This is a genomic window from Pelagimonas varians (assembly GCF_003208435.1).
GTDB lineage: Bacteria > Pseudomonadota > Alphaproteobacteria > Rhodobacterales > Rhodobacteraceae > Pelagimonas > Pelagimonas varians.
Genome location: NZ_QKMF01000006.1, coordinates 165,955 through 222,443 on the forward strand (window position 1 = coordinate 165,955; position 56,489 = coordinate 222,443).

Consider the following 56,489-nt stretch of genomic DNA (forward strand, 5'->3'; position numbering starts at 1 on the left):
CCTTTGTCCTCGCGCTCTTTGTTCTGCTGTTCCGTCCGCAAGGTCTGTTTGGTGAAAAGATAATCGAACGGGTCTAGCGCAGCGCGGGGCGCGCTGCACAACACCAAACAATGGGTGGGGCGAGGGAGCGCCACACCCAACCCGATACACAAGATTAGGACGTGGAAGACATGGCTAAACTGATCGCAATCCTGAACGTCGTGGCATGGTCTGGCTTTTGGTCTTTTGGTTACCTCGCATTGACTGCGGGCACCGAAGATCCGAACCAGTCAACCATAGCGATGCTGCTTGCAGCAGGGGGGGCCGCGATTGGACTTTGGGCCTGGCTTTGGCTGGCACGGCATTCCGAGAAGATCGGATATGTCAAACCCGCCAACCGCGTTGTTAAGACCGATGAGGAGATGGTCTGATGCTTTACCGTACCGCTGGCCAGTTCAAGACCAGCTACAATTCTGATCAGGCCCTGTTCCCGATCAAACAAGACGCGTTTTTGCTGGGCGTTATCCTACTGTTCGCCTTGGTGATTTTTCCGCTAACCGCGAGTGAATTCACGTTCCAGACGATCTTGATCCCTATCATGATCTATTCTCTGGCTGCTCTGGGTTTGAACATTCTGACCGGTTTTGCCGGACAGCTGAGCCTTGGGACCGCTGCGTTTATGGGGGTGGGTGCCTACGCTTGCTATAAGATGGTCACGCTGATGCCATGGATGAACCCGATCGTCGCGATCTTGTTCTCGGGTGTATTCAGTGCGGGTGTCGGGGTTGCCTTTGGCATTCCCAGTCTGCGGATCAAAGGCTTTTACCTTGCGATTGCAACGCTGGCCGCGCAGTTCTTTTTGGTCTGGTTATTCGAAAAATGGGCTTGGCTGTATAACTACAACGCGTCTGGCGCGATTCAGGTTCCGAACCTGAAAATGTTCGGTGTGTATATCGCCGGTCCGCAGGCCAGTTCTGTTGTGCAATACTTCGTGGTGCTATTTATCGTCAGCTTGCTGACAATGGTGTGCATCAACCTGACCCGTGGCAATCTGGGCCGGACTTGGAAAGCAACACGCGATATGGACATCGCTGCGGAACTGATCGGCATCAACTTGATGAAATCGAAGCTGACGGCCTTTGCTGTGTCTTCGTATATTGTGGGTGTGGCCGGTGCATTGTTCGTCTTTATGTGGCGCGGTGCGGCGGAGCCGAACCTGTTCGACATTCCGCTTAGCTTTCGGGTGTTGTTCATCGCGATCATCGGTGGGCTTGGCTCGGTCATGGGCAATTTCCTCGGCGCGATCTTGATTGTTGGCCTACCGGTTGTTCTCAATCTACTGCCCGCCGCCTTGGGTATTCCGATCAGCTCGGCCACGGTTGAGCACCTTAATATCATGTGTATCGGCAGCTTGATCATCTTCTTCTTGATCGTCGAACCACATGGTTTGGCTCAGCTGTGGAAACTGATCCGCGAAAAACTCATTATCTGGCCCTTCCCGCACTAAGCGGGGCTGGCCCACTACCTAACGATCTGTTTAATTTCAATAATCGACATCAATATCCATGGGAGGAGACAAGATGAAGAATTTTGCAAAACTGGCAGCAGCCGCCGTCGTGGCGTCCGTTGTAGCAGGGGCGGCCATGGCCGAGAGCCTCTATACACCGAACCTCAGCTACCGGACTGGCCCATTTGCCGCGACAGGTATCCCGCTGATGAATGGCCAAAAAGACTATATGTCCATGCTGAATGCCCGTGATGGCGGCGTTGGCGGCGTAGAAATCGCCTTCGAAGAATGCGAAACCGGCTATTCAACTGAAAAAGGCGTTGAGTGCTACGAGAAAACCAAAGGCAAAGCGATTGTGACCCAGCCTTGGTCGACAGGCATCACTCTTCAGGTTCTGCCCAAAACCAATATCGACATGATCCCAATTCTGGCCCCCGGCTATGGTTTCTCGCCGATGATGGACGGTAAAACCTTTCAGTGGGCGTTTAACGCACCATCCGGTTACTGGGATGGCGCGGACATGATCGTTCAGTTCATCGAAAGCGAAGGGTCGCTTGAAGGTAAAAAAGTTGCATTCTTGCACCTTGACCACCCCTTCGGCAAAGAACCTCTGCCCGTTCTGGAAGCGGCCGCTGCTGAAAAAGGCTTTGAATTGCTGCCGATCCCTGTTGGTCTGAAAGAAATGCAGAACCAATCCGCACAGTGGTTGCAGATCCGCCGCGAGCGTCCTGACTATGTCGTCATGTGGGGCTGGGGCGCGATGAACGCCGGTGCCATCACCGAAGCGGTCAAGACCAAGTTTGACATGTCCAAGATGCTGGGTATCTGGTGGTCCGGCCACGATGCCGATCTGGCAATCGTTGGTGACAAAGGCAAGGGCTACAAGTCGATCAGCTGGTCGTTCCCTGATGTGGATGCAGGCGTTATGGCAGACATCAAGAAGCACGTTGTTGACGCCGGTATGACCGAGTCAAACGAGACTGAAATGTCGGGCGTCTTCTATGGTCGCGGTGTTGTTATGTCGATGATCCTGGCCGAAGGCATCAAAGTTGCTCAGGACCACTTTGGCGAAGCCAACATCAACGCAGAGCAGCTGCGCTGGGGTTTGGAAAACCTGAACGTCACCGAAGAGCGTCTGGCCGAGCTGGGCATGTCGGGTATGGTTCCTCCTTTCGCCACATCATGTGCAAACCACACAGGTCACTCCGGTGGCTGGATGCTGGAATGGGACGGCGCAAAGTTCGTCAAAGTGTCTGATCACCTGACACCGAACACTGCCAGCTATTCCGACATCGCGATGAAAAGCGCTGCTGACTACGCCACAGCAAACGCTCCATGGCCTGTAAACGAAGAGTGTGGCGGCTAACCAGCCGTTTCACCCCAGCGGCGGCGTTTCCCGTCGCCGCTGGAACCCGCGATTTTTGCAAGAGAAGAAACCGCTATGCTAGACGCCGCAAAGACCGACGAGACCCTGCTTGAGGTCAATAATATCGAGGTGATCTACAACCATGTGATCCTCGTCCTGAAGGGCGTAAGCCTGAATGTGAAAAAGGGCGGCATCACCGCCTTGCTGGGCGGCAATGGCGCTGGCAAAACCACGACGCTGAAGGCGATTTCGAACCTGCTTCATTCCGAACGGGGCGAAGTCACCAAAGGATCGATCATCTACAAGGGCGAACGCGTTCAGGATCTGGATCCCGCCACTTTGGTGAAAAGGGGTGTCATTCAGGTCATGGAAGGTCGCCATTGCTTTGAGCACCTCACCGTCGAAGAAAACCTGCTGACCGGTGCTTATACCCGCAAGGCCAGCAAGGGTGAAATCGATGCGGATTTGCAAATGGTCTATGACTATTTCCCACGCCTCAAAGAACGACGCAAATCGCAGGCTGGCTATACCTCTGGCGGTGAACAGCAGATGGTTGCGATTGGCCGTGCCTTGATGTCCCGACCTGATACGGTCTTGCTGGATGAACCTTCTATGGGTTTGGCTCCTCAACTGGTGGAACAGATTTTTGAAATCGTGAAATCGGTAAACGAGAAAGAAGGCGTGTCCTTTTTATTGGCCGAACAGAACACCAACGTTGCCCTGAAATATGCCCACTTTGGCTATATCTTGGAAAACGGACGCGTTGTTATGGACGGTCCTGCCTCCGAATTGCGCGAAAACCCGGATGTAAAGGAATTCTATCTGGGTGTGTCCGATGAGGGGCGCAAAAGCTTTCGCGATGTGCGTAGTTATCGCCGCCGCAAGCGGTGGCTGGCGTAACCTTTCGCAATCCAAACCAATTCTAAACTTGATGCCATTGCAACCTTTTGAGGAGGCCAAGCGTGTTTAAACGCTTTCAAAACTGCTTTGCCCAAGAGGGCGGTCTTGCTTGCGAGATACGCACCGGAAAACGGTTTGCGATGGCGGTCTTGCGTAAGACAAATGGTGGCTTGGTAGAATACCGGACCGCTCAAGAAACAGCACTTCCGTCCCTGAACCGACAGACCCCAAGTGATAAATGGAGGGTGGCATGAGCACCTATTTTGACGCTTTAGAAACCCGCAGCCAAGATGAACGCGAAACCGCGCAGCTGTCGGCTTTAAACGCACAGTTGGCCCGTAACGGGATGGAGCCAGTTGACGCTCTGTCTCAACTCTCTGGGTTGCCCGTGTTGCGCAAGGCGGACCTTGTGGCACGTCAGGCCGAAAACCCGCCTTTTGGTGGCTTGCCAGTGTCCAATCTGGCCCATGTATTCCAAAGCCCCGGCCCGATCTATGAACCCGGTGGGATCAGCCATGACTGGTGGCGTATGGGGCGGTTTTTGCACGCCTGTGGCATCGGCAAAAACGACATCGTTCAAAACTGTTTTGGCTATCATCTGACGCCCGCAGGAATGATTTTCGAAAGCGGCGCGCGCGCGGTGGGGGCCGCTGTTTTACCTGCTGGTATCGGGCAAACCGAACTGCAGGCGCGCGCTGCCCATGATGTGGGGATTACAGCCTATGCTGGCACGCCTGACTATCTCAAGATCATCCTTGAGAAAGCCGATGAGCTGGGCCTTGAGCTGAAAATTACCCGCGCAGCCGTTGGCGGTGGCGCTCTCTTCCCGTCGCTCAGACAGTATTATGCCGATCGCGGGATCGACTGTTTGCAGTGTTATGCCACCGCCGATCTCGGCAATATCGCCTATGAAAGCCCGTCGATGGAGGGGATGATTGTTGATGAAAACGTCATCGTTGAAATCGTCACACCGGGCACCGGCGATCCTGTGGCTCCTGGCGAAGTAGGTGAAGTTGTGGTGACAACGCTCAACCCGGACTACCCGCTGATCCGGTTTGCCACTGGCGATCTAAGTGCCGTTCTTGAGGGCTCTAGCCCGTGCGGCCGCACCAACATGCGTATCAAGGGGTGGATGGGCCGTGCCGATCAAACCACCAAGATCAAAGGCATGTTTGTTCGGCCCGAGCAAGTGGCGCAATTGGTTGCGAAGCACGATGACATCGCCCGCGCCCGCGTCGTCGCGTCTCGCGAAGGCGAAATGGACGTGATGACCGTCCGAATCGAAACAGCAGCGGGCAATGCAGCCGTTTTCGAAAAGTCGGTGTCCGAGTTGCTCAAGCTTAAAGGCAAGGTCGAGCTGGTCGAAATCGGCGGATTGCCGCGCGATGGGCTGGTTATCGAAGACACGCGCACCTACGACTGATATTCCCCCTTGCCCGAGGTCTAACGCTGGTTAGGCTTTGGGAACGGGAGGAATTTTATGCGTATTTCCATCATTTCCATGATCGCCGCGCTCATTTCAAACGGCGCTTTTGCGGCCGGTGACGCCCTTGTCATCGGCAACAGCCAATACGATGCCATCCAGACTTTTTTTGGGGCTGCCCGAATGAATGTTGCCGCCGAGGCGCTGCGCAACAAAGGTTTGGATGTGACTGAAATTCAAGACGCATCTTCAGACGAAATGCGCCTTGGCTTTGCTGATTTTCTTGAAGAATTGGAAGACACCGATAGCCCGGTTGTTGTTCTACTGGCTGGTGCATTTGTTCACGGTTCTGGCGGGGCGTATTTGTTGCCGGTCGGCGATCAAGACACAGCGGGTGCGGCGCAGGTCCTGACGCGGGCATTCCCTCTGGATGCCGCTTTGACGGTGCTGGAACGCTATCCGGGACGCGGCTTTTTGGTTCTGGGGGAAACACCGGTTGATCTGGAGCTGGGGGCGTTTCTGAAGCCCGGCGCTGGCAGTTTTGATGTGCCCACTGGCGTAACGGTCATTCGCGGCCCTGCCACAGACATCGTGCATTTTGCGACGCAAGAGCTGACAAACGAAGACCGGTTGGTGGTGCGATCAGCCAGTGAATACGGTCTCGAAGTGCAAGGATATGCACCGCGCGACCATGTTGTGTTGCGTTCGGACGAAGTGGTGCTGCGCGACGTGGCTCCGCTGCCGAAAGTTGACCCAAAAGCAGACGAAGCGGCATGGTCATTGGCGCAAAAAGCAGATGATGCCGAAGGATACCAAACGTATTTGGAGGGGTTTGAGGAGGGGGCATTTGCCTCTGCGGCGCGGCAGCGTTTAACCGCCATCAAGACAGAGCCACATTATGCACAGCGCCGCGCAGAAGAGGCACTGGCCTTGGGCCGCGATGCCCGACGAAAGATTCAGCGCGATCTGACCATTCTGGGCCATGACCCCCGTGGGATTGACGGGATTTTTGGGCCAGGGTCACGCAAGGCGATTGGTCAGTGGCAAGGGTCCATTGGCGAAGCATCGACAACTTATCTGACCGGCACGCAGATTGGGAAACTTGCTCAGGCGGCGGAAAAACGGGCCAATGAGTTGGAACAAGAAGCTGAACAGCGCCGTGCCAATCAGGTTAAAGCAGACCATGCGCTTTGGGCCGAGGTTGAGGCGCAGGGATCCGAAGTGTCGATTCGCAACTATCTGGCGCAATACCCGGACGGGCAACATGCCAATGAGGCACGCAAATTGCTGCGTGCGATCGAAAAGCAGCGTGGGGGCCGTGCCGCCGCCGCCGATCAGCGCGCATGGAGCGAGGCACGGAATGCGGACACTGTGGCTGCCCTGCGGGGCTATATGGAAACGCGTCCCGAAGGGGCTTTTGCGGCCGAAGCGCAGGCCCGAATCGATGACTTGCAACGACTCTCGAAAGAAGAACACATTCGCGAACAGGCTCTTTCGGAAGAGCAGGCATTGGGTTTGAATCCTGTCGCGCGGCAATTGGCCGAGGCGCGTCTGGCCAAGTTGAATATGAATCCTGGAAAAGTGGACGGCGTTTTCGACAAGCAGACGCGCAATGCCATCCGCCGCTACCAGCAAGCGCATGGCTTGCGGGTGTCGGGGTTCTTGGACGAACAAACCGTGGTGCAATTGCTGGCAGGAACATTGTTGGGGCGCTAAGCCCCATCATTTATGCATTGGTCCCGCGCACAAAAAAACCGCAGACACGAAGTCTGCGGTTTTTTAAAGCTTCCCATCAGATGGGATGTCCGATCAACCGACCAAATTAACCTTGGCGGGCTTTGAACCGGCGCTGCGTCTTGTTGATGACGTATACGCGGCCCTTACGGCGCACAACGCGGCAGTCGCGGTGGCGATTCTTGAGCGAACGGAGCGAGTTAGCGACCTTCATGATGGTCTCTCCTCTATCGCGGCGCGCGAGCGCCAGTGTTGTTGCTGCCCAGTGGTCCGCTACGAACCAAAAGGCGGTGAAATCCATGGTGGGCGATACTGGGATCGAACCAGTGACCCCTTCGATGTCAACGAAGTGCTCTACCGCTGAGCTAATCACCCATATGGCCTGCGTAAAAATCTTTGCCCCGACAATGTTTCGGGACGCTTACCAATACGCCGGTTCGGGGTCTATAAAAGGAGTCGGTGTAAGTATCAAGGGCTTTTGATAAAGGAATTTTTCAGGCTATGTTTGGGACAAAGGAAACTCGATGCCCAGCACCTCTTATCACATGCATTTGCCAGATGTTGCTACATCCTGCGTTGTATTCGCCTCGCCGCACAGTGGCAGTGACTATCCGTGGACGTTTTTGCGTAGCACCGTTCTGGATGCGCTGACGATTCGATCTTCAGAGGATGCGTTTGTAGACAGGCTTTTTGACTGTGTTCCACAATTTGGGGCGGCCTTTTTAGAGGCAGGGGCCCCGCGCGCGTACATCGATCTGAATCGCGCCTGTGATGAACTGGATCCTGCCTTGATCGAAGGGGTTCGAAAGGCGGGAAACAACCCGCGTGTGGCCTCTGGCCTTGGGGTTGTGCCGCGGGTGGTTGCGCATGGTCGGGCAATTTATCACGGAAAGATTTCGCGCAACGAGGCGGATATGCGAATCGACCGAATTTGGAAGCCCTACCATGACCGGCTTGCAGCTTTGCTGGACCACTCTCGTGAGCAATTTGGCAGCTCGATTCTGCTGGACTGCCATTCAATGCCGCACGAGGCTGTCAGGCACACCCGCCACAAAGGCGCACCGCCGCAAATTGTAATCGGGGACCGGTTCGGTGCATCCGCCGCGCCAGAGGTTGTGGAACAAGTCGAAGCAGCCTTTGAGCGCGCGGGCCTGCGGGTTGCCCGAAATGCGCCTTTTGCCGGAGCATACACGACGCAGCAATATGGACGTCCGTCGCAATCCCAGCACGCCATTCAAATCGAGATTGACCGGTCAATTTATATGGACGAGGCATCTGTGCGTCCCAACAGCAATTTCAAGCCGTTTTGCAAGCTGTTGCGTGGCGTTATTGCAGATCTGGTTGTGATCGGACAAAGGCCATCCAGGGCGCTGGCCGCAGAATAGCTGCTTATTGCAATATCCTGTCTAAGGCTGCGTTCAGGGGCGCGGGATCAGCAATTTGCAGTCGCACCGGAACAACCAGCACTTTGGTTCGGAAATCTTGGGGCAGGCGCACCGCGTCTTTTTCCGTGGTGACCAGCTGCGCGCCGTGTAGTTTGGCGTCTGCCTCCAGCCGTGTTAGCAACGCGGGGGTCAAGGGTTGGTGGTCTGACAATGCTTCGGCCCGTTTGAGGTCAGCTCCGAGGCCGCGCAAAGTTGCAAAGAACTTCTCGGGATGTCCGATCCCTGCAAAGGCCAGCGCCGGCAGGTCTTGCCAATCCATCCCCGTCTGCAGCGGTTCCAGATTGCCTGTCATGTGCGGTACAGTGATCGCATTCCCCCAGATTGCGGTAAAACGGGTTTGAGCGGTCTTGGAGCCAATAGACAAGACAAGATCGGCGCGGAGCATACCGCTCGCTACCGGCTCACGCAGCGGACCGGCAGGCAGGCATCTGCCATTGCCAAATCCGGCCACCGCATCAACTGTCACAAGGGTCAGATCTTTGTGAACCGACGGGTTTTGCATCCCATCGTCCAATACAACCACCTGCGCGCCCGCCACTTGCGCTGCGGCGACGCCAGCTGCGCGGTCGCGAGACACCCATGCGGGGGTGAAAGCGGCAATCAGCAGCGGCTCGTCGCCGGTTTCATCCGCCGTATGGCGGAGCGGATCTACTTGCACCGGACCTGCCAGAGAACCGCCATAGCCGCGCGACACTACGTGAACCGTGAGCCCGCGTTCGATCAGCATTTGTACCAGCGCAATAACTGTCGGTGTTTTTCCGGTGCCCCCTGCATTGATGTTGCCCACACAGATCACCGGAATATCCGCGTGAAGCTGCGCAGGTTTTGCAACTCTGCGCGCCGTTGCTTGGGCGGTCAATCGGGCCAATGGGGACAGAAGTCGGGCTATTATTGCCGGGGCGGCGGGTGGCGTTTGCCAAAAACGGGGGGGGCGCATCACGGCTCTCCTGTGTCATCAAGATGTGCGCAGATCTCGGACAAGACCGCGTCGACAAGGGCGGCCCCTGAAGACACCAGATCCCATCCGGCATGAGCCATGGCTGCCGCTTGATCCGGTGCGATCAAATGGGACACGGCCGCAGCCAGACTGTCAGTATCACGGACAATCCGCGCAGCCCCGGCATCAACCAATCGCGAATAGGAATCCACATGATGTCCGACATTTGGCCCGTATAATATCGCTGACCCCAAGGCCGCCGCGACATAGGGATTTTGCCCTCCATGGCCATGCGTCAGCGATCCCCCCAGAAAGACCAGAGGTGCAAGCCGATACCAAAGGCCGATGTCCTCAACCCCTTCGGTGATCAGAACCTGAGTATGCTCGCCCGGTGTTTCGCCTTGGTCCCAATTGCACAGGCGCATTTGCAGTGCATCGGCTTCGGCGATCATGCGCGGTGCGTCTTCTTCGCGGGCTGGGACCAGTATCAACAGCAACCGGTGTGCCAGACGCGAAGTCATGCGGTGGGCGCGCAGAACATCGCTGGCCTCGTCGGCTTGCAGCCCCGAGGCCAGCCAAATGGGACGTCCAGCAAGGCGCGCTGTTAGTTCAAGATGGGTCTGTTCATCGCAATTGGGGGGCGGATCAGTATCGATCAGCGGCCCCTTTTTTAACAAGCGATCCCGATCCACACCCAAGCGGCGCAGACGGCGGTTGGCACGCGCATCAACCGTATAAAAGCTGTCAAACAGTGTCAGTGTCGGCGGGCCGGGGTCTGGCATCCAACGCGGGGCTGGAGTGGTCCAAAGCTGGTCGCGTGCGTCCAGTGCGATCAAATAACTACCTTGGCGCGCCAAGGCATCCAGCAGCGTCGGGCGCAGCTTGGACCCCGCCCATAGCACGATTTGTGGGCGCAGGGCCTGAATAAAACTAGCGCAATCCGAAGCGTTTTCAGATGGAAGGTCACATCTGGTAATGCCGGTCCCGTCTGGCACTGCGCCAGAGGCAAAGAACTGCACTTCGGGTCGCAGGCCAAGGAGCCTTGCGCATAGACTGGACAGAGCGCGCCCTTGCTCATGGGTTTCTGCATACACCCATACAGTCGGCGCGTCGGGTTTCGGGATAGGTAAATCAGAGTCGAGCTTGGCCGAATGGCCCATTGCGCCGCCGCGCGTATAGGCCAGATAGGCCGAAAGCGATAGCGCGCGGCGAGACATGGTTTTAGCTCAATTCCTCGGTCGAAGAAGCGGATTGTTCTTCATCGCGCAGGCGGTGCAGGTGGGCGATGAAATAACGCATATGGGCATTGTCTACAGTGCGCTGCGCAGCTGCTTTCCATGCATTAAATGCCGCTTCGTAATTCGGAAAAATCCCGACAATGTCGATGTCATCGATATTGCGGAACTGTGTGGTCGACGGATCGGTGAGTTCGCCGCCAAAGACGAGGTGGAGCCGTTGCATGGAAATCCTTCCTAAGCGTTAAGACTGGTCCAGTGATGGGCCGGTTTGTGGCGGGTGTTCGCGGTTGCAGCAAGCCTAATCATCGGACCCGTGGGGTCAAGCTGTTGGGCGGGGCTGCATCCGTTTAACCCAGTTTATCCAAAAATGCCGCGTGCAGCACTGGATTGGCGCCCAAAACCCCATCGGTTTGCGGTATTTTGTTGTTGAACTTTAACGCAGCGCCGCGCCGATCGGTCACACGTGCGCCAGCTTCGGACAAGATCAAAGCGCCAGCAGCGATGTCCCATTCCCAGCTGGGCCGAAAGGTAAACATTGCGTCAAAGCGCCCTTCAGCGACAAGGCTCAGGCGATACGCCAAAGACGGTCGGTGATACCGCGTCATTCCCGGTACACCTCGGGGCCAAAATCGCGGATCGACGCTTGGCTTGGTGGCCAGGACATTTGCGTTGTCAGGGCTTTGCTGATGTCCAACAGACATCGGGCTGCTGTTGATCCGCGCGCCATTGCCCAATGACGCGCTGTAGACCTTGTTCAACATCGGCAGGTAGACCACGGCAGCAACCGGTATCCCGTCTTCTACCACCGCCATCGAATGCGACCATGTTTTGCCGCCTTCGATAAAAGACCTTGTGCCATCGATCGGGTCAATGACAAACACCCGTTTCGCCGTCAGGCGATCCGCTGAATCGGTGCTTTCTTCAGACAGCCATCCATAGTCGGGACGGGCAGTGCGCAACACGTCTTCGAACATATCATTGACGGCCAGATCGGCAGCTGTGACCGGCCCGGCTCCATCGGGTTTGTCTTGCACATCCAGCGCACCACCGACAAAGCCGCGAGCCAGTTCGCCTGCTTGCAATGCGGTCTCAATCAATAAGGTCAGATCACTCGCCGGCAAGGGTCATTCCTTCGACCAATAGCGATGGGACGACATAGGTCAGCCAAGTGCGCGCGTCATTGGCGGGGATCATGGACCCCAGCATTTGACGCAAATTTCCGGCGATTGTAACGCCCGAAACCGGATAAGCCGGTTCGCCGTTTTCAATCCAGATGCCAGCTGCCCCTCGGGAATAGTCGCCGGTGTTGGGGTTGATCGTTGCGCCAATCATCGAGGTGACCAAAAGGCCGGTGCCCATTTGGGCCATCAATTCGGCCTGTGTGGATGTGCCTTGGGTCAATTCAAGGTTCCACGTGGCAGGGGACACACCGCCCGTGACACTGCGCGCAGCATTCGCGGTTGAAGTCATTCCTAGTTTGCGCGCATTTGCCAAATCCAGCGTCCAGCCAGTCAAAACGCCGTCATTGATTACGCGGCGAACCTGTGTGGGCAGACCTTCGGCATCAAAGGGACGCGAGGCTGATTTACGCGGGCGATGCGGGTTTTCGACCAAATCCATTCCCTTGGGCAGAATTTGACCGCCGAGGTCCTGAAGCAGCCATGAACTGCCCCTTGCAATGGCCGCGCCATTGGCGGCACCAAGCAAATGTCCAACCAAAGATGATGAAATGCGTTCGTCGAACAACACAGGATAAGCGCCGGTTTTAGGCCGCTGCGGGTTCGTCCGCGCCAAAGCGCGTGTCGCGGCGGTGTTGCCGATGTCTTCGGGGCTGCGCAGTTCCGACTGAAAGACCCGGCCATCGCCGTCGTAATCGCGTTCCATGGATAGGCCGCTGCCTGCGATGGCAACACAAGACACCGAGCGCGATGTGCGGCGGTAGCTGCCTGAAAACCCGTTGCTGGCGGCCAATGCAACTTCGGTCGCGCTGTAGCCGGCAGAGGCGGATTGAACTTGCGAAATGCCTTCATGCGCTTGGGCGGCAGCTTCGGCGCGTTTGGCGTCGTCTTGCAAGGCTTCGGGGGCTGGCTCGGGGCTTGGATCATGCAATTCCAGTGCCTCAATGTCCCAACCTTTTGCCAATTGCGATGGGTCGGCGATACCGGAATGGGGGTCTTCGGGGGCCTCTTTTGCCATGGCGACGGCCCGCGCGGCCATAGTTTGCATGGTTTCAGGACGGGTGTCCGAGGCGGAAACAATGGCGCTGCGATGCCCGACAAAGACCCGCAAGCCAATGTCGCGCCCCTCGGCCCGCTCAGCCTGTTCCAATTTACCGCTGCGCACATCAATACTAAGCGATGTGCCGGATAGGGCGATGGCATCCGCGCTGTCAGCGCCAGCTGTTTTGGCCGCCTGCAAAAGCGCTTGGGTCAGGTCCAAAGGCGAGGGGGGCATAAGCTCTCCTAAATAGGGTTATTGGCTGGATGGGACGGTGACGCCGACAATGGGGCCCATACGGCGCCCGCTGTCCACGCGGCTGAGGTCCGGCGCATACATTCGCGAGACATTGCCATCCAAAAAAAGGGCATTCGGGGTGCCCAGAGTGTCACGAAAAAATTCTGCGAATTCGTAAAAAGTGACGGCGTTATCGGAGATAACGAACACGGCGCGTTTCCCATCCTCTGAAGTGCCGACACCATTGCGAATATAGCGCGAGGTGCTGTCGGGTAAAAACCGCGGGTGCAGAGCGCCATCAATGACAAGCATCGGCCCAGACTGGGTGGCGAATTTACAGTCCGGTTTCGACGCCAGAAAAGCGCGGGTTTCGATCACATTGGCGCGGCGGTCTTTGATGCATAAAATACCGTTGGGCAAGAGACCAAAATTACCGGGTCCGGCATTTGGAACCACCCGCATTTGCTGTTGTCCGTTTTCCACATAGTACCCAACTGGGCTGCGGTCTTCGTGGTACATCCCGGCGTTCATCGCAAAGACCAACCGACGGCCCAAGGCGCGTTGGGTCAGTTGTACGGTTTCAAACGATCCCAAAGGCTGGCCGTTGCCGTCGTTCAGATAAAGCGCAAGGTTTTCGGTCTCGGGCGCTACGGTGCAGGCCGTGTATCGGTTGTCTTTGAATGTCATGCGCGCGCAGTCGACTGCCCCGGCAATCTGCGGGGTCAACAGGGCCAGTGCCAGACCGGAAAGGAGGGCGCGCAAAGACATGGGTTTATTCGTCCAGATCGCGGCGCACGTCTTCATTTTCAAACAGGCGGCGGGTTTCATCCATGCGGTCAAATGTGTCGTCAAACCGGAAACGCAGTTCGGGGGCGAATTTCAGCTTTAAGCCATGCACGACTTGATGGCGGATCTCGCCCTTGTTGCGACGCAAGATCGCGTTCATCTCGTCTTCGCCTTTGCCGCCCAAAGGGACAACATAGACGGTTGCGATACGCAGGTCCGGCGACACACGGACTTCGCCGACTGTCAGGTTCAGCCGGTTCAGGTCAGGGTCGTGGATTTCACCGCGCAATAGAATCTCGGACAGCTTGCGCCGGATTAGTTCGGCGACGCGCAACTGCCGTTGACGGGGGCCGGATTGTTCATTGGATCTGTTTTTTGCCATGAGGTCAGACTTAAGCGCTTGGCCCCCCTTTGCCAAGCGGTCCAAGGCAGGTATGCAGGCGAATAACAGCGAATGGAGAAAAAACGATGACCGAAGCCCCGGGCGTAGTGGTGACAGGCGTTTCAGGCCGGATGGGCCAAATGTTGGTGCGCGAGATTCTGGCGCATGACAAATTGCGGCTGGCCGGGGCGTTGGAGCGCGCGGGCCACGACTGGGTGGGCCGAGATTTGGGAACTGCGATGGGCGGTGCTGAATTGGGTGTGACGGTCAGCGATGATGCTCTGGAAACCTTTGCCAAGGCGCAAGCGGTGATCGATTTCACCGCCCCCGCAGCAACGGTCGAGTTTGCCGGTTTGGCTGCTCAGGCTCGTGCCGTGCATGTTATTGGCACCACCGGCATGTCGGATGAGGATTTGCAAAAGATCCATATTGCGGCACGCCACGCCGTTATTGTGCGGGCTGGCAATATGAGCCTCGGGGTGAATTTGCTGACACAAGTGACCAAACAGGTTGCAGAAGCATTGGATATTGACTGGGACATCGAGATTATCGAAGCGCACCACAACCGCAAAGTTGATGCGCCATCCGGCACAGCCTTGATGCTGGGCGAGGCCGCCGCCGAAGGACGCGGTGTTGATCTGGACGAGGTTTCCGATCGAGGCCGCGACGGGATCACGGGCGCACGTAAGCAGGGCGATATCGGATTTCATGCGGTTCGCGGCGGCGATGTGGTGGGCGAACACGAAGTGATATTCGCAGCAGCCGGCGAGCGTATCACGCTCAAGCATATCGCATCGGACCGGGCTTTGTTCGCACGCGGAGCCCTGCGCGCGGCGCTTTGGGGGCAAGACAAGGCCCCGGGTGAGTATGACATGTTGGATGTTCTTGGTTTGAAGGGCTAGGAACCTCCCCGGCGCTTTGATCGAAACGCTCCCCACCCACCCGCCCTCGCGCTTCGATCAAAGCGCCGGGGAGGTGGGGCGGGTTTTAGAAATCAATGGCGATGCCCTTCTTTTCCCAATCGCCGTAGCGGGCGGGATCGGGGCCGTCGCGGCCACCCAGCTCTTTTGGGGTTGCCTTTTCTTTGGCCAATTGGACCGCGCGGCGTTCCGCGGCTTCGGCTAGGGCGCGCTGTGCTGCGGGCGGCAGATCGTTGGGTGTATCGGGCATGGGCTTTCCTCGGCTTTGTGCCCTTGATATACGCCGCGACAGCGCAGGGGCAAGGTGGCCCGAAAGCGCAGTCCATTGGAGAGCACATGCCGCAACAGCCCAGCCCGGCCCGCAAAGCCGCCGTCGACCTTTTAGATCAAGTTTTGGACGAGGGACGTCCTTTGTCTGAAAACGTCGCTGTTCTGGAAAAACTGGGTCCATCGGATCGCGCAGCAGCGCAGCGCCTTGCGGCGGATGTCTTACGCAATATGGAGCGAGCGGACCGGTTGTTGCAGCACCACTTGCGCAAGAAACCAACGACACGGGTGATGAATATTTTGCGTCTTGGCACCTATGAGTTGTGCACAGGCGGCGCGGCCCACGGGGTTGTGAGTGATTGTGTGAACGTTGCCGCGGTCGGGCATCACACCCAAGGGGCCAAAGGGTTGGTCAATGCGGTTTTGCGCAAAATTGCAGCTAAAGGACCGGACAGTTGGGGCGATTTGCGCGTGCCGCGTATGCCGAAATGGCTGCGTGGTCCGTTGCTCGAAGCTTGGGGGGCGGAAATCGTTCCGGCCATGGAAACCGCGCATTTCAACGGCGCACCACTGGATTTAACGGCAAAAGGCGATCCGGCAGCATTGGCGGAGGTCATCGGAGGTGTGCTTTTGCCGACGGGGTCTGTGCGCCTTGCAGATGCGGGGCAAGTGACGGCCCTGCCGGGATTCGAGGACGGTGATTGGTGGGTGCAAGACGCCGCCGCTGCCTTGCCAGCCAAGTTGCTGGGCGATGTCGCAGGCAAGCAGGTGCTTGATCTATGTGCGGCGCCGGGGGGGAAAACCTTGCAACTGGCTGCGGCCGGGGCCGAGGTGACGGCACTGGATCTTTCAGCCAAACGTTTGGGGCGGGTGCGCGACAACCTGCGCCGCGCCCGATTGGAGGCAGCTTTGGTCGAGGGCGATGCTTTGGAGCACGAGGGCCTGTACGACGCGATTTTGCTGGATGCGCCCTGTTCTGCGACCGGCACAATTCGCCGTCACCCCGATCTACCCCATGCCCATGAGGGGGAGCGAATCGCTGACCTGATCGGTTTGCAAGCTGCGCTTCTGGACCATGCGTTGGATATGCTCAAACCTGACGGTCGGCTGGTTTTCGCCACGTGTAGCTTGATCCCGGACGAAGGTGAATGTCAGGTCGAAGAGGTGCTTGAGCGCCGCGACGATGTTGCAATTGTCGCTCCGGACATCCCGGGCCTCGAAGAAAGCTGGCGCTCGGAAGAGGGCGGTTTGCGTCTTCGGCCTGATTTTTGGGCAGACAAGGGCGGTATGGACGGCTTTTATATGGCGATTTTGCAAAAGACCTAATCGCATATCCAATTCTGAGTGACGGCAGGATAAACCTGTCGTGACTTTGATGTCTGGCTGCGATATGCTTTGCCTCAATGAACGGCCCAAAAATGGGCGGCCCCAATGCGGGCGACAAGAGGCAGTGCAGATGGCCAAACGGCAAAGCTGGCGAACCGCGCGGGCACGTGCGATGAACCGTGTGCATGCGCGCATGGCGGCGCGGACACGCGCGGCGACAGCATTTGTATCCACTCCTGAACCACGCACCGTGGGCTTTTTCGCGCGTGGCCGGCAGATGCTGGCGGGAAATCTGATGTTTGCTGGGCATTTGATTGAATCCAAAGGGGAAATTCTTTGGGATTTGACGCCGCCTGACGCAGCTTTTGCCGAGGAAACCCAAGGTTTTGCATGGATGGACGATCTGGCTGCCGTGGGTGATGGGAAGGCCAGAGAGCTGGCGCAAAGCTGGCTGTGGGGCTGGATTGAACGCTATGGCAAAGGGCATGGTCCCGGATGGACACCCGAACTGACGGGACGGCGGATCATTCGCTGGGTCCACCATGCGCTGTTTGTTTTGCGCGGCCAGCCGGACGGGGCCGACGCCTTTTATCGATCTTTGGCAGCGCAAACCCGATTTTTGGGACGGCGATGGCAGACAGCTGCCCCGGGTTTGCCGCGGTTCGAAGCCTTGACCGGATTGCTTTATGCTGGCCTGTCGCTTGAGGGGATGGAGCATCACGTTGAACCGGCGCGGGTGGCCATCGGCGAGGAATGTGCGCGCCAGATCACAGATCAGGGTGGCATTCCAACACGCAATCCGGAAGAGCTGCTTGAGGTTTTCACCCTTTTGACGTGGGCGCAATCTGCTTTGGATGAGGCAGACAAGCGGCCGACAGGGGCACATCTGCGGGCGATTTCCTGCATCGCTCCGACATTGCGGACCTTGCGCCATTCAGACGGTGGCTTAGCGCGGTTTCACGGTGGTGGCAGAGGGCTTGAGGGGCGCTTGGACCAAGCATTGGCATCGTCTGGCAACAAAAGGCGTCAGGCTGACGGATTGGCGATGGGGTTTGCGCGGCTCTCGTCGGGGCGCACGTCGGTTATTGTTGATGCGGCACCGCCACCGTCTGGCAGCGCGTCGGCCCATGCTCATGCTTCTACCTTAGCGTTCGAGATGACGTCAGGGCGGCGCCCGTTGATTGTCAGCTGCGGATCCGGCGGGGGCTTTGGCGAAGAATGGCGCCGGGCCGGACGCGCAACCTTGTCACACTCCACTTTGTCGCTTCAGGGCTATTCCAGCGCGCGTCTTGCCGCGCCGCGTTGGATCGGGGCCGCAAAACGCGAGCTTCTGGAAGATATTCCCACCCATGTGCCAGTTCAAATGACACATTTGCCTGAAAGCTTCCGGTTTGAAGGCGGCATGGACGGTTATGTTGGGCTGCACGGACTAACGCATGCCCGCAGTCTGGAATTGTCTTTCGACGGACGCAGCTTGCGCGGCGAAGACTATCTTGTCGCGCTTGATTCGCCGGCGAAGAAACGGTTCGACAAGACCATGGACAAAATGCGGCTGGCTGGCGTGCCCTTCGATGTGCGTTTCCATTTGCATCCGGATGTCGATGTTGCGCTGGATTTGAACGGGCAGGCGGTGTCCATGGCGCTTAGGTCGGGGGAAATCTGGGTGTTTCGCCCCGAAGGTGACATCGAAATGGAGCTGGAACCGTCGGTTTATCTCGAAAAAGGCCGTTTACAGCCCCGCGCGACGAAACAGATCGTTTTATCCGGCCGCGCAATGGAGTATGCGACGCGCGTCCGCTGGTCTTTTGCCAAGGCCCAAGAAACGGCTGTTGCGATTCGCGATCTGGCCTTAGACGAGGCGGACATCGAGACATAATAGCTCTGGGGACCGCCTGAATGACCGATCAACCCATCCGCCGCGCGCTGATTTCTGTATCTGACAAGACCGGTCTTATTGACCTGGCCAAAGCGCTTGCAGCGCGCGGGGTCGAAATACTATCGACCGGCGGCTCTGCCAAAGCCATGCGCGACGCGGGTGTTGCTGTCAAAGATGTGGCCGAAATTACCGGCTTTCCCGAAATGATGGATGGCCGTGTAAAAACACTGCATCCTATGGTCCACGGCGGGCTGTTGGCCTTGCGTGACAACGACACCCATGTCGCCGCAATGGAAGAGCATGGCATCGGTGCCATCGATCTGTTGGTGGTCAACCTGTATCCGTTCGAAGAAACCGTCGCCAAAGGCGCGGAATGGGACGAATGCATTGAAAACATCGATATTGGCGGCCCAGCGATGATCCGCGCTGCATCCAAGAACCACGCCTTTGTGTCTGTGGTTGTTGACGTCGAAGATTATGACACCTTGCTTGGCGACATGGACCAGCATGGGGGCGCAACGTGCCCCAAGTTCCGCCGCAAGCTGTCGCAAAAAGCCTATGCGCGTACTGCGGCCTATGATGCTGCCGTTTCGAACTGGATGGCGGATGCGATTGATCTGGACGCGCCTTACCGCCGTGCCAAGGCGGGCACATTGGCCCAGACATTGCGCTACGGTGAAAACCCACATCAAAAAGCGGCGTTCTACACAGACGGCACTGGCCGTATCGGTGTGGCAACAGCCCAGCAGCATCAGGGCAAAGAGCTGTCTTACAACAATATCAATGACACTGACGCTGCGTTCGAACTGGTTGCAGAGTTTGATCCAGCCGAAACTGCGGCCTGTGCGATTATCAAACACGCCAACCCTTGCGGTGTGGCGCGCGGCGCAACCTTGCTTGAAGCCTATAAGGCCGCGTTTGATTGCGACCGCACCAGTGCCTTTGGCGGTATTGTCGCTCTGAACGGCACCTTGGATGCCGAAACAGCCCGTGAAATCACTGGTATCTTTACCGAAGTGGTGATTGCCCCAGACGCAACGGACGAAGCGAAAGAAGTCTTTGCCGCAAAGAAAAATCTGCGATTGTTGACAACTGGCGGCTTGCCGGATGTACGCGTAGGGGGGCAAACCCTGCGCCAAGTTGCAGGCGGGTTCCTGATGCAGGACAAGGATGTGGGTTTTGTTGGCATGGACGATCTAAAGGTCGTGACCAAGCTGGCCCCGACAGATGTCCAAATGCACGATCTTCTGTTTGCATGGAAGGTCGCCAAGCATGTGAAATCAAACGCGATTGTCTATGTCAAAGATGGCGCAACAGTTGGCGTTGGTGCAGGCCAGATGAGCCGTGTCGACAGTGCCTTGATCGCGGCAAAAAAGGCCGAGCGTATGGCCGAAGCCTTGGGTCTGCCCGAGCCGCTGACCAAAGGCTCTGCTGTGGCGTCTGATGCGTTCTTTCCATTCCCCGACGGTTTGATGGAAGCTGCCGCTGCTGGCGCGACCTGTGTGATCCAGCCAGGTGGTTCGATGCGCGATAACGAAGTGATTGCAGCCGCTGATGAAGCGGGATTGGCCATGGTCTTTACCGGTATGCGCCACTTCCGCCACTAAAAGAATTGCGCGGCGGGCTCGTAAGGGCTGGCCGCGCAGTTTTAGCGATCTATGTATTTCCAGCACACGAATTGCTTTGAACGGCCTTTTGATCCGGACCTGACACATATCTGCTTAAAGATGTGTCTTGTTCAATTGGGCAGAAACGCCGATATGACGACGGGCCAAAGAATGAAAACTGCGAGGCTGGATGGAACGCGTTGAAAAACAGCGCCAAGTGGGGATGTTGCGACTGGTTTGGACCGTCGCGGGGATCATCTTTGTTTTGGACCAACTGACCAAAATCTGGGTGGTCCACGTGATGGATCTGGCAACCCAGCTCAATATCGACGTGCTGCCGCCCTATTTGAATTTTCGTATGGCGTGGAACTACGGCATCAACTTTGGCCTGTTCTCGGGGCAGCAAGACGCCACACGTTGGGTGCTGATTTCCGTTGCTTTGGGAATCATCGTGTTTGTTCTTGTCTGGATGCGCCGCGACCCGCCGGGCCGTCTTGGGCTGATTTCCGCTGGTCTTTTGATTGGTGGCGCGCTTGGGAATGTCGTTGACCGTGTGGCCTATGGCGCTGTTGCGGACTTCCTCAATATGTCGTGCTGCGGTTTCGACAACCCTTTTGCCTTCAATGTGGCGGATATTGCGATTTTTGCCGGGGCTTTGGGGCTTGTTCTGTTCCCCGGTAAGAAAAAGGCCACGTGACGCCGCCTTGTAGATGGGTTAAAGCTGGCACCAGAAGAAAGACCGGAGGGTAGCGATGCGGATTGCGCATCTATTGGGAATTGTGGCGCTAGTTGGTTTGGCGGCTTGCAGCGGACGTGACGGGCCTAAACCCCTTCACGACCTTAAGTCCTATAGTGGTCAACCAGAAGAGTTCTCGATTGCACCGGCAAGACCGCTGGTTCAACCCGAATCCTATGCGGAATTGCCAAGTCCGACACCGGGTGGTGCCAACCGGACCGACCAGAACCCCAAGGCTGATCTTGTTGCCGCGCTGGGCGGTAATCCGGAACGCCTGAATGCTGGTGGCGGTATTCCTTCTAGTGATACAGCTTTGGTTGCCCGGGCCAGTCGTTATGGCCGCGATGCTGCCATTCGGCAAACGCTTGCGGCCGAGGATCTGGAGTGGCGCAAGAACAAGTCGCGCTTTACATGGTCTATTGTGCCCAAAGATGACTATTTCCAAGTGTACAAAAAGCAGGCCCTTGAACCCTATAGCTGGTTGAATCGTTATCGGGCCGCCGGTGCCCGCACACCCGCAGCACCGCCAAACACCCAATAACGATCACAGTGCCGTCATGGCTGCTTGAAGTTACCTGCCGGTAGCGTAGATTCATTTTGATTGCATCAGAATGAGGAGCGCATATGCCCAAATCGCCTTTCCTATCAACCATGGCTTTTTGCGCCATGGCTTTGATACCGCCAGCGGCTTTTGCCTCTCAGGGTGGTTCTCAGGATCAGGTAACAACCTACGCCTTGGAAAACGGGTTAGAGGTTGTGGTGATCGAAGATCATCGATCATCTGCGGTTGTGCATATGTTGTGGTATCGGGCCGGATCGGCGGATGAACCGCGTGGAACATCAGGCATTGCGCATTTCCTGGAACACTTGTTGTTCAAAGCGACGGATAAACTTGAATCTGGCGAATTCTCCAAGGTTGTTGCTGCGAATGGCGGCAGTGACAATGCGTTTACCAGCTATGATTACACGGGGTATTTCCAGCGCGTCGCAGCAGACAGACTGCCCCTGATGATGGAAATGGAAGCGGACAGGATGGTCAATATCCGCCTGACCGAAGACGATATTCTGACTGAGCGCGAAGTGATCATCGAAGAGCGCAACCAGCGCACCGAAAATGATCCCGGATCGCTGCTTCGCGAACAACGGCAGGCGGCGATGTACCTCAACCATCCATACGGCACGCCGATCATCGGATGGCGCCATGAGATGGAAGAATTGAGCCTTGAAGACGCAATGGGCTACTACCGCCAGTATTATGCTCCGAACAATGCGATCTTGATTGTGGCCGGTGATGTGGAGCCCGAAGAGGTTCTGGCTTTGGCCAAAGAACACTACGGTCCGGTTCCCGCCAATCCCGATCTAAAGGATCGCGTGCGCCCGTCAGAGCCGCGTCACATGGCAGAGCGCCGGATGATCTTTCGCGACGCCCGTGTTGCGCAACCTTACGTTATGCGGACTTACCTCGCGCCCGAGCGTGACAGCGGGGCGCAGGAAAAAGCAGCTGCTTTGACCATCTTGGCGGAACTTTTGGCAGGTGGGCAAACAAGTGTATTGACCCGTAAACTGCAATTTGAAACCCAACAGGCAGTTTACAGCAGTGCTTTCTACAGCGGTACGTCGTTGGATGATACGACCTTTGGACTGATCATTGTGCCCGCTCAAGGCGTGAGCCTTGAGGAAGGCGAAGCCGCCCTTGATGCTGCCGTGTCCGAGTTCCTCGAAGAAGGTGTCGACGAAGAACAATTGGCCCGCATCAAGTTCCAGATGAAAGCACAGCAAATCTATGCACGGGACAATACCAACCAATTGGCACGCCGCTATGGTGGCGCTTTGACTTCGGGCTTAACGGTCGCAGATGTGCAGGCATGGCCCGAAATTTTGCAGTCGGTAACCCCCGAAGACGTGATCGCCGCCGCGCACGAGGTGTTTAACCTGAAGAAATCGGTGACAGGGTATTTGATGGGCGAAGAAACGCAGAAGGTTGCACAATGAAACATTTTGCATTGGCCATTGGCCTGATTTTCACCGCAGTCACTGCCCAAGCCGCCACGAACATCCAGGAGGTGGAAACACCGAATGGCTTTAAGGCGTGGTTGGTCGAAGAACCCTCGATCCCCTTTGTGGCACTGGAGTTGCGGTTCCAAGGCGGGGCCTCTTTGGATGCAGAGGGCAAGCGCGGGGCCTCGAATCTGATGGTTTCGTTGCTGGAGGAAGGGGCAGGCGACATGGATGCCCGCGCCTTTGCGACAAGCACGGAAAGCATCGCGGCCCAGTTCAACTATGATATTGGTGATGACGCGCTCAGCATTTCAGCCCGTTTTTTGACAGAAACCCAAGATGAGGCGATGGAGCTGTTACGTCAGTCGCTGATTGCGCCACGCTTTGATCAAGATGCTATTGACCGTGTACGGCAACAGGTTTTGTCCGGTTTGCGCTCGGACGAGAAAGACCCTGACAGCATTTCCAACCGGGCCTGGGATGCAATGGTGTTTGGCGACCACCCATACGGCTCTGATTTCAATGGAACAATTGACAGCGTGACTGCGCTGACCCGTGATGATCTTTTGGCAGCACATCAAGGAATAATGACCAAAGATCGGGTCTATGTCGCCGCAGCGGGTGACATTTCCGCAGAGGAACTTGGCGTTCTGATCGACACTTTGCTGTCCGAATTGCCAGAGGTTGGCACCGCGCTGCCCGAGCAAGTCGATGTGCAAACCGAGGCGGGCGTGACCGTAGTTCCTTTTGCAACGCCACAGTCGGTCGCTATTTTTGGCCACAAGGGCATGAAGCGCGATGATCCGGATTTCTTTGCGGCCTACGTGATGAACGTCGTTCTGGGTGGGGGCGGATTTGAGGCGCGGTTGATGACCGAAGTGCGCGAAAAGCGTGGCCTGACCTATGGCGTTTTTTCGTATTTGGTGCCCAAGGACCACGCGGAACTGTACTTGGGACGCGTTGCATCCGCCAATAACCGGATCGCCGAGGCAGTGTCGGTGATCCAAGACGAGTGGGCCAAATTGTCGGCGGAGGGGGTCACACAGGACGAACTTGACCGTGCCAAAACCTATCTAACTGGTGCCTACCCATTGCGGTTTGACGGCAATGGTCCAATCGCCAAGATTTTGGTTGGGATGCAAATGGACGGGCTCAGCCCCGATTATGTGGTGACCCGCAACGCCAAAATCGAAGCCGTGACATTGGACGATGTAAAACGCGTCGCATCCGAACTGTTGAACCCCGAAGCCCTGCATTTTGTGGTTGTGGGGCAGCCCGACGGGCTTTGATCGTTTCACACGATTGCACATAGAAAAAGGGCGGGGTGATGAACCCCGCCCTTTGATGCTTTAAAATCGTTGTTGCTTACAACAGACCTGCGTAGGCCAATGCTGCGTCAATCTTGGCGCGGGTTGCATCCGAGATTGGCAAAAGGGGCAGGCGAACTTCTTCGCTACACAGGCCCAGTTTGGCCATGCCATATTTGGCACCACACACGCCGGGTTCCGCAAAGATTGCCTGATGCAGAGGCATCAGTTTGTCCTGAATTTCCAGCGCTTTGGCGTAGTCACCTGCAAGGCAAGCCGTTTGCATTTGCGCCAGCAGCGCGGGGGCCACATTGGCAGTTACCGAAATACAGCCGGTGCCACCTTGCGCGTTAAACCCGTGGGCAGTGGCGTCTTCGCCAGAAATCTGGGCGAAACCGGTGCCGCATGTGATGCGTTGCTGGCATACGCGGGCCAGATCGCCAGTTGCGTCTTTCACACCTACGATGTTTTTCAGTTTTGCCAACTCGCCCATAGTGTCAGGCAGCATATCAACAACTGACCGGCCGGGAATATTATAGATCACGATCGGCAAATCGGCACTGTCATGGGCCGCTTTGAAATGCGCAATCAAGCCAGCTTGTGTTGGTTTGTTGTAGTAGGGCGTCACGATCAGCGCACCCTGCGCGCCGACCTTGGCGGCATGCTGCACAAAACGGATGGTTTCTGCCGTGTTGTTTGATCCGGCTCCAGCAATAACCGGCACGCGGCCTGCGGCCTGCGCAACAACGGTTTCGATCACAGCTTCGTGCTCTTCGTGGGTCAGGGTCGGACTTTCGCCCGTGGTTCCAACCGGTACCAAGCCATGGCTACCTTGATCGACTTGCCAATCGACCAAGTGTTTGAGCGTGGTGAAATCCACTGCGCCGTCCTTGAACGGCGTGACCAGGGCTGGCATTGATCCCTTGAACATTTCACGCTCCTATTTTCTGTTCGTACTTTGGGTTCAGGAAGAAATCCGCTGGCTGACAGGATTGTCAGTTGAAGGCCTGTCCGCACGCTATATCTTCCTATACAAGCGTCTATTCCTTCTCATGCCGGAAAATGCAAGCCGATGTCGCGTGTTCTTGTCTCAGGTTTCCTGACACTGTTTCTTTTACTCACCAGCACAGCTGCCTATGCGCAGGACGCGGGGGATTCTTTGGCGCGTGCGATGAAGGCAATGCGTGATGGCAATTGGGCTGCGGCCCGAATCGAAGCGCGCGGCGACGGGCAGGCTTCGCTGGATGTGATTTTATGGCATGCCTTGCGATCTGGTCGCGGCGACGCCGTCGAAGTGCAAGATTTTTTGGCCCGCAATCCCGATTGGCCGGGGTTGCCCTATTTGCGCGAAAAATCCGAACAGGCGATGACTGCCGCATCTAATGCGGATATCCGCGCTTTTTACAGCGAGTATACACCGCGTACCGGTGCGGGGGCATTGTCCCTGGCCAAAGCTTGGTTGGCAGCCGGAGATGAAGGCGCAGCGCAAGCGGAAATCGTCTTGGCATGGCGAACTTTGTCGATGTCGGGTGATGAACGAAAAGCATTTCGGGAGAACTGGGGCGAAGTGCTGCGGGATCATCATGTTGCCCGCTTGGATTATGCCCTTTGGAAAGGCTGGAGCAGCAACGCCGGCGCAATGGTTCCGCTGGTGGATGACGGCTGGCAAGCCTTGGCGGAAGCGCGGATTGCGTTGCGCAATACCTCTGGCGGTGTTGATAGCCTGATTGAAAAAGTGCCCGCGTCGCTGCAAGATCACGCGGGTTTGGCCTATGAGCGGTTCTTGTGGCGGGTCCGCAAACGGCGCAGCGCCGACGCAATCGAGCTGCTCTTAGAGCGGTCCAAAAGCGCGGAAGCACTGGGCGAGCCTTGGGCGTGGGCCCGCGCCCGCCGCAATTTGGCGCGGGAACGGATGCGGGCGGGGGATGCCGCGCAGGCATATCAAATCGCGTCCAACCATTATTTGGTCGAAGGCAGTGATTTTGCTGATTTGGAATGGTTGTCAGGCTTTATCGCTTTGCGATTGTTGAATCAGCCCAAGGTGGCCATGCAGCACTTCAGCAATTTCCGGCGGGCGGTTTGGTCGCCAATTTCCGTTGGCCGTGCGGGCTATTGGTTGGGCCGGGCATTTGAAGAGATGGGGGACACTGCCGCCGCGCAAGAAGCCTATTCCTTGGGCGCGCAGTACCAGACTTCGTTTTACGGCCTTCTGGCGGCTGAACGCGGCGGATTGCCATTTGATAAAACACTGGACGGATCGGCAACGTTGCCGGATTGGCGCGCGGCAGAGTTCACCAAGTCATCCGTTTTCAATGCAGGGATTTTGCTTTTGGTCGCGGGCGAGGCAAATCTTGCCGAGCGGTATTTGACACATCTCGCGGAATCTCTAGACAAGACAGGCATGGCACAGATTGGCCAAATGCTGGGTGATATGCGGCGTCCGCACTTGCAAGTGATGCTGGGCAAGCGGGCTGCGCAGTTTGGACATCAACTGGCCGCACCCTATTACGCGGTTCCCGATCAAATATCGAAGGCAGAATTCCCGGTGCCCAAGGAATTGGTACTGGCGATTTCGCGGCGAGAGTCCGAATTTGATCCGGTTGTCATTTCCGGAGCCGGAGCGCGCGGGTATATGCAGCTGATGCCGGGCACCGCCAAAGAGGTGTCGTCGCAGCTGGGGTTAGTCTATAGCAAAGATAAATTGCTCAGTGATCCGGCATACAATGCGACGCTGGGCTCGGCCTATCTGGCGACCTTGTCCAAGAGGTTTGGAGCGAATGCGGTCATGATGGCCGCGGGGTATAACGCAGGCCCGTCGCGGCCAGACCGTTGGATGAAGCTTTATGGTGATCCACGTGCCGGCGAAGTGGACGTGATCGATTTCATCGAATTCATTCCCTTTGACGAGACGCGCAACTACGTCATGCGGGTCACCGAGAGCCTTCCGGTGTACCGAGCGCGCCTTGGCCAGAATCCGCATCCGGTGCCCTTTTCACAAGAGCTGATCGGGTCAACGCTGCCGGTGCTCACGCCAAAAGGTGAATAGACCGGCCGCGATGATCACTGCAGATCCGACCGCAACATTCGGGCGGATAACCTCGGCGTAAATCGCAACACCAAACGCGCTGGCAAAGGCCAATTGCAGATAAGCAAAGGGTTGCAGGGCGCTGGCTTCGGCGACCTCATAGCATTTTATAAGCAGAAAATGCCCCAAGATGCCTGCACAACTGAGAGCGGTCATCCAGCCCCAATCCGTCGCTGTCATAGGTTCCCAAAACGCCAGTCCGGCAAGAGTTGCGACCACTGCGCCAATGGTGCCGGTCCAGAAAAACGACGTCATAGCGTCGTCGAAACGCGCAACATAGCGGGTCAAAAGCCCGTATAGTGCAAACAGCAAAGCCCCGATCAAGGGTATGATGGCGTAGGGGGAAAAGATGCCGTCTGACGGCTGCAAAACAATGAGAACTCCGACAAAGCCGACACCGATTGCCAGCCAGCGCCGCCATCCGACCTTTTCGCCTAAAACGGGGCCGGACAATCCGGCAATGATCAGGGGATAGCAGATAAAGATCGCGTGACTTTCGACCAACCCCAAATAGACAAAGGACAAAACGGTAACACAGATTTCCAACACCAAAAGAGCACTGCGAAACCCCTGAAGCCATGGTCGTTTGCTTTGGGCGGCTGCACGCAAGCCGCCCGTTTGACGGGCCGCGAAAGCAATAACAAAAGCGGCAAAGAACCAATAGCGGACCATGACCACCATCATCACATTGTAGCTGTCCGCCAAATGGCGCGAGATGCTGTCCTGAACAGCAAAGATGAACATCGTGGCGATCATCAGCCAAATGCCCAAAGTCAGATTTTGCTGTGCCATGTCGGGCCTTTTCTAGAGGGCCTTGGTCGCCCGTGTCATGTGTCTCTTACGGCCGTAGCCGGGTAGGCGCGTGACGTCGAGCCCGGCAGCGACAAGCCCGCGTCGCACATGACCCGCAGCTGTATACGTGGCTGCACTGCCACCGGGGGCCAAATGAGCGGCGACTTCAGCCATCAATTCGGGGGACCACAGTTCAGGGTTTTTAGCCGGAGAGAATCCGTCCAAGAACCATGCATCGGCGTGTTTTTCCCAAGTGGGCAGGGTCTCGCGGGCATCACCCGTCACCATTTCAAAACGTAAGTCGGACAGCTCAAACCGTGTTTCACCCCAGTGCGGGGCCAATTCGGTTGCCAAATCGGCCAGCTCAGGAAACCCGGCTTGGGCACGTATCATTTCTAAGGGTGTTAACGGGAAGGCTTCGAAAGTGGTGAAATGCAATTTTCCAAGAACACCAGCATGGCGCCAAAGTTGCAAGGCTGCCAACAGGTTAAGGCCCGTTCCAAACCCGAGCTCGGCAATATGGAAGCCGTCGCAGAACCGGTCGGGCAGATCATTTCCTTGCAAGAACACATGCCGCGTTTCATCCAACCCATTCTCAAGCGAGAAATAGGGGTCGTCAAAGCGGGTGGAGACGGGCGTTTCGCCGCGCCATTCGAGGCTGCTGTGGTCTGTCATCGGCTTTGTCCTTACACACGAAAGGCACGAATACAGCGAGGTCCAAAAATGACAAGTGTGGATGTAACCGTTCGAGGGGCAGGGATCTTTGGCTTATCGGTGGCTTGGGCCTGCGTTCTGCGCGGAGCAACGGTGCGGGTGGTTGACCCTTATGGTCCGGCCGCGGGGTCTTCTGGCGGGCTGGTTGGCGCGCTTGCCCCGCATGTGCCCGAGAACTGGAACGAGAAAAAGGCCTTTCAGCTCGATAGCTTGCTGATGGCGGGCGCGTATTGGGCGCAGATCGAAGCTGTGGGTGGCGTTTCGGCAGGTTATGGCAGGACTGGACGTTTGCAACCCGTTGCGGATGAGGCCGCGTTGGCATTGGCGCAGGTGCGTGGACGCGGGGCGCAAGAGCTTTGGCAAGGGCGCGCGGTTTGGCAGCTGGTGCGGGTACGGGATGCGGGGGAGTTTGCGCCCGAAAGCCCCAGCGGCTGGTTGATCCACGATACATTGACCGCACGGATGGCCCCACGTCGGGCAGCGGCGGCCTTGGTTGCGGCGTTAACCGCACACGGGGTTGAGATTGTCGAAACGGCGGAGGATATGGGAGCCGTGGTTTGGGCAACCGGTTGGCGCGGTTTGGAAGACTTGTCAGAGCATTTAGGGCGCCCGGTTGGGGGCGGTGTAAAGGGGCAGTCGGCTCATTTTCGATTTGACGCTTCGGAGGCGGCGCAGGTGTTTGTCGGTGGTTTGCATATTATTCCGCACGCAGATGGGACGGTTGCGATTGGATCGACGTCGGAGCGAGAATTTGATGACCCGTCGTCGGTTGATGCACAGTGTGAAACGTTGATTGCCCGTGCGTATGCGGCTTTGCCTGTGCTTGCAGGGGCGGAGGTGATCGGGAGATGGGCCGGAGTGCGGCCAAGGGCGCGGTCACGGGCCCCGTTGCTAGGGGCTTGGCCGGGTCGCGATGGGCATTTTGTGGCCAATGGCGGGTTCAAGATCGGCTTTGGCATGGCCCCCAAAGTGGGGGAGGTAATGGCCGATTTGGTGTTGGACGGGATTGATACTATTCCATCCGGCTTTGGCTTTGAGGCCTGTTTCAAGCGGTAATGGGGACGGACGCTGGGCTGCGCCCTCGCCCCGCCCACCATCCCGCGATATGTGGCGCACAAGAAAGGCCGGAACGTCGAGCGATCCGGCCTTGGATATTGGGCTTGTTTGGGGTCAGTCGAATTTGCGCGACGGGGCCAGCACTTTGGCCTCTCCGATCAGCACCTTTTTGCCATCAACCGAGCAGTGACATTCCAATGTCACGCGGCGTTTTCCGTGGTCAATATCGACCACCTTCACCTCGGCGTAGACCATGTCACCGGGCCGCACAGGCGCAAGAAACTTGAGCGTTTGACCCATGTAGACCGTGCCATGTCCGGGCAATTGTTCGCCAATCACAGCTGAAATCAATCCGGCGGTGAGCATGCCGTGCGCAATGCGGCCTTCAAAGATCGTGTCTTGCGCATAGTCATCGTCCATATGCACTGGATTGTGGTCGGTCGACACCTCAGCGAACATCTCAATATCGCGGTCCGTTACCTGCTTGCGCAAGTATCGCGACATACCCATTTCGATGTCTTCGATGCAGATCGTGCCACGGGGCAAGTTGTCCAACATCTCATCCTCCTTGATGATCCGCCCACCCGCTGCAAAGTAACAAATGGGCGATCTTGTGCTTCGCTTTGAAATTAAATTACTTTGCAGCTGCAGAAAAATCAAGGGGGAATTGTCTTAGCGCAGCATCCCGATGCTGAACTGCGGGTTGATGTTTTCCTTGGCGATATAACTCGTTAGCGCTGCCGGCTCTGGATCGTCGTTGGTTTTTGTTTCAGTTTTGGCCAATCCACCGGTGATAAACAAAGAATCAATGTCTTCGCCCATGGCCCCTAAGATGTCTGTGTGCGGACCGTCGCCAATTGCGAGAATTGCGATATCCGGGATATCCGGTTTGAGTGCGGCCAAACGGCGGCGGGCAAGATCATAGATCGGCGGATGAGGTTTGCCAAAATACAGGCTTTCACCACCCATTTCGGTATAAAGCTGCGCTAGAGCCCCCGCGCACCATTCTCGGGTTTCGCCGCGATCTACGACAAGGTCGGGGTTGGCGCAGAGCAGCTTGAGGCCCTTTTGTTTTGCATACAAGAACTGCGGACGCATGTCCGAAGGGTCGGCTAGGGGGTCGAAAGGGCCGCAGCAAATGATTCCTTCGGCCTCTTCCAAGGCGACCTGCTCAATTTTGATGGGGTTTTCGATCAGAGCCAAAGGATCAAAGAAAGGTTGGTCATGCGGTTGTCCAATGAACCAGACCTTTGATCCGACGGCTCCTTGGAACATGGCTGCGCGCCCACTGTCACCAGAGGTGGCGATATCGTCATAGGCATCTTCGGGGACGTTGAAGCGCGTTAGCTGCTTGGCAACTTCGCTGCGGGACCGCGGGGCATTGGTGACGAGCACGACAATACCGCCCTTTGCGCGGTACGCTTGCAAGGCGGCGACCGCTTCGGGATAAGCCGTCATGCCATTGTGGACACAGCCCCACAGATCGACGAAAAGCGCTTCGTAGCGTTCGGAAATTTCGGACAGTGCAGAAATGATTTGGGTCATGATATCGGGATCACCGCTAAGGAACAGGTGCTTTGGTCATCCCATATCGCGCCCCGTCTGGAAAGGGGCGCGCTGGTAGTATTAGCCTTGTTGCTGAATACGCTCGACGTAAACACGCATTTCTTCGGCTTCTTGGCGGGCTTCGCGCAGCCCGTCCATGGCTGCGGAGAGCTCTGCCTCGGTTTGGGTCAGCTGGTTGGTCAGCTCTGCTTCGCGCTGTTGCAAGTAGGTGATTGCCTGATCGCGGGTTTCTTCCGCTTCATGTAGTTCCTGGCTCATGCGTTCCAGCTGATCCATATCTGCCTGGCTGACGCGGGTAAAGCGATGGACAAGCCAATGGGCGAACCATCCCAGACAGAAAGCCACAAATAGAATTCCGGCCGTTACCATGATGAACTGTGTTCTATCCATCGTCTGTCCCCTCTGCCGGATCTGCTACGGCATCTTCTTCTTTTATATCCTCAGCCGCTTCTTCGGCGGCTGGGTCTTCGTTTTCCGGACCGTCTGCGACAGGGCCTTGTGCTGGCTCTGCGGCGGCGTCCTGATCTGCCTCACCTTCGGGTTTCAGAAGGGTAAAGGTGATCCGGCGGTTGGCTTCGCGGCCTTCTTCTGTACCATTATCGGCGATAGGAGTGGCTTCACCATGTCCGGTCACAGTGTAGGATTTAACTGGGACAAGGCGCCCGCGCAATGCGTCCAATACGGATTGCGCGCGATCCTGACTAAGCTTTTGGTTCATCGATTCGCGGCCTTGGCTATCTGTATGACCGCCAACTTCCAAGGGGATGTCACCGCATTTCTTCAACAGTTCGGCCAGCTCGTCGAGAATGTCCTTGGCTGACGCGTCCAGTGTCGCAGAGCCGGGTTCAAACGAAATCTTCCGGCTGCCGATGATCTCGACGATTTGGGCTTCGCATTCTTCGGGGGTTGGAATGCCCAGCAAAGGATCAAGTCGTTTCACGTACTCAACGTTGATTTCAAACTCGGCTGCGTCGCCAAGTTTTGCGGCCAGTACTTGGGCGATTTCGGCGCGGGCGTCTTGGTTTCCCGTTTTGCCAGCGATTGCGACATTATCCGGCGTGACAGTTACGCTGCCATTGACCAGCGTCGAGAGAACCTCAAGCGCGGCGAGTGTGCGCATCTGCCAATCTCCGGGCAGGCCTTCGGCAACGCGTGCTGCGGTGTAAACATCATCGGAACCAAATCGTGCGCGGGCAAAGCTGTCCATGGTCTGGCGTGCAATTTCGCTGGAAAGCCTGCCGCGCAACTGGACTTTGCCTTCGGGGCTTAGCGTTGCAGTAAATTCGGGCGGGCCCTCGGCGGATTGTTCGGGGGCTTTCGGTAATATGGCACGCAGGGCAAAAACGCTTGGCAGAGCGGTTTCAAGTTCGCCGACGACACGGTCAAAGGCGGCTTGGCTGGTGCCCTCGGGGGCCACCAGCGTGATATCTGCGTTAGAAAACGTAACCGAGGTCCCCTTCAGTTCCGCAAGTTTGGAAATTGCCAGAACGGCGGCATCGGCCCAGCGGCGCGACGGAACGCCAAGGCCCAAGGTGCAGGATGTCTTTGCCGTCAAACCGGCCTCGGATGCGGCACTCAGGATGCGGTCTCGTGCCACTTCGGTATCGGCTGAACAGGTGTCAAAATGCGGGCCGCTGTCGTCGATGATGAACCGCAACGTAAAGGGCGAAATCACCGGGCGCGGAGCGGACAAATCAAGTTCGAGCGTCAACCCGTCGGGTTTGCGGCGCGCCAGACCACTTTCGATCCGGCGGCGATGTTCGTCGGATTCGGCCATCGCCTTGATCGCGACCAGATTCGGGCGCACCGAGATTTGCGAACGCGGCAGGTCGCGCAAGGCTGTCAGGGCGAACTTTAGTGCAAGATCCCAGCCTTCGGGCGCATCATAATCAACAAAGCCCAGCAAATCAGACACTTCTCCGGTGCCGGTAAGTGTCTCAAATCCCTCGATGAGATCGTCGCGACTGGTTGATTTCGGGATCAAGCCGATGGCCGATACGCCTGCATCGTTGCGCAAAATTTCGATCGAGAAATCAGGTGGTGCCAGATCATCTGGTTCTTCAACCAGCATCTGATCGATCACCCGCGTGGCTTCGACAACGCTTCCGGCGGTGCTGAGTGCTTTGAAGCGGGACGCCTCATCGGGGGCGGTGCCGATCAAGAAGACTTGCAATCCGTTGGTGTCGACTTCGGCCCAAGTCAAACCTTCGAGGTCCAGCTTGCCTAAGACTTCGGTCTTGGATGCGGTTTCTATGATGCCAGCTGAAAAATACGCACTGACGAGGCTGACAGCGCCAGCCACGGCAAAGGTCCCGCCAAGGGTAAAGATAGAGGAAAGGCGCATGGGCGCTCCGGTTCCTGATTAGGTGTTGCGCGTTGATACGCAAGGTAAACACATTCCGCAATCAAGCGAATAGGGCAGCGGCGAAAAACAGCACAGGAATGAGGCCTGCTTCACGGTTAGCGCGAAACAATTCTAGTAATCTCGCGTTATCGTCTACTTTTAGGCGTCGCAATTGCCACATCAAATGCCATCCCATGGCCCATGGCCCGACCAGTAGCACTGCCATTTGCAAGATTTCACCATCCGGCGCGGCGGCAATAACGGCCATTCCCATCAAGGCTACGGTTGCGACCATAAACCATGCCAGCCACCGCGGGGTATTGTCCCCGAACAGACGGGCAGTGGATTTCACACCGATCAGCGCATCATCTTCGGTGTCTTGGTGGGCATAGATTGTGTCATAAAACAGCGTCCAAGCCATTCCGGCCAAATACAAAAGCAAGGGGGGCAAAGACAGGCTGCCGGTATGGGCGGTCCATGCCAGCAAGGCCCCCCAATTGAAGGCAATCCCCAAAAACACTTGGGGCCACCAAGTGAACCGCTTGGCAAAGGGGTAGATCGCAACGGGAACCAGCGCGATAACCCCGAGGAAAATCGCCATAGGCGGAAAGGTCAGCAATATCCCGAAACTGACAAGGCATTGAAGAACGGCCCAAGCCAGCGCTTGCTTTACTGTGACTTGCCCCGATGGGATCGGGCGCGATGCCGTGCGTTCCACCTTGCCGTCGAAATCGCGGTCTGTGATGTCGTTCCACGTACAACCTGCACCGCGCATCAAGACTGCGCCGATACCGCAGCCAACTATAATCCACAGATCAAACAACCGCATTTCACCGTCATGCACCATGGCCAGCAGGACGCTCCACCAACAAGGCAGCAGCAACAGCCATGATCCAATCGGGCGATCCGCGCGGCTGAGCCGCAGGTAGGGGCGCAAAAAGGCGGGGGCTTTGGAATCAACCCAATTGCCTGTGACTGCGTCGGAAACCTGACCATCGGCCTCTGGTGTCTGCTCACTGCCGGTCATATGCTGTGCCCTATGAAGTCTAAGATACGCCTGTATGTAGATCACCCGTTGGGGGATGGACAAGCCGTCACGCTGACGCGCGAACAAGCGCATTACCTTTTCGGGGTGATGCGGTTAACTGTGGGCAGTCAAATCGCCATGTTCAACGGAACGGACGGCGAATGGCTGGCCGATATTACCCAAGCCGGCAAACGCGGTGGCGAAGTGTTTTGTGGTCAGCAAAGCGCGCCTTTGCGGATGCCGCCGGATGTATGGCTGTGCTTTGCGCCGATCAAAAAGGCACGTATCCAATATATTGTCGAAAAAGCCGTGGAAATGGGCGTTCGGCGGATCGTGCCCATGATGACCGAATACACCAATTCTGAGCGCATCCGGCCTGAACGTTTGCAGGCCCACGCCATCGAAGCAGCAGAGCAGTGCGGGGCAACCTATGTGCCGCAGGTGGCCCCGTTGGTGCGATTTGATGCCCTTTTGGCCACGATGAAGGATCGGCACCTGTTGTTTTGTGATGAAGCCGAGGCTGGCGAGGCGCGCGGTTTCGAAAAAGCCAGGGTGTCCGAAGCAGATCCGTGGAGCATCCTAATCGGCCCGGAAGGCGGTTTTTCCCCCGATGAACGCGCCAAATTGCAGAACCTTCCCAATACCCAAACCCTGAGCCTTGGGCCGCGCATCCTGCGGGCCGAAACGGCGGCTGTCGCAGCGCTGACGCTTTGGCAAATGCAATTTGGAGACTGGACGTAGGCGGGGCGGCCATCGACGTTCATCGGTGTTTCGCAGCCGAGAAGCCCAAGCCGGTATCGGCTTTGCGACAGCAAGGGTTGCAGAATTTCCCATCGCCCCGATATGCAAGAGAGACAGTTTTTCGCCCAACAGCACCGGAGCGCCGCCATGAGCCTGATCCGACCAGAAGCCATCCAAATTTTTGCCCGTTGGCATGAGGCCTTCATCGGGGCTTTGGTTCTGATTGTGGGTCTGTATTGGGGGCTGTTTACCGGTGGGGGTCTTTTGCACTGGATCGGTTACGGGGTGGCTATTTGTGGTACGATCTTGTTGGTGACCGGATTGCAACGTGGGCGATTTCGGGTTGGCGGCGGCGGGCAGGGCGTAGTGTCCTTGGTCGAGGGGCGTGTGACATACTACGGTCCAATTGGCGGCGGCGCGATTGATCTCAATGATCTCAGTCAGTTATCGATCATTCGCAGCGCAAATCCACCGCATTGGTGCCTTGAACAAACGGGTTTGCCGCCATTGACGATTCCTTTGGACGCCGAAGGTGCCGATCTGTTGTTTGACGCCTTTGCCCATCTGCCGGATTTGCAGACCGAGCGCATGTTGCGACAAATGCAAAGCCCCGGCGATCACGCAACCGTCATCTGGCGCAAGCCATCTGTGCGCTCCAGCACTGTTCGGTTGCATTGACACGGTGCATTTTTGCGCCCATGCCTTGGGACCACGCGGCAACCAAACATGCGGAGAGCCCATGTCCATTCCCCAATCCGGCGGCGGTCCGATCGAACGTCACGAACAACTTGCTGAATATCTGTCTTCTGGCTGCAAGCCCAAAGAAGACTGGCGTATCGGCACCGAGCACGAGAAATTCGGGTATTGCCGCGATACGCTGAAACCACTGCCGTATGAGGGCAAGCGGTCAATCAAAGGGGTTCTGGACGCGCTGCGTGACGCGCATGGATGGACCCCGATTGCCGAGGGTGGCAATATTATCGGTCTCGAAAAAGACGGCGCGAATATTTCGCTGGAACCGGGCGGCCAATTGGAACTGTCTGGCGCACCGCTTGAGACAATTCACCAGACCTGCGACGAAGTGAATTCGCATCTGACGGATGTTAAGGATATTGCCGATAAACTGGGCGTAAGCTTTATCGGTCTTGGGGCTGCCCCGATTTGGACGCACGATGAAATGCCGATGATGCCCAAGGGGCGTTACCGGTTGATGAACTCTTATATGGACAAGGTCGGAACCATGGGGAAATCCATGATGTACCGGACCTGTACCGTGCAGGTGAACCTCGATTTCTCAAGCGAAGCTGACATGGTGCAAAAGATGCGGGTTGCGCTGGCTTTGCAGCCGGTCGCCACGGCGTTGTTTGCCAATTCGCCCTTCTTTGAGGGCAAACCAAACGGTCACAAAAGCTGGCGCTCGCGGATTTGGCGCGATCTGGATGCCTCGCGGACCGGCATGATCCCCTTTGTATTTGACGAAGGTTTCGGGTTTGATGCCTGGGTTGAATATATGCTCGATGTGCCGATGTATTTTGTCTATCGCGACGGGCAGTACATTGATGCGCTGGGCCAATCCTTTCGCGATTTCATGAAGGGGCAATTGCCCGCGTTGCCGGGTGAAACACCCACGCTAAGCGATTGGGCAGATCACCTGACCACAGTGTTTCCCGAGGCGCGGGTGAAGAAGTTCATCGAAATGCGCGGCGCGGACGGTGGACCTTGGCGGCGGCTATGTGCGCTTCCTGCTTTCTGGGTTGGTTTGACCTATGATCAATCTGCTTTGGATGCTGCTTGGGATTTGGCCAAAGGCTGGGATGCCGAAACCCGCGAAGAGTTGCGTGTGGCCGCGTCGGTTCATGGGCTTCAGGCCGAAGTCAACGGTATCAAAATGCATGATTTGGCACGCGAAGTTGTGGCCATTGCCGACAGCGGTTTAAAAGCACGGGCAATGCCCGGTGCTGGTGGATTGGTCCCTGATGAGACACATTTCCTGAATGCGCTGAAGGAATCTCTCGAATCTGGTCAGGTTCCGGCGGATGAGCTTCTTGAGCATTACCATGGTGATTGGAACGGCGACTTGACCAAGATTTATGGTGAGTATTCTTACTAAACACCGCTGCCGGGTTTTTCTGAATGCGCTTCGATAGAAAACTGGATATTTCAAAGGCCCCAAGTTGTTGGGGCCTTTTTGATTTAGTAGCCCAAAGCACAGCCGTCTTTGCGTGGATCAGAGGCACCTTCTAACACCCCATTGTCGCGGATATGGATTGCTTGCCCCCCACCGAGCGGGCTGTCTGGCGTTATGACGTCGTGGCCTTTGGCGGTGAGTTCGGCCCGCACTGTATCGCCGTAACCACGCTCCAGTTTGAGGTATCCATTGTCGAAGAAACTGCGCGGTGCATCCACGGCTGTTTGCAAATCCATGCTGTAATCTGTCAGATTGGTGACAAAGCGAGCATGACCGTTTGGCTGGTACTGTCCGCCCATAACGCCGAAAGGCATGGTCACGCGTCCGTGGTCGCGCAGCATCGCCGGGATGATAGTATGCATCGGTCGCTTGCCGCCTTTTAGTTCGTTAGGGTGTCCTTCCGTTAATGAAAAACCGGCACCTCGGTTCTGAAACAGGACGGAAAACTTCTCGGAGGCGATGCCAGAACCGAATCCGTGAAAGATCGAATAGATCAACGAGACGGCCATGCGGTCGCGATCTACGACGGTGATGTAAATCGTGTCTTTGTGAACCGCTTCGCTGGTGGCTGGCGCATTGGGCAAGGCCCGGTTCGGATCAATCAATGCGGCCAAACTTGCCGCTGTTTGAGCGGACAAAAGATGATCTAGCCGAGGCATCCAATCGGGATCAGCCAGAAACCGGTTTCGCGCATCATATGCCAGTTTGGCGGCCTCGGCTTCAATATGCACACGCATCGCTCCCAATGGGTCAAGGCTGGGCAGATCAAAATGGCTGAGGATATTCAGCATCAAATGGGCAATGATGCCTTGGCCATTTGGCGGATGTTCCAATAGATCGCGGCCTTTGTAGAGGCCGCAGATCGGAGTGCTTATGCTGCAAGCGGTATTGGCAAAGTCTTCGGCGCAGTGCAAACCGCCTGCTGCGTTGAGCGCCGCCAGCATATCTTCTGCCGCTTCACCGGAATAAAAGGCGTCGCGCCCGTCTTTGGCGATGTTTCGCAGCAATTGGGCTTGTTTCGGCAGAGCGAAAAGATCCCCGATTTGAGGGCATAATCCACCTTGCAAAAAATCCACGCAGGCGGTGCCTTGCAACTTTGCCGAACCCGGCCCCCAATCAAAGGCGACCCGCGGTGCAACTGGAACCCCATGCTCCATATAATGGATGGCGGGGGCCAAACTGTCTGCTAGACCCAGTTTACCCCACTTGTCCGACATGGTGCAAAACGCGTCGATTGCACCGGGGATGGTAACGGCATGGGCGCTGTGAACGGGCATCATCGAATGTCCCGCTTCGCGGAGTGCGCGCGCACTGGCCCCTGCTGGCGCGCGGCCTGATCCATTTACAGCAACAACCTCGGCGCTGCTGCTCGGGGCAATCAAAGCAAAACAGTCGCCGCCAATCCCGGTCATTTGCGGTTCCGCGACGCCAAGCAAAACCGCCCCCGCAATGGCCGCGTCCATGGCGTTTCCGCCTTGTTTCAGAATATCAACCGCTACTTGGGCTGCAAGCGGGTGGGAGGTGGCACACATACCGTTTGTGGCATAGACCGCAGATCGGCCGGGGCATTGAAAATCGCGCATTGAAACCTTCGTTTGGTTCGTTCGAACCGAACAATAAGAGCCGAAAGGCCAAGGTCAACGATGTTGGTAAAATCGGCTGCATAGTCCTCGGCACCGCGCACTGGGTGGGGGCTGTAACACGCGGTCCCGAGGGAAGCCTATGCAGCTACAATACTTGATATGGCGGTGCATTGCGGTCGGAATGTGACGTGCGCGGGGTAAGTTTCGGGCAGTAAAACGTTTATTAAAATTGAAGACTTTTGGGCGGCCAGTGAATCCAGCTGCGCAGCCAGTATTTGGGGGAACAAACTGCATTTGTCTCGGTGCTGCGCACTGGGCGGGGGCTGTACTACGCAGCACCGAGAGAAGCTTATGCAGCTACAAATACGCTTGTGACAGGGGGCCAAGGCGAGAATGTGTCCAGCTTCGGGCTTCTTTGCGGTTCTTTGAACCAAGCATTTTACCTGACAGGCTGTGGTACCAACAAAAACACCGCCCCTGTTCAGGAGCGGTTTAATTATGCGGTTCAATTATGTGGTAGTCCTCGGCGTAGCGCACTGGGTGGGGGCTATAACGCGCCACGCCGAGGGAAGCTATATGCAGCTACAAGATCAGTGTGCCCTTGAAATCTGCCTGCATTGTGACGCAGGTCAGGTGTTTTTACGGCGCAGATCGCGTTTTGCCGGTTACTTTTAAGTCGAACGCCTGTTTTCAGCGGTTCGCGGAGGACACTTTTGCCAGACGAGTATTCGAACCATCCAATAGCTCCGTCAGCCCTTCGGAAGAATTTGGATAGGCATCTCAAGATCAAGGTGGTTCTCCGTGCCCCGGCGCTCATAGACAAGACGATCGCTTAGGCTATGAATCAAGTTCCAGCCAAATCCGCCTTCAGGCAGCAATTGTGTCTCTACGTCCAGATTGGCGGGGTTGCCTGCGGGCAGTGCGCCATCTGGCATAGCCGCACCTGAATCAATGAACTTGGCGGTCAGATGGAGGTCACTGAAATGCAAGTTCAACTTGATTTCGCCGTCCGGACTGTCGCCATAGGCGTGCTCAACAATATTGTTGAGCACTTCTGCAACGACCAGTTCCCACATGTCACCGGGACATATGTGAAGACCGTTCTCGTTAAGGTCGGACCTTAAGGATGTGAGCGTATTGCGCACGTTTTCCGGAGTGCTAAAAAGCACATACCGGAGCGTCGTAGCGCCTTGTTCGCCTGAGTTTATTGCCATCCAACGATCTCCGAGCCGGACTAATGCATCAAGCACTTTGCGCCTGAGCGGACTGTGCTGAATCGTGAATAGTGAAAATCGAGTCCATTCGCGTCATACGGAAAACTTTGTCGACGGTAGGGGTTAGACCAGCCAATTCCAGTTTCCCATCGGCTGGCATTAATTTCATTGCGGCAACGATGGATCCAAGGCCGCTTGAGTCAATGAAATCAACTTTGTGTAGATCCAACACCATGCGGCCACTGAAATTTGCCATTTGTTCGCGCATTTTATCCTTGAAGGAAATCGCAATGGCAGCATCAATCCGCTCTGCATCAACCGTGACAACGCTCAGGTTACCGTCTTCTTGAATCGTAAATTCCATACCAGCCTCTTAGGTGAACTCCGTCAAAGACTAGACGGCATTCCTTACCATTCGGTATGCAGGTGCTGACAATTGGAGGAATCGAAATGCAAGACGTCGTCATCACCGGAGCAGCCCGTACGCCAATGGGCGGGTTTCAAGGGGCTTTTTCGGGCGAAGAAGCGGCCAAGCTGGGGGGGAGCGCAATCAAAGCAGCGTTAGACCAGGCGGCGAATCCCCAGGTGGATGAGGTTCTGATGGGCTGTGTTTTGCCGGCCGGCCAAGGTCAGGCACCAGCGCGCCAAGCCGGTTTTGCGGCGGGTTTGGGCGAAGAAGTCCCTGCTACGACGCTCAATAAGATGTGTGGATCTGGTATGCGGGCCGCAATGTTTGCGTTTGACCGTTTGGCATTGGGCCACGCTGATACCATTGTGGCTGGCGGTATGGAATCGATGACCAACGCACCGTATTTATTGCCTAAAATGCGCGATGGTGCCCGGATTGGCCACAGTCAGGTGATCGACCACATGTTTCTCGATGGTCTGGAAGATGCCTATGACAAAGGCCGTTTGATGGGCACCTTTGCCGAAGATTGTGCCGAGGCGTTTCAATTCACCCGCGAAGCTCAAGATGACTATGCTTTGGCGTCGCTATCGAGGGCGCTTGAGGCACAAAATTCGGGCGCATTTAAAGCAGAAATCGCGGCTGTCACACTCAAGACCCGCAAAGGTGATGTGGTTGTGGCCGAGGATGAGCAGCCCGGAAAAGCCCGACCAGATAAAATCCCGCAGCTGAAACCTGCCTTTCGCAAGGAAGGCACCGTTACTGCGGCCAACTCTTCTTCGATCTCGGACGGGGCTGCAGCCTTGGTGATGACCACTGCTGCGGCGGCTCAGGCCAATGGCTCGGCAGTGCGCGCCCGTGTTTTAGGCCATGCGAGCCATGCACATGCCCCGAACCTATTTCCGACCGCCCCCGTTCCGGCTGCAAAAAAGTTGTTGGACCGTTTGGGTTGGGCTGTGGAGGACGTTGATTTGTGGGAAGTGAACGAGGCCTTCGCTGTTGTGCCGATGGCCTTCATGCATGAAATGGGAATCAGCCATGACAAGGTGAATGTGAATGGCGGGGCCTGTGCATTGGGTCATCCCATCGGAGCGTCGGGTGCGCGAATCATGGTGACGCTGCTGAACGCTTTGGAAACACGCGGGCTGAAACGTGGTGTGGCCGCGATTTGCATCGGTGGTGGTGAAGGCACTGCGATTGCCATCGAACGCAGCTAAAATCTAAGCCCTTTTTTACAATTTGCCGTCGCCGCCCCTGACTTTGATCGGGGGCGGTTTTTCTACGCCCGCTTTCGCTGGTTCAAATGTGCCATACCGTTCAGAGTGCAAAATGCGAGTTCCGTGAAAAAATGCTTTGAAATTTCATTCATTCGTGTCACCGTGAAATTTGACGGAATTTTTTCACGGCTCGGGACATGGATCAGACACACAGACACAGCACCACCCTTGGCGTTGACATACGTGCCCTGCGGCGCGCGCGCGGGCTTACGCTTCAGCAGTTGGCGGATGCGCTTGGCCGGTCAGTCGGATGGCTTAGCCAGGTCGAGCGGGATCTGTCCGAACCGGGGATTGATGACCTTCGGGCGTTGGCGAAAACGCTGGATGTCTCGATCTCCACTCTGTTTTCAAACGCCCCATCTCCGGCCCACGAAGCCGGGCGCATTGTCCGGTCTGAGGCGCGTCGGCCGATCGGTCCCGGCGACGTCGGGCTGCGCGAAGAACTGCTGTCGCCGGATCTGACCGATGACTTCGAGATGGTGCATTCGACCTTTTTGCCAGGGGCTTCCTTGCCGGAAACCGTCACCCGCCCGACGCAGGAAGTCGGCTATCTGATCGCTGGTCAGCTGGACATCGAGATCGGTGGCCATTTGTTTACCCTGCAACCCGGTGACAGTTTTCGCATCAAGGGCGAACCGTTTCGCTGGGCCAATCCCTATAAGGCCACCGCACTCGCCGTTTGGGTGATTGCCCCGCCTGTTTACTAAACCCGATGGCAAAGGAGAAACACATGCTCACAGGACGCTGTCTTTGCGGATCGGTCACATTTGAAACCGAAGCCCCGCCGAAAGGGGCCAGCGTCTGCCATTGCGGCCAATGCCGGCGGCAATCTGGCCATCTGTGGGCATCGGCCTATGTGCCCAAGACCGAACTGACCATCACCGGCAAAGTCACATGGTTCGAAGCCAGCGAAACCGCGAAACGCGGGTTTTGCCCAACCTGCGGCAGCTTTTTGTTCTGGCATGCACCGGCGGAAGACACGGTTAGTTTTGCCTTGGGGGCTGTTGACGCTCCGACCGGCATCCATCTGGAAAAACACATCTTTGTTGCCTCAAAGGGCGACTATTACGACATCTCAGACGCCCTTAAACAAAGGGACTAAGGAAGGACCGAAATGAGTGATTTCCCAACAAAGGCCCGTGTGGTCATTATTGGCGGCGGCGCTGTGGGCGTGTCGACCCTGTTTCATCTGGCCAAGGCTGGGTGGGCCGATTGTGTCCTGCTGGAAAAGAACGAATTGACGGCGGGCTCCACATGGCACGCAGCGGGCAACTGTCCGAACTTTTCGGGGTCTTGGGCGATCATGAACATGCAGCGTTATTCGCTGGAAATGTATCGGACGCTGGCAGAAGATGTTGATTACCCGATGAACTATCACGTCACAGGTGCGCTGCGTCTGGGGCATACCAAAGAACGTATGCAAGAATTCGAGCGTGTGGCATCAATGGGCCGTTATCAAGGGCTCCAGCTGGATATGCTCACGCCTGAGCAGCTTAAGGAATACTATCCCTTCTTGGAAACCCATGATTTGGCGGGCGGTCTTTGGGATCCGCTGGACGGTGATATTGATCCGGCGCAATTGACCCAAGCCATGGCCAAAGGCGCTCGCGATTTGGGGGCTAGTATCCAGCGGTTCTGCCCCGCAACCGGTGTGACCCAGAACGAAGATGACACATGGATTGTACACACCGAAAAGGGCGACATCGCCTGTGACTATGTCGTCAACTGCGGCGGTTATTATGCAGCCCGGATCGGCGAGTGGTTCAAACCATTCGGGGGTCGCGACGTGCCCATGGTGGTCATGTCTCACCAGTACTTCTTGACTGAAGAAATCCCCGAGATTGAAGCTTGGACCAAGGAGAATGGTAAAAAGCTGCCGATGATCCGCGACGTCGACAGCTCTTATTATCTACGACAAGATAAAAACGGTTTGAACCTCGGCCCGTATGAGCGGAACTGTAAGGCGCATTGGGTCACCGAAGACGATCCGATGCCGCATGACTTCAGCTTTCAGCTGTATCCGGATGATCTGGAACGTCTGGAATGGTATATCGAAGATGCGATGGAACGCGTGCCGGTTCTGGGCACCGCAGGTGTCGGGCGCAATATCAACGGCCCGATCCCTTATGCCCCTGACGGTCTGCCATTGATGGGCCCCATGCCGGGCGTCAAAAACGCGTTTGAGGCGCACAGCTTTACCTTCGGCATCGTGCAGGCGGGCGGCGCTGGCAAGGTGATGGCGGAATGGATCACCACGGGTGAAACCGAATGGGACATGTGGGCGGTTGATGCCCGCCGCTACACTGAACATGCGGATTTTGAGTTTTGCTATGCGAAGGCAATGGAAACCTATGGCCACGAATACGCCATGCATTTCCCGCACCACCAATGGCCTGCCGGACGAAACAAAAAGCTGTCCCCGAACCATGATCGATTGATTGCAGACGGTGGCCAAATGGGCGCGTTCAACGGTTGGGAACGGGCATGCTGGTTTGCCAAAGACGGCGACGATACCTCTGAGGCGGGCACCGAAACATGGTCGCGCGATGGGTCATGGACAGCGCGGGTCAAAGACGAAGTCGAAGCCGTTCGCGATGGTGTGGGCGTCATCGACATGTGCGGCTTTTCTCGCTTTACCCTGAAAGGCGAGGGCGCGGCAGAATGGTTGCGGACCCAAGTTGCAGGCGCACTGCCCAAGGCGGGCCGGATGAACCTGATTTACTTTTCCGACAATCGCGGGCGGATCGTGACCGAAATGTCCTGTATCCGTCATGGTGAAGATGATTTCACGCTTATGACGGCTTCTGTGGCGCAATGGCATGACTTTGAACTGCTGTGGCGCAACCTGCCTGATGGTCTTGAACTCGCAGACATCTCGCGTGATTTTACAACCTTGTTGGTCACCGGCCCCCAATCGCGTGATCTTTTGGCTGGCATGTCCGATGCTGATCTGGCCGCTGGCTGGCTTAGTCTTCAAACGGCTGTTGTGGCCGGTCATGAGGCGGCATTAACGCGGGTTTCGTTTGCCGGTGAATTGGGTTGGGAAGTTCACGTTCCGACCGCCAATGCGGCAGAGGTCTATACGGCCATTCGCGATGCCGGTGCCACGCCATTCGGTATGTTTGCGCTCGACAGTATGCGAATCGAAAAAGGCTACCGGACGTGGAAAGGTGATCTATCCACCGATTACACCATGTTCGAAGGTGGTCTTGGCCGCTTTGTCCGTCTGAACAAAGCGCAAGACTTCCCTGGCAAGGCGGCCTTGCAGGTTGAGGCGCAGACAGGCCCCAAAAAGACCTTTGTGACCATGATCGTGGACGCCCCAGAGGCCGACGCGCCGTATATGTCAACAGTTTGGCACGACGGCAAAGTTGTTGGGGAAACCACGTCGGGAAACTATGGTTATCGGGTGAATGCTTCAATCGCTTTGGGGGTGATCCGCACCGAATTGGCGGTTCCCGGCACCGAGCTGGAAATCGACATTTTCGGCAAAATGTGCCGCGCGGTTGTTCAAGAAGACAAGCCGCTTTGGGATCCTGAAAACGAAAGGTTGCGTGCTTAAACTCTGCGGGCGTAAAGACCAAGCAAGGCTGGGTATCCGGCCTTGCAACCCCAACAAAGCGAGGGCTTTGAAATGACACAGATCACACTTTTGGATGGCGGAATGGGCCAGGAATTGGTGCACAGGGCCGGCGATCGCCCGACGCCGCTTTGGTCGACGCAGGTAATGCAAGATCATCCTGGTTTGGTGCGCGCTGTGCATAGTGATTATTTCGAAGCCGGAGCCACTGTTGCGACCACCAACACCTATGCCATTTTGCGTGATCGTTTGGTTGCTGCCGGTCTGGAAGCCCAATTCGAAGCCCTGCATCAATTGGCACTTTCAGAGGCTGAACAAGCCCGAGACGCCCACGGAACAGGGCGGATCGCAGGGGCAATCGGCCCTTTGGGGGCCAGCTACCGGCCCGATTTGCACCCCGATCCGGCGCAAGCAGTTCCGCTTTATGCCGAAATCGCTCAAATTCTTGCACCGCATGTTGATGTGATTTTGTGTGAAACCGTGGTGTCATTGGCGCATGTCAAATCGGTTTTAGCCGGAGCCTTGACCGCTGGAAAACCCGTTTGGATTGCGGTTTCTGTGGATGACACAGATGGCAGCTTGTTGCGGTCCGGTGAAAAACTGGCGGATGCGATACCTTTGCTGGACGGAGCTGATGCCGTTCTGGCCAATTGCTCGGCCCCTGAGGCGATGCCCGCCGCTTTGGAGCAGCTTGCTCTCTCTGGGTTGCCATTTGGGGCCTATGCCAATGGCTTTACCATGATTTCCCAAGACTTTTTAGAAGACAGCCCAACCGTCGATTCCCTATCAGCCCGTCAGGATATGGGCCCCGATGCCTATGCCGATCACGTTATGGCTTGGGTCGAAATGGGCGCGACTATTGTTGGCGGATGTTGTGAAACCGGTCCGGCGCATATTGCCGAAATCGCACGCCGCCTTCGCGCCAAAGGGTATGAAATCGTATGACTGTATCTGACCACCGGAAAACTTGGCATGTCGATATTCTGGTCGCTGATGGTTTTGTTCTGACCGAACTGGCAGGCATTGTAGATGCGATGCGCGTTGCAAATCGGGTTGCAGCCTTTCCGCCGTTTACTTGGACGTACCGGTCGGCAAACCGCAAAGTTATAGGTAGCAGCCCCGAAGTTTCGATCGAGGCGGAACCTTTTGTCGAAAAGCCGGACGCCAATTACGCGTTTGTATTGGGAAATGTCGATGCGGATTGCCGCGCGCTGTCGATGGGACCGCAGATCGACAAGTATACTTTTCGGGGATGTCAGGTCTTTTTGCTATCCGAAGCCGCAAGCCGCTATATCAAAGAAAGGCGCTCCGACGGGGTTCGTATGTCAACCCACTGGGAAAACTCGGATATCTTGCGTGAGCGGTCCAGCATGTTCGAAGCGGACCATGCCATTGCCACAGAAGACGGGCTGGTTGTAACTTGCGCTGGAATGGGGGTCACGGTTGACGTGATGCTGGCCGTGTTGCGCCGCCACATTTCCGCGCCCAACCTTGCCACGGTGTCCGACGTTCTGCTGCATGAGAAAATTCGCGATTTCGCCACCAGACAACCTTTGGGCGGGGCGCGCAGTTCCGGTTCTGGCGATCGGGAATTGGATCAGAGTTTGCAAATCATGCAGGCCAATATCGAAGACCCTGTGCCGATTTCCGAATTGGTCACTGCCTTGGGCATTTCAAGCCGGTCGCTGGAACGCAAGTTTCACGCCCATTTGAACACCACACCTAACACCTATTATCGCGAATTGCGGTTGGCCCGTGCGAATAATTTGCTGCTCAACACCAATATGAGTGTGCGCGAAGTTGGTCTTGCCTGCGGGTTCCCCAGCGGGTTTTCCGGTCTCTACAAGAGCTTTTTTGGAATCACCCCATTTGCGCTCCGCAAGGAACGCCGCAATCAATCCGGCAAGGGGCAAGACTCTCAAGAATCCGATGAAAAGTGACGGATTCCATACATTTAGAACTTGGCTTTCGTGCCACTGTTTATCAAATCAATGACACTTCTCGGAGACTGTGTGCGCATGAGCAATCTTCCTTCAAAGGCCCGTGTGGTCATAATCGGTGGTGGTGTGATCGGCTGTTCGGTGGCTTACCATTTGACAAAAAAAGGCTGGAACGACGTGGTGCTGCTGGAACGCAAGCAACTGACTTCGGGCACCACATGGCACGCCGCCGGTTTGATCGCGCAACTGCGCGCCACCAAGAATATGACCAAACTCGCGAAGTATAGCCAAGAGCTGTACGGCACACTTGAAGAAGAAACCGGCGTCGCCACGGGGTTCAAACGGGTGGGATCAATCACGGTTGCATTGACCGAAGAGCGCCGCGAAGAGATCTACCGCCAGGCGGCCATGGCCCGATCTTTTGGCGTTGAAGTCGAAGAAATCAGCAACGAACGCGTGCAAGAATTGTATCCGCATATCAACCTCGATGGCATCAAGGGGGCAGTGTATCTGCCGCTGGACGGGCAGGGCGATCCTGGCAATATCGCCCATGCCTTGGCCAAAGGTGCACGGCAACGCGGTGCCTTGGTCAGGGAGCGTATCAAGGTCACCGAAATCGTCAAGGATGGCCGAACAGTTACAGGTGTGAATTGGGCCTCTGATGACGGCAGCGAAACCGGTCATATCGCATGCGATATGGTTGTGAACTGCGCGGGAATGTGGGGCCATGAAGTCGGCAAAATGGCAGGTGTGAACGTGCCCTTGCAGGCCTGCGAACACTTCTACATCGTGACCGAAAACATCCAGGGCATGACCCAACTGCCGGTGCTTCGGGTACCGGATGAATACGCCTACTACAAGGAAGACGCAGGGAAAATCCTGCTAGGGGCCTTTGAGCCCGAGTCGAAGCCTTGGGCGATGGAGGGCATTCCGGACAGCTTTGAGTTTGACCAGCTACAAGAAGACTTTGACCATTTTGAACCGATCCTTGAAAAGGCGGTCGAGCGGGTTCCCCTGCTGGCAGAAGCCGGTATTCATACCTTCTTTAATGGTCCCGAAAGCTTCACGCCTGACGATGCCTATCACCTTGGTCTTGCGCCCGAAATGGACAATGTCTGGGTCGCAGCAGGTTTCAATTCGATCGGGATTCAGTCGGCAGGCGGTGCGGGTATGGCGCTGGCGGACTGGATGGACAGCGGCGAAAAGCCCTTTGATCTGGGCGACGTTGATATCAGCCGGATGCAGCCGTTCCAAGGCAACAAGCAATACCTGATTGAACGCTCCAAGGAAACGCTTGGCCTGCTTTATGCGGATCATTTCCCGTACCGGCAAAAGGCCACTGCACGGGGCGTGCGACGGACCCCTTTCCATCAACATCTGCTGGATCAAGGTGCAGTGATGGGCGAGTTGGCCGGTTGGGAACGTGCCAACTGGTTCGCCAATGAGGGGCAGGACCCCGCATATGAATACACTTGGAAGCGTCAGAACTGGTTTGAAAATAGCGCCGCAGAACATCGCGCTATTCGCGAAAACGTCGGCATGTACGATATGTCGTCTTTTGGTAAAATCCGCGTCGAAGGGCCAGATGCACAAGCCTTTATGAACTATATTGGCGGCGGCGATTATGCTGTGGATGCGGGCAAGATTGTCTACACCCAATTTTTGAACCGCACCGGCGGGATAGAGGCGGATGTCACCGTCACCCGCCTGTCCGAAACGGCTTATCTGGTGGTCACGCCAGCGGCAACGCGACTGGCGGATCAGACCTGGATGATGCGCCAAAAAGGCAATTTCAACGTCGTCATCACCGATGTCACGGCAGGCGAGGGCGTGTTGGCCGTGATGGGCCCCAATGCGCGCAAGTTGCTGCAAGCGGTGTCACCCGCCACCTTCACCAATGATGTGAACCCCTTTGGCACGGCGCAGAATATCGAGATCGGCATGGGCCTCGCACGGGCACACCGCGTGACTTATGTGGGTGAATTGGGGTGGGAGCTGTATGTTTCCTCGGACATGGCGGGGCATGTGTTTGAAACACTGCATGAAGCGGGACAGGATATGGGGCTGAAACTGTGCGGGATGCACATGATGGACAGCGCTCGCATGGAAAAAGGCTTTCGCCACTTTGGCCATGATATCACCTGCGAAGATCACGTTGTGGACGCCGGACTTGGCTTTGCGGTCAAAGTCGACAAGGGAAGCGATTTCATTGGCCGCGAGGCGGTGATTGCTCGCAAAGAAACCGGTCCGCAAAACCGGTTGGTTCAATTTCGCCTGACCGACCCTGAACCCATGCTGTACCATAACGAACCGGTGCTGCGCGACGGAGAGATCGTCGGCTATCTGTCTTCGGGCAACTATGGACACACTTTGGGTGGGGCTATGGGCCTTGGCTATGTGCCTTGCGCCGGTGAAAAAGCGGCGGATGTCTTGGCGTCCAGCTACGAGATTGACGTCATGGGAACACGGGTAAAAGCCGAAGCATCGCTCAAGCCGATGTATGACCCTAAATCGGAACGCGTGAAGGTTTAATCGCGCAACGCCAGTTGTTTAATAGCCCTCGGAGCGATCTCCGGGGGCTTTTGCTTGTGTGCCTCTGCGACCAATCAAAATCTGTGATGCCCCATCAAGAAAAGTCGTGGCTGGCAGGGTTTCGAAAGGGGAACCTCCGTGGTTAGAGTTTGAGTCAAGGAGACCTTCCATGACATCGCCACAAGACACGGACAGCCCGCGCGGGCTTGCTTTTGCTATCGCCGCTTTTCTGCTTTGGGGGTTTTTACCACTGTACCTGAAGCTGGTCGAAGATATCCCGGCAGTTGAGGTCGTGGCCCATCGCGTTTTGTGGTCGGTGCCGGTTGCAGGGGCGCTTTTGATTTGGCTTGGCCGTACGGCTGATTTACGGGATGCGCTGCGCAACCCGAAAATGCTGGGAATGGCCTGTGTGACTGCGGCGCTGATTTCGATCAATTGGGGCATATATGTCTGGGCGATTTCTGTGGATCGCACGGTGGACGCTGCTTTGGGTTACTATATCAATCCCTTGTTTAGTGTCTTTCTTGGCGCGGTGCTGCTAGGAGAGCGCCTGACGCGGACGCAAGTTATGGCGCTGGGGCTGGCTGCGGTGGCGGTGCTGATCTTGTTTGTTTCGGCAGCCCGTCCACCATGGCTCGGTCTGTCCTTGACAGTCAGCTTTGGGTTTTACGCCTATTTCAAGAAATCACTCCCCATCGGGCCGAACCAAGGATTTTTGCTGGAAGTTCTAATTTTGGCAGGTCCGGCGTTGCTTTATGTGATCTGGCTTGGCGGTGATGGGTATTTCATGGCCTCTGCGGCGGACACATGGCTGCTGCTGGGCTGCGGAATCGTGACCGCGGTGCCATTGCTGCTTTATGCCAATGGGACCAAACTGTTGCGCCTGTCGTCCATCGCGATTTTGCAGTATATCGCGCCAACGATGATTTTTTTGACCGGGGTCTTTGTTTTTGACGAAAAGGTCGATCCGGCCCGTATGGTGGCTTTCCCATTGATCTGGGTGGCCTTGGTGATCTATTCCGTGCCTTTGATCCGGCAGATGCGCCGGGCGTAATCGCCAAGGGGCCTGCCGTGCAGCAAAACGACGTCTACAATCCGCCGATGGACCCGATTGAGGTTCTCTATGAAGATTACGAAATTCTGGCGGTGAACAAGCCGGCTGGCCTATTGTCTGTGCCCGGCAAGTCGGAAGATCTTTCCGATTGTCTTTTGGAGCGGGTCGAGATCGCGTTTCCGACTGCGCGGTTGGTTCATCGGCTGGACCGTGACACATCTGGTGTGATGGTGTTTGGCCTGACGGCATTTGCACAGAGGCACCTTGGTCAGCAGTTTGAAAAGCGTACGACTAAAAAAACGTATGTCGCGCGTGTCGCGGGTCAAATGGACGACAAAGAGGGCGAGGTGGATTTGCCTTTGACTGTGGATTGGCCCAATCGCCCCCGTCAGATGGTCTGCCATGAAACCGGCAAACCGTCAGTGACCGAGTGGAAAGTCATTCGGAGTTCTGAAGTGGAAACCCGCGTGCGATTGTTTCCACAAACGGGCCGGACCCATCAATTGCGGGTACACATGTTGTCACTGGGCCACCCGATTTTGGGCGATCCGCTCTATGCGCCGGAAACATCAGAGGGTTTTGATCGCATGATGCTTCATGCCGAGGAGCTGCGGGTCAGTCACCCGGAAAGCGGCAAAGGCATTCGCCTGCGGGCAAAGGCCCCTTTCTAAAGGGACTGCGATTTTTCGACGAAAAATCGATCACCGATAAAGATGATGATGCGGCGCGCAGGTATGTTCTGCGCGCCGCATTGTTTTTAGTTTTCGGTCCAGCCCGAAACGGATTTAACCTCGACGAAATCATGGATGCCATAGCTGCCACCTTCGCGGCCGTTGCCTGACATTTTCATGCCGCCAAAAGGTGCGCCTGTGCCGCGCGACATGCCGTTCATTTCAACCATGCCAGAACGCAGTTGACGCGCAAGACGGTTGCGGCGGGCCGGATCTGCGCTTTGGACATAGTTCGTTAGACCATACGGCGTGTCATTGGCGATGCGGACGGCTTCGTCTTCGTCATCAAACTTCATGATCGACAGCACCGGACCAAAGATTTCTTCGTTTGCGATGGTCATATCGGGAGTTACATCCGCAAACACAGTCGGGCGGACATAAAAGCCTTTGTTCAGCCCGTCCGGCCGTCCGACACCGCCCGCAACAACACGTGCGCCTTCGTCGATACCGGTCTGGATCAGCCCTTGGATCTTGGTCCATTGCGTTTCATTCACCACGGGGCCAATGTGGCGCCCTTCTTTGTCGGCGGGGCCCACGGAGATCTTTTGAGCCATGGCTGCAGCTTCTTCAACCACGCGGTCGTAAGCGCTGGCTTCAACTATCATCCGCGACGGTGCGTTACAGCTTTGGCCGGAGTTTTCCATCATATGTAGGACGCCGCGTTTGACAGCTTTTTCGTCGGCGTCGGCAAAGATCAAATTCGCGCCTTTGCCGCCCAATTCCAGATGCACGCGTTTTAGCGTATCAGCCGCTGATTTCGAGATCAGTTTGCCCGCGCGAGTCGAGCCGGTAAAGCTGACCATATCAACATCAGGATGTGCGGTTAGCTGGCTGCCGACGCCCACGCCATCACCGTTCACAAGGTTAAAGACACCGGGTGGAAAGCCGGCCTCGTCCATCAGTTCGGCAAAGACGATTGCATCCAGCGGGCTTTCTTCGGATGGCTTCAACACCATTGTATTGCCGGCCACAGCCGCCGCAGCGACTTTGAGTGTGACTTGGTTCATGGGCCAGTTCCAAGGCGTAATCAGCGCACATACGCCAACGGCTTCGTGGATGATACGCGCGCCTTCTGTGCGCTCATCAAAGGGGCTTTCCCAATCATAGGCTTTGGCGGCCCGGATAAAATTCTTGATGTGGTATGAGCCGGCACCAACTTGACTGGCACGGGCCATGTCGATTGGGGCACCCATTTCAATGCTCATGGCTTGGGCAAGGTCTTCGCCGCGGTCCATGTAAACAGCCAACAGGTTTTCCAGCAGCAAAATACGATCGGCAACGGGTGTAGCCATCCAACCGGGAAGGGCTGCCTTGGCGGCTGCGACGGCGGCGTCAGTATCCGCCTGACCGCCCAGCGAAATTACCGCGCAGGGGTCTTCGGTTGTAGGATTGATGACATTGTAGTCGCGGCCGTCAATTGGATCGACCCATTGACCATTGATATAAAACTGCTTTTTCTCGATCATCTGAGTCTCCAGATCCATAATGTCTACCGCGCAAACGGCGGGATTCCCCCGCACTGTGTCATCCTGTCCAAGTCCGCGCAAGACAGGGGTTTACATCTGGCGTGGCGAAAATATGTATTTGCAGTGGCCAGTGTCTGGCCGCGACATTTTTTTCGAAAGGACGCGACATGGGTCTGCGAATCAACGACGAAATTCCGAACCTTACAGTCACCACAGATCAAGGTGAATTATCCCTGCACGACTGGATTGGCGACAGCTGGGCGATCTTGTTCTCTCACCCAAAGGATTTCACCCCCGTTTGCACCACAGAATTTGGTGCGGTTGCACAATTGGCGGACGAATGGGCCAAACGCGGCACCAAAGTGATGGGTATTTCCGTCGATGGTGTCGAAGAGCACAAGGGCTGGAAGGTCGATATCGAAAAGACGGCAGGCACACCGGCCGGGTTTCCCATCATCGCCGACGAAGATCTGACCGTTGCAAAAGCTTTTGATATGTTGCCCGCCGAGGCAGTTCTGCCCGATGGACGTACCCCTGCCGACAGCGCAACCGTGCGCGTTGTATTCATCGTGGGCCCTGACAAGCAGTTGAAACTGTCAATGACTTACCCAATGAACGTTGGCCGGAATTTCGCCGAAGTTTTGCGCGCATTGGATGCCTTGCAAACCGCAGCGCGCGAAACGATTGCAACGCCGGCAAACTGGACGGTAGGTCAGGATGTCGTGGTGCCGATGTCGGTGTCGGACGAAGATGCGATTGCCAAATATGGTGAGATTAACAAGGTCCTCCCTTATCTTCGTATGGCGAAACTGCCGAAGTAAAAAAGACGGGTGGATACTCTCTTTGCCGAGTGTCTTGACCGTAAAGGCTAGGCGGCGATTTTTCGACGAAAAATCGGTTACTTCATGCCTTGACCGTTTCCAGATCTTAAAAGGGCAGCCTTCGGGTTGCCCTTTTGTTTGGGCCTTGGCACTGTCGGGCCGCGATAACAGGAGACCCGCAAAATGCCTTTTACCCTTGCCACTTGGAACATCAACTCGGTTCGCCTTCGTCAGGGGTTGGTTGCGCAGTTGATGACCCAAGAAGCGCCGGATGTCTTGTGTCTGCAAGAATGCAAATCCCCGGTCGACAAGATCCCGCACGAAGTTTTCGCCGAGCTTGGATACACCCACATGGTGGCAAATGGTCAAAAGGGCTACAACGGCGTCGCAATCTTGTCGAAATTGCCGATCGAAGAGGTCGCGCGCGAAGATTTCGCTGATCTGGGCCACGCCCGCCACATTGCGGGGCGGCTTGAAAATGGTGTGACGGTTCACAACTTTTATGTACCAGCGGGTGGGGACAAGCCAGATCGTGAAGTGAACGTTAAGTTCGGGCAAAAGCTCGACTACCTGACCGAGATGCGCGATTGGTTCCATACCAACAAGCCCGAAAAGTCCATCTTGGTGGGGGATTTGAACATCGCCCCGCGCGACGACGACGTCTGGTCTCACAAAAAGATGGTCAAGATTGTCTCGCATACTCCGATCGAGATCGAGCATTTGGCGCAGGTTCAAGATGCCGGTGACTGGGTAGATATCACCCGCAAGGATATCCCCGAAGGTCTGTTGTATAGCTGGTGGTCTTACCGCGCCAAAGACTGGGATGCGGCAGACAAAGGGCGCAGGCTCGATCACCTATGGGCAACGCCTGATATTGCGCAAGCCGGACATTCCAGCCGGGTTTTGCGCCACGTCCGTGGGTGGGAACAACCCTCTGACCATGCACCTGTGTTTGCGACGTTCGATCTTTGACTTGATGAGCCGCCCCACCGTAGCAGCGTTGCCCCTTGTGACCTAGGCAAGGCGGGGCCATATAAGGGCCAACTATTTATAAAGGGACTTGCGCCATGCTGGAACTGGGTGGAGCTGCACCGGCAGCCGATTTGATTAAAGACGTCGCGGAACAGGATTTTATGGCAGAGGTCATCGAGGCTTCGATGCAGACGCCTGTGATCGTGGACTTTTGGGCCCCGTGGTGTGGGCCTTGCAAAACCTTGGGCCCGCAGCTTGAGGCGGCGGTGACCGAAGCAAATGGTGCGGTCAAGATGGCCAAGGTCAACGTCGATCAGGCGCAGGGTATTGCGGGTCAGTTGCAGATCCAGTCGATCCCCACGGTCTATGCATTTTGGCAAGGACAGCCGGTTGACGGGTTTCAGGGCGCAGTACCTGAATCCGAAATAAAAGCCTTTGTTGCCCGAGTGGTCGAAGCGGGCGGCGGCGATGCGTCGGGCGGCTTGGACGGTGCACTGGATGCCGCCGATGAGATGCTAGAGGCTGGCGCGTTTGATGACGCCGCTCAGACCTATGCGGCTGTTTTGGGCGAAGATGAAAACAACGCGCGTGCCTATGCGGGCATGGTGTCGGCGCATTTGGCTCAGGATGATCTGGAACAGGCCGAAGCCATTCTAAATGGTGCCCCGGCCGAGATTTCGAATTCACCTGAGCTGGAAGCCGCTCATGCACAGATCGAGCTTGCCAAACAGGCGGCCAATGCCGGGCCTGTTGCGGAGCTTACAGCTGCGGTTGAGGCTGATCCGGACAATCACCAAGCGCGGTTCGATCTGGCGCAAGCCCTGCTTGCCAATGACGACGCCGAAAACGCCGTTGCGCAATTGTTGGAGCTTTTCCGACGGGATCGTGAATGGAACGAGGGTGCTGCCAAAACGCAGATGTTCACAATTTTCGAAGCGCTAAAGCCAAATGATCCGGTTGTGTTGAACGGTCGGCGCAAACTAAGCTCAATGATCTTTGCCTAAGGCGCGGCCCGCACTAGGTTGCATCGTATGACAAAGACCAATGACTTGCCTCAGATCTTACCGATCTTTCCGTTGCCCGGCGCGCTTATGTTGCCTCGGGCGCGGCTGCCCTTGCATGTATTTGAACCACGGTATTTGGCGATGCTGGAAGATGCGCTCAAGCAAGAGGGGCGGCTGATTGGCCTGATTCAGCCTTGCGAAGTGCCGG

The 56,489-nt window shown here is 56.4% G+C and carries 55 protein-coding genes and 1 tRNA gene (2 of these 56 only partly in view); 34 read left to right on the forward strand and 22 right to left on the reverse strand.

What is annotated here, in order from left to right; all coding sequences use genetic code 11:
- From C8N36_RS10245 to C8N36_RS10275, 7 genes are all read left to right on the forward strand, one after another.
- A protein-coding gene (locus C8N36_RS10245) for a branched-chain amino acid ABC transporter permease (protein WP_097803615.1) crosses the window boundary here: on the forward strand, positions 1-77 show its 3' portion. Its footprint begins 877 nt before the window's first position; 77 of the gene's 954 nt are visible here — the last part of the coding sequence; the start codon falls outside the window, past its left edge; it ends in the stop codon at positions 75-77.
- 93 nt (positions 78-170) lie between these two features.
- Positions 171-410 carry a hypothetical protein gene (locus C8N36_RS10250; protein ID WP_097803614.1) on the forward strand — a complete coding sequence of 80 codons (240 nt, stop codon included), beginning with the start codon at positions 171-173 and terminating at the stop codon, positions 408-410.
- Entirely contained in the window at positions 410-1,486 is a 1,077-nt protein-coding gene (locus C8N36_RS10255) for a branched-chain amino acid ABC transporter permease (protein ID WP_097803613.1), read from the forward strand. The genes C8N36_RS10250 and C8N36_RS10255 overlap by 1 nt, the downstream gene beginning before the upstream one ends.
- A 73-nt stretch (positions 1,487-1,559) precedes the next feature.
- Positions 1,560-2,852, forward strand: a complete 1,293-nt coding sequence (locus C8N36_RS10260) for an ABC transporter substrate-binding protein (RefSeq protein ID WP_097803816.1) — start codon at positions 1,560-1,562, stop codon at positions 2,850-2,852.
- 75 nt (positions 2,853-2,927) lie between these two features.
- Positions 2,928-3,752, forward strand: a complete 825-nt coding sequence (locus C8N36_RS10265) for an ABC transporter ATP-binding protein (protein ID WP_097803612.1) — start codon at positions 2,928-2,930, stop codon at positions 3,750-3,752.
- A gap of 250 nt (positions 3,753-4,002) precedes the next feature.
- Positions 4,003-5,175 carry a phenylacetate--CoA ligase family protein gene (locus C8N36_RS10270; RefSeq protein WP_097803815.1) on the forward strand — a complete coding sequence of 391 codons (1,173 nt, stop codon included), beginning with the start codon at positions 4,003-4,005 and terminating at the stop codon, positions 5,173-5,175.
- 57 nt (positions 5,176-5,232) lie between these two features.
- Positions 5,233-6,891 (forward strand): peptidoglycan-binding domain-containing protein, encoded by a 1,659-nt coding sequence (locus C8N36_RS10275; RefSeq protein WP_097803611.1) that lies wholly within the window; start codon positions 5,233-5,235, stop codon positions 6,889-6,891.
- Positions 6,892-6,997: 106 nt separating this feature from the next.
- Here C8N36_RS10275 and ykgO read toward each other — a convergent pair whose 3' ends face one another.
- Together ykgO and C8N36_RS10285 are read right to left on the reverse strand one after the other, a co-directional pair.
- On the reverse strand, positions 6,998-7,123 hold the full coding sequence (gene ykgO / locus C8N36_RS24145; RefSeq protein WP_170125850.1) for a type B 50S ribosomal protein L36: 126 nt from the start codon (positions 7,121-7,123) through the stop codon (positions 6,998-7,000).
- Positions 7,124-7,209: 86 nt separating this feature from the next.
- Positions 7,210-7,284, reverse strand: a tRNA-Val gene (locus C8N36_RS10285).
- Between the two features lie 149 nt (positions 7,285-7,433).
- Here C8N36_RS10285 and C8N36_RS10290 point away from each other — a divergent pair.
- The gene (locus C8N36_RS10290) at positions 7,434-8,294 is read left to right on the forward strand and encodes an N-formylglutamate amidohydrolase (RefSeq protein ID WP_097803609.1); all 861 of its coding nucleotides are present in this window, start codon (positions 7,434-7,436) and stop codon (positions 8,292-8,294) included.
- Between the two features lie 4 nt (positions 8,295-8,298).
- Here C8N36_RS10290 and lpxK read toward each other — a convergent pair whose 3' ends face one another.
- The 7 genes from lpxK to rbfA all read right to left on the reverse strand — a co-directional run bounded on the left by lpxK (position 8,299) and on the right by rbfA (position 14,151).
- The gene (lpxK, locus tag C8N36_RS10295) at positions 8,299-9,291 is read right to left on the reverse strand and encodes a tetraacyldisaccharide 4'-kinase (protein WP_097803608.1); all 993 of its coding nucleotides are present in this window, start codon (positions 9,289-9,291) and stop codon (positions 8,299-8,301) included.
- Complete coding sequence (locus C8N36_RS10300; protein ID WP_097803607.1) at positions 9,291-10,508, reverse strand: 3-deoxy-D-manno-octulosonic acid transferase; 1,218 nt, start codon at positions 10,506-10,508, stop codon at positions 9,291-9,293. Before C8N36_RS10300 ends, lpxK begins: the two co-directional genes overlap by 1 nt.
- Before the next feature lie 4 nt (positions 10,509-10,512).
- The gene (locus C8N36_RS10305) at positions 10,513-10,752 is read right to left on the reverse strand and encodes a DUF4170 domain-containing protein (protein WP_097803606.1); all 240 of its coding nucleotides are present in this window, start codon (positions 10,750-10,752) and stop codon (positions 10,513-10,515) included.
- 124 nt (positions 10,753-10,876) lie between these two features.
- Positions 10,877-11,650, reverse strand: coding sequence for a 3'(2'),5'-bisphosphate nucleotidase CysQ (locus tag C8N36_RS10310; RefSeq protein ID WP_097803605.1), 774 nt, complete (start codon positions 11,648-11,650; stop codon positions 10,877-10,879).
- Positions 11,637-12,983, reverse strand: coding sequence for a TldD/PmbA family protein (locus tag C8N36_RS10315; RefSeq protein ID WP_097803604.1), 1,347 nt, complete (start codon positions 12,981-12,983; stop codon positions 11,637-11,639). Before C8N36_RS10315 ends, C8N36_RS10310 begins: the two co-directional genes overlap by 14 nt.
- An 18-nt stretch (positions 12,984-13,001) precedes the next feature.
- Positions 13,002-13,751 carry a phosphodiester glycosidase family protein gene (locus C8N36_RS10320; protein WP_097803603.1) on the reverse strand — a complete coding sequence of 250 codons (750 nt, stop codon included), beginning with the start codon at positions 13,749-13,751 and terminating at the stop codon, positions 13,002-13,004.
- Positions 13,752-13,755: 4 nt separating this feature from the next.
- Positions 13,756-14,151, reverse strand: a complete 396-nt coding sequence (gene rbfA / locus C8N36_RS10325) for a 30S ribosome-binding factor RbfA (RefSeq protein ID WP_097803602.1) — start codon at positions 14,149-14,151, stop codon at positions 13,756-13,758.
- 86 nt (positions 14,152-14,237) lie between these two features.
- Here rbfA and dapB point away from each other — a divergent pair, with 86 nt between their 5' ends.
- Positions 14,238-15,053 carry a 4-hydroxy-tetrahydrodipicolinate reductase gene (gene dapB, locus C8N36_RS10330; protein ID WP_097803601.1) on the forward strand — a complete coding sequence of 272 codons (816 nt, stop codon included), beginning with the start codon at positions 14,238-14,240 and terminating at the stop codon, positions 15,051-15,053.
- Between the two features lie 85 nt (positions 15,054-15,138).
- Here dapB and C8N36_RS10335 read toward each other — a convergent pair whose 3' ends face one another.
- The gene (locus tag C8N36_RS10335; RefSeq protein WP_097803600.1) at positions 15,139-15,321 is read right to left on the reverse strand and encodes a DUF1674 domain-containing protein; all 183 of its coding nucleotides are present in this window, start codon (positions 15,319-15,321) and stop codon (positions 15,139-15,141) included.
- An 86-nt stretch (positions 15,322-15,407) separates the two neighbouring features.
- Here C8N36_RS10335 and C8N36_RS10340 point away from each other — a divergent pair, with 86 nt between their 5' ends.
- The 7 genes from C8N36_RS10340 to C8N36_RS10370 all read left to right on the forward strand — a co-directional run bounded on the left by C8N36_RS10340 (position 15,408) and on the right by C8N36_RS10370 (position 24,170).
- Entirely contained in the window at positions 15,408-16,664 is a 1,257-nt protein-coding gene (locus tag C8N36_RS10340) for an RsmB/NOP family class I SAM-dependent RNA methyltransferase (protein WP_097803814.1), read from the forward strand.
- 130 nt (positions 16,665-16,794) lie between these two features.
- Positions 16,795-18,540: a heparinase II/III family protein gene (locus C8N36_RS10345; RefSeq protein WP_097803813.1), complete on the forward strand. Its 1,746-nt coding sequence runs from the start codon at positions 16,795-16,797 to the stop codon at positions 18,538-18,540.
- A 20-nt stretch (positions 18,541-18,560) separates the two neighbouring features.
- Complete coding sequence (purH, locus tag C8N36_RS10350; protein WP_097803599.1) at positions 18,561-20,147, forward strand: bifunctional phosphoribosylaminoimidazolecarboxamide formyltransferase/IMP cyclohydrolase; 1,587 nt, start codon at positions 18,561-18,563, stop codon at positions 20,145-20,147.
- Positions 20,148-20,373: 226 nt separating this feature from the next.
- Positions 20,374-20,844, forward strand: a complete 471-nt coding sequence (gene lspA, locus C8N36_RS10355; RefSeq protein WP_097803812.1) for a signal peptidase II — start codon at positions 20,374-20,376, stop codon at positions 20,842-20,844.
- 55 nt (positions 20,845-20,899) lie between these two features.
- Positions 20,900-21,424, forward strand: coding sequence for a DUF3035 domain-containing protein (locus C8N36_RS10360; RefSeq protein ID WP_097803598.1), 525 nt, complete (start codon positions 20,900-20,902; stop codon positions 21,422-21,424).
- Between the two features lie 125 nt (positions 21,425-21,549).
- Positions 21,550-22,875 carry a M16 family metallopeptidase gene (locus tag C8N36_RS10365; protein WP_245910786.1) on the forward strand — a complete coding sequence of 442 codons (1,326 nt, stop codon included), beginning with the start codon at positions 21,550-21,552 and terminating at the stop codon, positions 22,873-22,875.
- Entirely contained in the window at positions 22,872-24,170 is a 1,299-nt protein-coding gene (locus C8N36_RS10370; RefSeq protein ID WP_097803597.1) for a M16 family metallopeptidase, read from the forward strand. Before C8N36_RS10365 ends, C8N36_RS10370 begins: the two co-directional genes overlap by 4 nt.
- 76 nt (positions 24,171-24,246) lie before the next feature.
- On the opposite strand, the gene dapA is transcribed toward C8N36_RS10370, so the two are convergent.
- Positions 24,247-25,119: a 4-hydroxy-tetrahydrodipicolinate synthase gene (dapA, locus tag C8N36_RS10375; protein WP_097803596.1), complete on the reverse strand. Its 873-nt coding sequence runs from the start codon at positions 25,117-25,119 to the stop codon at positions 24,247-24,249.
- Positions 25,120-25,260: 141 nt separating this feature from the next.
- On the opposite strand from dapA, the gene C8N36_RS10380 reads away from it, so the two are divergent.
- Positions 25,261-27,234: a lytic transglycosylase domain-containing protein gene (locus C8N36_RS10380; protein ID WP_097803595.1), complete on the forward strand. Its 1,974-nt coding sequence runs from the start codon at positions 25,261-25,263 to the stop codon at positions 27,232-27,234.
- Here the strand turns inward: C8N36_RS10380 and C8N36_RS10385 are convergent.
- Both C8N36_RS10385 and mnmC2 read right to left on the reverse strand, forming a co-directional pair.
- The gene (locus tag C8N36_RS10385) at positions 27,199-28,065 is read right to left on the reverse strand and encodes a DMT family transporter (protein WP_097803594.1); all 867 of its coding nucleotides are present in this window, start codon (positions 28,063-28,065) and stop codon (positions 27,199-27,201) included. The genes C8N36_RS10380 and C8N36_RS10385 overlap by 36 nt on opposite strands.
- Positions 28,066-28,077: 12 nt before the next feature.
- Positions 28,078-28,740: a tRNA (5-methylaminomethyl-2-thiouridine)(34)-methyltransferase MnmC2 gene (gene mnmC2, locus C8N36_RS10390; RefSeq protein ID WP_097803593.1), complete on the reverse strand. Its 663-nt coding sequence runs from the start codon at positions 28,738-28,740 to the stop codon at positions 28,078-28,080.
- Positions 28,741-28,788: 48 nt separating this feature from the next.
- Between mnmC2 and C8N36_RS10395 the strand changes: the two genes are divergently transcribed.
- On the forward strand, positions 28,789-29,835 hold the full coding sequence (locus C8N36_RS10395) for an NAD(P)/FAD-dependent oxidoreductase (RefSeq protein ID WP_097803592.1): 1,047 nt from the start codon (positions 28,789-28,791) through the stop codon (positions 29,833-29,835).
- Positions 29,836-29,949: 114 nt separating this feature from the next.
- On the opposite strand, the gene C8N36_RS10400 is transcribed toward C8N36_RS10395, so the two are convergent.
- From C8N36_RS10400 to ubiA, 5 genes are all read right to left on the reverse strand, one after another.
- The gene (locus tag C8N36_RS10400; RefSeq protein WP_097803591.1) at positions 29,950-30,393 is read right to left on the reverse strand and encodes a MaoC family dehydratase; all 444 of its coding nucleotides are present in this window, start codon (positions 30,391-30,393) and stop codon (positions 29,950-29,952) included.
- Positions 30,394-30,507: 114 nt separating this feature from the next.
- Positions 30,508-31,380 carry a TIGR01459 family HAD-type hydrolase gene (locus tag C8N36_RS10405; protein ID WP_097803590.1) on the reverse strand — a complete coding sequence of 291 codons (873 nt, stop codon included), beginning with the start codon at positions 31,378-31,380 and terminating at the stop codon, positions 30,508-30,510.
- Positions 31,381-31,461: 81 nt separating this feature from the next.
- Positions 31,462-31,791: a hypothetical protein gene (locus C8N36_RS10410; RefSeq protein ID WP_097803589.1), complete on the reverse strand. Its 330-nt coding sequence runs from the start codon at positions 31,789-31,791 to the stop codon at positions 31,462-31,464.
- Entirely contained in the window at positions 31,784-33,745 is a 1,962-nt protein-coding gene (locus C8N36_RS10415) for an OmpA family protein (protein ID WP_097803588.1), read from the reverse strand. Before C8N36_RS10415 ends, C8N36_RS10410 begins: the two co-directional genes overlap by 8 nt.
- A gap of 61 nt (positions 33,746-33,806) precedes the next feature.
- Positions 33,807-34,772 (reverse strand): 4-hydroxybenzoate octaprenyltransferase, encoded by a 966-nt coding sequence (gene ubiA / locus C8N36_RS10420; protein ID WP_097803587.1) that lies wholly within the window; start codon positions 34,770-34,772, stop codon positions 33,807-33,809.
- A 12-nt stretch (positions 34,773-34,784) separates the two neighbouring features.
- On the opposite strand from ubiA, the gene C8N36_RS10425 reads away from it, so the two are divergent.
- The 3 genes from C8N36_RS10425 to C8N36_RS10435 all read left to right on the forward strand — a co-directional run bounded on the left by C8N36_RS10425 (position 34,785) and on the right by C8N36_RS10435 (position 37,623).
- Complete coding sequence (locus tag C8N36_RS10425; protein ID WP_097803586.1) at positions 34,785-35,513, forward strand: 16S rRNA (uracil(1498)-N(3))-methyltransferase; 729 nt, start codon at positions 34,785-34,787, stop codon at positions 35,511-35,513.
- Between the two features lie 147 nt (positions 35,514-35,660).
- The gene (locus C8N36_RS10430) at positions 35,661-36,191 is read left to right on the forward strand and encodes a hypothetical protein (RefSeq protein WP_097803585.1); all 531 of its coding nucleotides are present in this window, start codon (positions 35,661-35,663) and stop codon (positions 36,189-36,191) included.
- 61 nt (positions 36,192-36,252) lie between these two features.
- Positions 36,253-37,623, forward strand: coding sequence for a glutamate--cysteine ligase (locus C8N36_RS10435; protein ID WP_097803584.1), 1,371 nt, complete (start codon positions 36,253-36,255; stop codon positions 37,621-37,623).
- 83 nt (positions 37,624-37,706) lie between these two features.
- On the opposite strand, the gene C8N36_RS10440 is transcribed toward C8N36_RS10435, so the two are convergent.
- The 3 genes from C8N36_RS10440 to C8N36_RS10450 form a co-directional block, all read right to left on the reverse strand.
- A complete protein-coding gene (locus C8N36_RS10440) occupies positions 37,707-39,284 on the reverse strand; it encodes a gamma-glutamyltransferase family protein (RefSeq protein ID WP_097803583.1) in 1,578 nt (525 codons plus the stop codon).
- Positions 39,285-40,033: 749 nt separating this feature from the next.
- Complete coding sequence (locus C8N36_RS10445; RefSeq protein ID WP_110767885.1) at positions 40,034-40,498, reverse strand: ATP-binding protein; 465 nt, start codon at positions 40,496-40,498, stop codon at positions 40,034-40,036.
- A gap of 28 nt (positions 40,499-40,526) precedes the next feature.
- Entirely contained in the window at positions 40,527-40,862 is a 336-nt protein-coding gene (locus tag C8N36_RS10450) for an STAS domain-containing protein (RefSeq protein ID WP_097803581.1), read from the reverse strand.
- A gap of 86 nt (positions 40,863-40,948) precedes the next feature.
- Here C8N36_RS10450 and C8N36_RS10455 point away from each other — a divergent pair, with 86 nt between their 5' ends.
- From C8N36_RS10455 to C8N36_RS10495, 9 genes are all read left to right on the forward strand, one after another.
- Complete coding sequence (locus tag C8N36_RS10455; protein ID WP_097803810.1) at positions 40,949-42,121, forward strand: acetyl-CoA C-acyltransferase; 1,173 nt, start codon at positions 40,949-40,951, stop codon at positions 42,119-42,121.
- Positions 42,122-42,318: 197 nt separating this feature from the next.
- Positions 42,319-42,888 (forward strand): helix-turn-helix domain-containing protein, encoded by a 570-nt coding sequence (locus tag C8N36_RS10460; RefSeq protein WP_097803580.1) that lies wholly within the window; start codon positions 42,319-42,321, stop codon positions 42,886-42,888.
- A 23-nt stretch (positions 42,889-42,911) separates the two neighbouring features.
- Positions 42,912-43,283 (forward strand): GFA family protein, encoded by a 372-nt coding sequence (locus C8N36_RS10465; RefSeq protein ID WP_097803809.1) that lies wholly within the window; start codon positions 42,912-42,914, stop codon positions 43,281-43,283.
- A 12-nt stretch (positions 43,284-43,295) separates the two neighbouring features.
- Entirely contained in the window at positions 43,296-45,743 is a 2,448-nt protein-coding gene (locus tag C8N36_RS10470; RefSeq protein WP_097803579.1) for a GcvT family protein, read from the forward strand.
- A gap of 72 nt (positions 45,744-45,815) precedes the next feature.
- The gene (locus tag C8N36_RS10475) at positions 45,816-46,706 is read left to right on the forward strand and encodes a homocysteine S-methyltransferase family protein (RefSeq protein WP_097803578.1); all 891 of its coding nucleotides are present in this window, start codon (positions 45,816-45,818) and stop codon (positions 46,704-46,706) included.
- On the forward strand, positions 46,703-47,701 hold the full coding sequence (locus C8N36_RS10480) for a GlxA family transcriptional regulator (RefSeq protein WP_097803577.1): 999 nt from the start codon (positions 46,703-46,705) through the stop codon (positions 47,699-47,701). Before C8N36_RS10475 ends, C8N36_RS10480 begins: the two co-directional genes overlap by 4 nt.
- Positions 47,702-47,779: 78 nt before the next feature.
- Positions 47,780-50,233 (forward strand): GcvT family protein, encoded by a 2,454-nt coding sequence (locus C8N36_RS10485; protein ID WP_097803576.1) that lies wholly within the window; start codon positions 47,780-47,782, stop codon positions 50,231-50,233.
- A gap of 169 nt (positions 50,234-50,402) precedes the next feature.
- The gene (rarD, locus tag C8N36_RS10490) at positions 50,403-51,287 is read left to right on the forward strand and encodes an EamA family transporter RarD (protein ID WP_097803575.1); all 885 of its coding nucleotides are present in this window, start codon (positions 50,403-50,405) and stop codon (positions 51,285-51,287) included.
- Between the two features lie 17 nt (positions 51,288-51,304).
- The gene (locus C8N36_RS10495) at positions 51,305-51,958 is read left to right on the forward strand and encodes an RluA family pseudouridine synthase (protein WP_255253603.1); all 654 of its coding nucleotides are present in this window, start codon (positions 51,305-51,307) and stop codon (positions 51,956-51,958) included.
- Positions 51,959-52,044: 86 nt separating this feature from the next.
- On the opposite strand, the gene C8N36_RS10500 is transcribed toward C8N36_RS10495, so the two are convergent.
- Entirely contained in the window at positions 52,045-53,484 is a 1,440-nt protein-coding gene (locus C8N36_RS10500) for an aldehyde dehydrogenase family protein (protein WP_097803807.1), read from the reverse strand.
- Positions 53,485-53,651: 167 nt separating this feature from the next.
- Here C8N36_RS10500 and C8N36_RS10505 point away from each other — a divergent pair, with 167 nt between their 5' ends.
- From C8N36_RS10505 to C8N36_RS10520, 4 genes are all read left to right on the forward strand, one after another.
- Positions 53,652-54,305: a peroxiredoxin gene (locus C8N36_RS10505; protein WP_097803574.1), complete on the forward strand. Its 654-nt coding sequence runs from the start codon at positions 53,652-53,654 to the stop codon at positions 54,303-54,305.
- Between the two features lie 183 nt (positions 54,306-54,488).
- Complete coding sequence (locus C8N36_RS10510; RefSeq protein ID WP_097803573.1) at positions 54,489-55,277, forward strand: exodeoxyribonuclease III; 789 nt, start codon at positions 54,489-54,491, stop codon at positions 55,275-55,277.
- Between the two features lie 95 nt (positions 55,278-55,372).
- On the forward strand, positions 55,373-56,281 hold the full coding sequence (gene trxA, locus C8N36_RS10515) for a thioredoxin (RefSeq protein ID WP_097803572.1): 909 nt from the start codon (positions 55,373-55,375) through the stop codon (positions 56,279-56,281).
- A gap of 27 nt (positions 56,282-56,308) precedes the next feature.
- On the forward strand, positions 56,309-56,489 hold the start of the coding sequence (locus C8N36_RS10520; protein ID WP_097803571.1) for an LON peptidase substrate-binding domain-containing protein. It continues 461 nt past the right edge of the window; the window shows 181 of its 642 coding nt (coding positions 1-181); the start codon lies at positions 56,309-56,311; the stop codon falls past the right edge of the window.

Excerpts from the sequence above, each read along its gene's own strand:
- mnmC2 (WP_097803593.1), bottom strand. The coding sequence starts at position 28,740 with ATGACAGACCACAGCAGCCTCGAATGGCGCGGCGAAACGCCCGTCTCC.
- C8N36_RS10430 (WP_097803585.1), top strand. The coding sequence starts at position 35,661 with ATGAGCCTGATCCGACCAGAAGCCATCCAAATTTTTGCCCGTTGGCAT.
- C8N36_RS10450 (WP_097803581.1), bottom strand. The coding sequence starts at position 40,862 with ATGGAATTTACGATTCAAGAAGACGGTAACCTGAGCGTTGTCACGGTT.
- C8N36_RS10265 (WP_097803612.1), top strand. The coding sequence starts at position 2,928 with ATGCTAGACGCCGCAAAGACCGACGAGACCCTGCTTGAGGTCAATAAT.
- C8N36_RS10435 (WP_097803584.1), top strand. The coding sequence starts at position 36,253 with ATGTCCATTCCCCAATCCGGCGGCGGTCCGATCGAACGTCACGAACAA.
- C8N36_RS10395 (WP_097803592.1), top strand. The coding sequence starts at position 28,789 with ATGACAAGTGTGGATGTAACCGTTCGAGGGGCAGGGATCTTTGGCTTA.
- C8N36_RS10505 (WP_097803574.1), top strand. The coding sequence starts at position 53,652 with ATGGGTCTGCGAATCAACGACGAAATTCCGAACCTTACAGTCACCACA.
- C8N36_RS10365 (WP_245910786.1), top strand. The coding sequence starts at position 21,550 with ATGGCTTTGATACCGCCAGCGGCTTTTGCCTCTCAGGGTGGTTCTCAG.
- C8N36_RS10290 (WP_097803609.1), top strand. The coding sequence starts at position 7,434 with ATGCCCAGCACCTCTTATCACATGCATTTGCCAGATGTTGCTACATCC.
- C8N36_RS10440 (WP_097803583.1), bottom strand. The coding sequence starts at position 39,284 with ATGCGCGATTTTCAATGCCCCGGCCGATCTGCGGTCTATGCCACAAAC.
- C8N36_RS10510 (WP_097803573.1), top strand. The coding sequence starts at position 54,489 with ATGCCTTTTACCCTTGCCACTTGGAACATCAACTCGGTTCGCCTTCGT.
- C8N36_RS10385 (WP_097803594.1), bottom strand. The coding sequence starts at position 28,065 with ATGGCACAGCAAAATCTGACTTTGGGCATTTGGCTGATGATCGCCACG.
- C8N36_RS10320 (WP_097803603.1), bottom strand. The coding sequence starts at position 13,751 with ATGTCTTTGCGCGCCCTCCTTTCCGGTCTGGCACTGGCCCTGTTGACC.
- dapB (WP_097803601.1), top strand. The coding sequence starts at position 14,238 with ATGACCGAAGCCCCGGGCGTAGTGGTGACAGGCGTTTCAGGCCGGATG.
- C8N36_RS10335 (WP_097803600.1), bottom strand. The coding sequence starts at position 15,321 with ATGCCCGATACACCCAACGATCTGCCGCCCGCAGCACAGCGCGCCCTA.
- C8N36_RS10405 (WP_097803590.1), bottom strand. The coding sequence starts at position 31,380 with ATGACCCAAATCATTTCTGCACTGTCCGAAATTTCCGAACGCTACGAA.
- C8N36_RS10370 (WP_097803597.1), top strand. The coding sequence starts at position 22,872 with ATGAAACATTTTGCATTGGCCATTGGCCTGATTTTCACCGCAGTCACT.
- C8N36_RS10270 (WP_097803815.1), top strand. The coding sequence starts at position 4,003 with ATGAGCACCTATTTTGACGCTTTAGAAACCCGCAGCCAAGATGAACGC.
- C8N36_RS10345 (WP_097803813.1), top strand. The coding sequence starts at position 16,795 with ATGGCCAAACGGCAAAGCTGGCGAACCGCGCGGGCACGTGCGATGAAC.
- C8N36_RS10475 (WP_097803578.1), top strand. The coding sequence starts at position 45,816 with ATGACACAGATCACACTTTTGGATGGCGGAATGGGCCAGGAATTGGTG.
- C8N36_RS10410 (WP_097803589.1), bottom strand. The coding sequence starts at position 31,791 with ATGGATAGAACACAGTTCATCATGGTAACGGCCGGAATTCTATTTGTG.
- C8N36_RS10340 (WP_097803814.1), top strand. The coding sequence starts at position 15,408 with ATGCCGCAACAGCCCAGCCCGGCCCGCAAAGCCGCCGTCGACCTTTTA.
- C8N36_RS10480 (WP_097803577.1), top strand. The coding sequence starts at position 46,703 with ATGACTGTATCTGACCACCGGAAAACTTGGCATGTCGATATTCTGGTC.
- ykgO (WP_170125850.1), bottom strand. The coding sequence starts at position 7,123 with ATGAAGGTCGCTAACTCGCTCCGTTCGCTCAAGAATCGCCACCGCGAC.
- C8N36_RS10300 (WP_097803607.1), bottom strand. The coding sequence starts at position 10,508 with ATGTCTCGCCGCGCGCTATCGCTTTCGGCCTATCTGGCCTATACGCGC.
- C8N36_RS10485 (WP_097803576.1), top strand. The coding sequence starts at position 47,780 with ATGAGCAATCTTCCTTCAAAGGCCCGTGTGGTCATAATCGGTGGTGGT.
- C8N36_RS10470 (WP_097803579.1), top strand. The coding sequence starts at position 43,296 with ATGAGTGATTTCCCAACAAAGGCCCGTGTGGTCATTATTGGCGGCGGC.
- trxA (WP_097803572.1), top strand. The coding sequence starts at position 55,373 with ATGCTGGAACTGGGTGGAGCTGCACCGGCAGCCGATTTGATTAAAGAC.
- C8N36_RS10255 (WP_097803613.1), top strand. The coding sequence starts at position 410 with ATGCTTTACCGTACCGCTGGCCAGTTCAAGACCAGCTACAATTCTGAT.
- C8N36_RS10455 (WP_097803810.1), top strand. The coding sequence starts at position 40,949 with ATGCAAGACGTCGTCATCACCGGAGCAGCCCGTACGCCAATGGGCGGG.
- C8N36_RS10250 (WP_097803614.1), top strand. The coding sequence starts at position 171 with ATGGCTAAACTGATCGCAATCCTGAACGTCGTGGCATGGTCTGGCTTT.
- C8N36_RS10500 (WP_097803807.1), bottom strand. The coding sequence starts at position 53,484 with ATGATCGAGAAAAAGCAGTTTTATATCAATGGTCAATGGGTCGATCCA.
- C8N36_RS10315 (WP_097803604.1), bottom strand. The coding sequence starts at position 12,983 with ATGCCCCCCTCGCCTTTGGACCTGACCCAAGCGCTTTTGCAGGCGGCC.
- C8N36_RS10275 (WP_097803611.1), top strand. The coding sequence starts at position 5,233 with ATGCGTATTTCCATCATTTCCATGATCGCCGCGCTCATTTCAAACGGC.
- dapA (WP_097803596.1), bottom strand. The coding sequence starts at position 25,119 with ATGTTCAAGGGATCAATGCCAGCCCTGGTCACGCCGTTCAAGGACGGC.
- C8N36_RS10360 (WP_097803598.1), top strand. The coding sequence starts at position 20,900 with ATGCGGATTGCGCATCTATTGGGAATTGTGGCGCTAGTTGGTTTGGCG.
- purH (WP_097803599.1), top strand. The coding sequence starts at position 18,561 with ATGACCGATCAACCCATCCGCCGCGCGCTGATTTCTGTATCTGACAAG.
- rbfA (WP_097803602.1), bottom strand. The coding sequence starts at position 14,151 with ATGGCAAAAAACAGATCCAATGAACAATCCGGCCCCCGTCAACGGCAG.
- rarD (WP_097803575.1), top strand. The coding sequence starts at position 50,403 with ATGACATCGCCACAAGACACGGACAGCCCGCGCGGGCTTGCTTTTGCT.
- C8N36_RS10400 (WP_097803591.1), bottom strand. The coding sequence starts at position 30,393 with ATGTTGGACAACTTGCCCCGTGGCACGATCTGCATCGAAGACATCGAA.
- ubiA (WP_097803587.1), bottom strand. The coding sequence starts at position 34,772 with ATGACCGGCAGTGAGCAGACACCAGAGGCCGATGGTCAGGTTTCCGAC.
- C8N36_RS10445 (WP_110767885.1), bottom strand. The coding sequence starts at position 40,498 with ATGGCAATAAACTCAGGCGAACAAGGCGCTACGACGCTCCGGTATGTG.
- C8N36_RS10465 (WP_097803809.1), top strand. The coding sequence starts at position 42,912 with ATGCTCACAGGACGCTGTCTTTGCGGATCGGTCACATTTGAAACCGAA.
- C8N36_RS10415 (WP_097803588.1), bottom strand. The coding sequence starts at position 33,745 with ATGCGCCTTTCCTCTATCTTTACCCTTGGCGGGACCTTTGCCGTGGCT.
- C8N36_RS10425 (WP_097803586.1), top strand. The coding sequence starts at position 34,785 with ATGAAGTCTAAGATACGCCTGTATGTAGATCACCCGTTGGGGGATGGA.
- C8N36_RS10305 (WP_097803606.1), bottom strand. The coding sequence starts at position 10,752 with ATGCAACGGCTCCACCTCGTCTTTGGCGGCGAACTCACCGATCCGTCG.
- lpxK (WP_097803608.1), bottom strand. The coding sequence starts at position 9,291 with ATGCGCCCCCCCCGTTTTTGGCAAACGCCACCCGCCGCCCCGGCAATA.
- C8N36_RS10380 (WP_097803595.1), top strand. The coding sequence starts at position 25,261 with ATGTCGCGTGTTCTTGTCTCAGGTTTCCTGACACTGTTTCTTTTACTC.
- C8N36_RS10260 (WP_097803816.1), top strand. The coding sequence starts at position 1,560 with ATGAAGAATTTTGCAAAACTGGCAGCAGCCGCCGTCGTGGCGTCCGTT.
- C8N36_RS10460 (WP_097803580.1), top strand. The coding sequence starts at position 42,319 with ATGGATCAGACACACAGACACAGCACCACCCTTGGCGTTGACATACGT.